The organism is Leptospira brenneri, assembly GCF_002812125.1.
Taxonomy (GTDB): domain Bacteria; phylum Spirochaetota; class Leptospiria; order Leptospirales; family Leptospiraceae; genus Leptospira_A; species Leptospira_A brenneri.
In genome coordinates this window covers 172796-230466 of sequence record NZ_NPDQ01000001.1, presented here as the reverse complement: position 1 = coordinate 230466, position 57671 = coordinate 172796, and the positions used below count along the sequence as shown (strand labels likewise).

Genomic DNA, 57671 nt, shown 5'->3' with positions numbered 1-57671 from the left:
TGCGATAAACTCGGTCGTGAGAACAGGACGTAAAGATAAAATACCAGCGGAAACTACTGCCTTATCAATTTCCACGCCACCTTTAATTTCATCTTTTAAAGTCGAGGCATAAACAACACCATTCAATACTGCAATTCCACTCACTGCAATAAACCCAACAGCTGCTGGAATACTAAATGGTAGTCCACGAATTAATAATCCTAAAATACCGCCTGCAGCAGCAAGTGGAACCACTGAAAAAACTCCCACTGCATAATACACACTTTCAAACGCTGCAATCAGCATAAAAAAGATAATAGCAAGTGCTACAGGAACAACAAGAACGAGTCGATCCCTTGCGCGAACGAAGTTATCAAACTGTCCTCCCCATTCGATTTCATATCCTTCTGGTAAAGAATTTTGAATGGATTCAGTTTTCTTTTTTGCTTCATTGATATAACCAACGAGATCCCTTCCTCGAATGTTTACCTCTACAAAAATTCTTCGTTTTAAACCTTCTCGGTAGATTGCTGAAGCAGAATCAAGGATTTCAATATCTGCAACTTGGCCTAAAGGAACGGTTGTTCCTCTTGAAGTCATAATGGGAATGTTACGAACTGAATCGATATCTTTGGCTTGTAAATCTAATCTTAAAACTAAATCATATCTACGCGCACCTTCAAATATTTTACCTGCTGTCGAACCAACTCTCATCATTTCAACTGTTCTTAAAATTTCAGAAGCTGTAACTCCATATCTTGCCATGTTATCATAATTTGTATTTACTTGTAACATAGGAAGACCTAACAAACGTTGAACGCGCAAATCTCCTGTTCCTTCTATTTTTGCAAGGACACTTGCAACTTTATCCGCTTGAGTTTTAAGTGTTTGTAAATCATCACCATAAATTTTAAGCACAACATCTGCTTTAGAGCCAGTAAGTAAGGCATTTACACGATTTTCAATTGGTTGTGACATACTGAAATATGTTGAGGGAATCGATGAATTTAATTTCTCTTTCAAAACATTCATTAACTCTTCTCTTGAATTTGCATTTACCCATTCTTTTTTTGGGGATAACTTTACCATAACGGAAGTTTCTTCTGTACCTAATGGTTCGGCTGCTGATTCGCCACGGCCAACACGTGAAACAACGCTAGATATTTCAGGAAAAGGTTTTAATACTTTTTCTATGTCTTTATTTAAATCTTTAGAATAATCAATCGCGGTGGAAGGCAAACGTTTAGCATCAATTTCTATTTCACCTTCATCAATTCTTGGTAAAAATTCCGAACCTAAATAAGATCCTAGAAAAAAAGAAACCAACACCAAGAGTAATGAGAATGTTAAAATTTTCTTTTTCCTTTGCCCTCCCCAATTTAGAAGCAAAACATAATACTCTTCAATCTTTTCCCAAGCATGAGCCTTATGAATAAAAGGCTTTTTATAAAAAATGGCAAGACTTGCGGGGAACACTGTAATTGAAAATACAAGTGCACTGGCCAGAGCCAACGCCACAGTGATTGCCATAGGACGGAACATTCGACCTTCCACTCCTTCAAGAACCATAAGTGGAAGATAAACTAACATGATAATAGCGACAGAAAAGGCAGCAGCTTTCCCTACTTTCTGACACCTTTCTAGAATAATACCTTCGGTAATATTCTGAATTTCGTCTTCATTCATCGGCCTATTGAATTTTTTCCTACCAATGTAAAAACCTGCTAGAACAGATTCCAACATCACAATAGAACCATCGACAAGAAGCCCAAAATCCAGAGCACCTAACGACATCAAATTTCCAACAACACCGATATATTTCATAAATATAACAGCAATTAACATGGAAACAGGGATCGCTAGAGCAACGAGTATACCTCCTTTGGCAGTACCAAGAGTGAATATTAAAGCAAAAAAAACTAAGATCGCTCCCTCAGAAAGATTAATAAAAACAGTCTTCAGCGCTCGATTGATAAACTCGGACCTGTCATAAAACGGCTCAATTTTCATTCCCTGGGGAAGCGTTGCACTAATTTCATCGATTCTTTTTTTTACATCTTCAACAACATCTCTAGAATTTTCGCCTAACAACATTATTACTGTGGCTGCAACAACCTCTTTACCATTTTTTGTAGCAATTCCAAACCGTAATGCAGGGCCTTCTTGAACTGTTGCAATTTGTCCTAACAAAAGAGGAATTCCATCACTAGCAGTTCTTACCGCTACTCTTTTGATTTCATCAATTCCTTCAAATTGACCTTCACCTCTGATGACAAGTTGTTCATAACCTTTTTGAACATAGCCACCACCCGTATTAAAATTTGCTGTTTTTAAGTTATCTAATATTTCTGAAATAGTTAAGTTATGGACCTGTAATCTTTTTGGATCGATTAATATTTGATATTGCTTTAAAGAACCGCCTAAAGTATTTACCTCAATGACTCCAGGAACACTCTTAATTTTTTTCGAAAGATCCCAATCTATATAACTACGTAATTCCGTTTCGTTATGATTCTCTGATGTTAATATAAATTCGTATATATCTCCGAGTGCAGTCGCTACAGGTGCTAATTCAGGTTTTCCATATTCAGGTGGGATTTCTGCATCAACCAACTTCAAACGTTCATTAACAATTTGTCTTGCAAACCAAATATCAGTCCCATCTTCAAATATAACAGATACAGAGCTTACACCAGCTCGAGAGATGGATCTAATTTCTGTTGCACCAGGAATTCCGTTTAACTTTAGTTCAATAGGATAAGTTATAAATTGTTCAACTTCAAATGGAGTAAGAGCAGGAGAAGAGGTTACTGCTGTGACCTGAACATTGGTAACGTCAGGAACGGCATCTATTGGTAAATGGAATGCGTTTATAACCCCAACCAAACAAAAAACAAAAGTAAAAGCCATTACTTTAAATTTGTTTTGGATGGAAAAGGCAATGATTGATTCTATCATAAAGTTATCTATATATCAGACTATCAAAACTGATCATTCTGACTAGTGAAACTTGAAATGATTTAATTTTTTAAATACAATTATAGAGTAAAATTATAATAACGAACAACTATATTTGTTCACGAATTACATCCACTTCCACTTTTAACTTATGTTTGCCACCACCAAAAAGAATTCCCTTTAACGGGGATACATCCGCATAATCTCGTCCGATTGCAGTGATAATATATTCTTCTGTAATCATCTTTCCATTGGTAGGATCAAAATCCATCCATCCAAAATTTGGACAATAGACAGAAACCCAGGCATGCGTTGCATCACTTCCTTGCAATTTTTGTGTACCAGGCGGTGGTAACGTTTCTAGATATCCGCTAACATAACGAGTTGGAATTCTTAATGAGCGCAAGGCAGCTATCATTAAATGTGAAAAATCCTGACATACACCTTTTTTTTCATGAAGGACTTGATCGATAGGAGTATTAATACTAGTTGCTTTAGGATCATATTTAAATGTTTGATAGATGTATGTGGTCATCTCCAATGCTCCTGCATAAACAGGTTTGCCACTAGTAAAAAACATTTTCGCAAATTCCGCGTAACTTTCCTTAGCTGGAATAAAAGAAGACGGTTGGATGTACTCAATTGATAGAATATCAGCATCTAAGGTCGATTCATGGATAAGAGAATAAATATCTTCCCAAGGTGTCGATTTGTATAGATCAATCCCTAATGACTGATGGGTTCGCACTGTAGATTCCACTACCACCTCTAAAGAACGATGAGGATCTTCCACAGAAAATAAAAACACTTGGTTCCCAAAATAATCTCTTCTAAAAGAAGATACAACTGGTTTCGGATTTACAGTGACATGAGTTCTAAAACAATCTTGGTGTGGTGAAGTTAAAGGATACATATGTGCCATGTTATGGCAATAAGCAACCATATCATCGTAACTGTATTTAGTTTTATGAATGACTTTAAAATCAGCCATTGCCATCACCGATCCTTGTTTGTTCTTCGGTATAATTGAAGTACCTCGATGAAATTGCATCAGATAGATTTTTCAAATAACCATGTAACTCTTCTAACCAAACAGATACTGATTCTAAAGGATTCTCTAATTCAAAGAAGATAGAGATGTCTTTCATTTTAAAATGAGTATAAAGCTGTAAAGCAGCTCGGTCTTCAGAGTACACAACTTTCTCATCTTTCCCTGGCAAAAATTGAATATCGGAATTGATTTGTTCTAACTGATAAGCAAATGATCTTGGATTTGTAGTATCAAATAACAATATATCCAACACAGATTCTTGATCAATTTTTCCACTATATCGACGATTATATGTTAGTCGAATGTCGTTAATACGTAAGAATGTTTCAAAAGAAGCTTTATCTCTAAAACTGTCCCATCGAATCATACCTTGTAACATCAAAATCATATTGATTGATCTTTCAATTCTACGACCCAAATTGAGGAAATACCAACCAGCTTCCCGACTCATATTTTCAAAAGACAATCCTGTTAAAGAAGATAAGTTCACTACTATCTTCTGTAAAAAATCAATAATTTGGTCATAGGATTCGATTTCATGATTGGACTGATCTTCCAACTGTAGAAGGATCTTTTTCATATCGTCAGAAAGACGATCTCGAACTGATCTCGATGCAATCACCAAACTTCGTAAATGGAATGCTAAACTTCCAACAACCTGACGATTTGCTGTCAATCGTTGTAGTTCGGAAAATGGATTTAAAAATAAATCACCTGCATCATCACCAAGAAATCCTGGATAACTATTGGTTACATGAGTTACAAGTTTTAAAGCATTTTCTAAAGATTCTCTTTCATATCCATCTTCAACTTGTAAAATTTTATATACTGCTTCTCGAATAACTCTTGTTTGATTTTCCGATCTTTCCAAATATCTTGCTAACCAGAATAGGTTGTCAGCGACCCTACTAGGAACCCCTGAACTTTTTCTAGATATTAATACTTGATCGGATTTAGTAACGAGTAATGATTCCTCTTTTTGAGTTTCCGTTGCAAGGACCCAAAGATCTTTGCTCCAAGCTCCTCTTTGACTTGTGATGAAAAAATCATCCAAAGAAGGAGATACTCGGACCAATCCACCTGCCATTGTTTGGTATCCAGAACCAGAAGAAGAAACAAAAGTTCTCATAATGGCACGGCCAGGTCGAAACCCATGCTCACCTAATACTGGTACGGTTGCAGAAGCAATCATTTCTTGTGCAATAAAACGATTCGGGAATAATTTTAATTTATTTAAAAAAGAATCTTTTCTCTCTCCGCTAAGCTCATTAAAAGTAACGGGTTTTTCTTCATCATTACGAGAAACCGTTTTAAAAACATATTTTTCCGGATTTTCTAGAACTAAATCATAATGATGTGATGTTCCCATCCAATAGGTGGGTGCCATCGGTAAGATCAAATCCTCACCTAGATAAAATCGACATAGATCAGAATAAAATGGCAAAAGGGCACGGTTTTCTAAAAATCCAGTTCCAATGGGATTTGCAATTTTTACATGTCCAGAACGAACTGATTCCAAAAGCCCAGGAACACCTAAGAGAGAATCTCCTCTTAGTTCTAATGGATCCATAAAATCATCATCGACTCTTCGTAAAATCAAATCGATCTGTTGTAAACCTTCAACGGTTTTCATATAAACTTTATTTTTTCTAACAGTTAAATCTTCCCCTTGTACCAAGGTATAACCAAGATAACCAGCAAGATAAGCATGTTCGAAATAAGTTTCATTAGATGGACCTGGGGTCAAAAGAACAATCACAGGTTCACGCCCAGTAACGCCTGCAAGTTGAGTTAAAGACTTACGTAAGGATCTAAAATAAACTGCAACTCGGTGTACCATAGCATCGCGATACATACTGGGAAAAATTCGGGAGAGTACAATTCGGTTTTCAAGAGAGTAACCAGAACCAGATGGGGCTTGGACACGGTCATTTAAAACATAAAAATTTCCGTCTGCAGCACGAATCAAATCACAAACAAAAAACAAAAGCGCTGGATTTTTAGCTAGGAAATGATTGGAATCATACATTCCATCACAAGCTCGTAAAAATGAAGCTTCATTAAAAAGAATTTCTGATGGAATTTTTTTTTCGTATAACAGGCGTCTTTTGGAATATACATCTCTGACCAAAGCATCCAATAAATCTGCTCGTTGGTTTAGGCCTCTTTCTAATACCCGCCATTCTTCACTTTCCATAACCAAGGGAAACAAATCCAAATCCCAAGGTCTTTCCTTAGCTTCTGGTGAATCTGATTGGTATAAATTGTATGTAACACCATTTTCCCTGAGAATTCGATCAGTATCACGTCTTCGATTGACAAGCTCAGCCGGCCCAAGTTCCTGAAATGATTTTACCAAGAACTTATATTTATTTCGAATTTGACCTTCTGCATCATAGAGTTCGTCATAAACTCCAGGAATTGTTTTGTAATTTCCGATTAAATGATAAGGATCTTGTGTCATCATCTACTTGAATGTTACCATCCTAAGATCCAGCGTTGATGGGAAGGCTTTATTTTCCAATCGAATCGGTGGTAGGCTTTTTCCAATCTTATGCCCATGAGTCCAAAAACGTGAAATCCTTCGAGACTCTGCTTCATAGCCATTAATAGGAATGGTTTGATAAGACAATCCTCCTGGATGTGAAACATGATAAGTACAACCCCCAAGCGCTCTATGATTCCAAGTATCGTAGACATCGAATACTAAAGATTGTTGAGCAGGTAATTGAGGATGTAAAGTAAAAACAGGAGTCCAAGCTTTGAATCTTACACCTGCGACATATTCATTTTGTATTGATGTAGGTTGTAGCGGAACTTCGTACCCATTACAGCTAAGTTTATATCTTTCTGGATGAAATCCTTTAACCGTAACCTGTACTCGTTCAGTTGCTGAGTCAACTCCCCTTGATGTACCTTGTGCTGTGTTCTCTTCACCCAGTACGTTCCAAGGTTCCAAGGCCATTCGCAATTCTATCTCCATTCCATCTAAATAACAAATTCCATATTGCGGAAATCGAAATTCGAAAAACGGATCAAAGTCTTTAGATAAAAATCCAAATCCACTATTCTGCAAATCTTGGATCACTTCTTTAAAGTCACGATAAACAAAATAAGGTAACATGAATCTATCATGTAACTCTGTATTCCAGTTGATAGGACTTCCATAATAAGGATCTTCCCAAAACCGACAAATGATCGCCATCATGAATGCTTGTTGGATAACACTCATCTGATAATGAGGTGGCATTTCAAAAGCACGCATTTCAATAAGGCCAAGCCTTCCGGTAGGAGAACCTGGATCAAAAAGTTTATCTATGGAAATTTCTGTTCGGTGAGTGTTTCCTGTAATATCAAGTAAGATGTTTCTTAAAACTCGATCTAACATCCATGGAGGTGTGTGTCGGCTCGAATCGATTTGTTGGAATGCAATTTTTAATTCGTGTAAAGAATCATTTCTTGCTTCATCGATCCTTGGTGATTGTGATGTTGGACCAATAAACATCCCTGAAAACAAATAAGAAAGTCCTGGATGATTCTGCCAATACGCCACCAAACTTCGCAAAAGCGAAGGTTTACGAAGGAATGGACTGTCACTAACGGAAGCTCCTCCGAGAGTAATATGGTTTCCTCCACCAGTGCCTGAATGGCGCCCATCGATCAAAAACTTTTCAGCTGTTAAACGAAGTTGATATGCCTCATCATAAAGAACTTTTGTTTTTTCAACGATCTCTCCAAAAGTAGAAGAAGGATGAAAATTAACTTCAATCACTCCTGGATCAGGTGTAATTTTAAATCGATTGAGTCTTGGATCATGAGGAGCTTCATAACCCTCTAATACAATCGGAATATCCGTTTCTAAAGCAGTTTGCTCAATCGCATAAATGAGTCGCAGCCAACCTTCCAAAGATTGGATTGGTGGTAAAAATACACGAAGGTTTCCATTTCTCGGTTCCACACAAAGAGCTGTTCTCGTTTGAAATCCACCAATAAAATAACTAACATTAGTTGAAGAGAAAGGAGATTGACCTAATTCCTTAGGTTTTGGCAAAGCGGGTTTGGGGGTAGCTGGATCCTCAGGATAGGAATGAATTTGTTTTCCGCCTAACGAGTTCAAAGGAAGACGTAGACCAATAGGAGAATCTCCCGGAACTAAATACATTTTTCCACGTCGAAAACTCCATTCGTCGGATATCCAAGCCCCGTTGAACGAATTGTAATCCAAAGGAAGGGCATAACCTACTTCACGATGTAACCCAGAATCAATGACTTTTAATATCCTCTTACGTTCCATCGCATCGTAAGTATTCAAGTCGTTTAACATTGATTCTGTTTCGATCGGTAAATTACCTTCTTGCCAAAGGTAATATAAATTATCTTCATAGGCCGCGTGAATTGATGTATTTGGAATCCTTAAATACTTTCCAAGTGTACTAACAAATCTTCTGGCATCCTCTGTTGTTGCTGATCCTGTATACCGATCATCTGCAAGTAAATGTGGATGGTTCCATATAGGTTCCCCATCTTTTCTCCAATAAGAAATCATCGCCCAACGAGGAACTGGTTCTCCCGGATACCATTTTCCTTGTCCATACTGGAGTAATCCACCAGGAGCAAAATGTTTTCCTAATCTTTTGATGAGTTGTTCTGATTTGGAATATTTTTCAAAACCCAATGCATCAAAATTCCATTCTGGGGCTTCACGGTTTTCAGTAGATACAAAGGTAGGTTCTCCACCAATGGTAAGCCTAATATCATTTTTTCTAATTCGTTTATCAATCGAATCACCCAAACGAATGATTCGATCCCAATCTTCGCCTTGGTATGGTAAGGTGACCCGAGGAGTTTCTAAAACCCTTTCCACTCCCATGTGAAATGAAAACTCAGACTTTGCTTTCTCAGCAAAACCATAAATAGGACCTGCCGATTCAGGTTCAGGAGTGGCCGCTAACGGGATATGACCTTCCCCCGTAAATAAACCAGATGTGGGATCAAGACCTACCCAGCCGGCACCGGGAATATAAACTTCAGCCCAAGCATGTAAGTCAGTGAAATCAGATTCCGCACCAGAAGGACCGTCCAAAGACTTTACATCTGCTTTTAATTGAATTAAATAACCTGATACAAATCTCGCAGCAAGACCCATATTTCTAAGAATCTGTACAAGAAGATAAGCAGAATCCCTGCATGACCCCATCCTTTGTGCTAAAGTGACCTCTGGGGTCTGGATTCCCGGTTCCATACGAATCACATAACCAACGTCAGAGTAAAGTTTAGCATTCAAAGCTACTAAAAACTCAACGGTTCTTCTTGGAGTTTTATCAATAGTTTTGAGATAAGGAGCGAGTAACTTACCTGGCTTTTTAACTTTTAAGTAGGGAGCTAATTCTTTCTTTAAAACTTTATCGTATGAAAATGGAAAGTTTTCTGCATATTCTTCGACAAAAAAATCAAAAGGATTGATTACCTTTAAATCAGTAACCAGATCAACTGCTACTTGTAAGATATTGGTTTTTTCTGGAAAAACCAATCGAGCTAAGTAATTTCCAAATGGATCTTGTTGCCAATTTAGAAACTTTTGTTCCGGTAAAATGTTTAAAGAGTAAGAAACAATATGATTCTTCGTATGTGGGGCTGGTCTAAGCCTAATCACATGCGGCGATAATTTAATCGACTTATCATATTGATAGGTAGTGATATGTGATAATGCAACTCGTATACTCATAGTTAGTTTGTAAAAAATCGTTCCACAATTTTGGAACCTATATGATTGAGTTCTATTTGAATATCATCTAGATATTCATGTAGTCCTTTATCAAAAATGGATTTGATGTTTTCGGATCGCAAACGATTCAAATATACTGTGGTGGCGTCTTGGGCAAGATTTCTTGGTAAACCTTCCTTGATGCCAGATATTTTCTCCAACGCCTCTTGCATCTCTTGGATACAAAAGAAAATAGACCTTGGAAAAGTTTCGTTTAAAATTAGAAACTCAGCAATATCAGTTGGATCGACTCGTTTGTATTTTTGATTGTACATCTCATGTGCAGAAGCAGATTTCAACAGTGATAACCATTGTAATAAATCCAAAGTAGAACCGACATCCTGGACTGAAGGAAGTAATATGAAGTACTTCATATCTAGAATTCTCGTGGTTTTATCTGCTCGTTCTAAAAATCTCCCAAGCAAAGAAAAGTTCCAAACCTCATCATGAGATATAGTGGCATCAGAACATCCATAAAAACTTTGGCAACTTTTTCGAACTGTACTGAGAAAGTCAGAGAGCCCCATTGAAAGAGTATCTCCGTGTAATGCTGAACTTTCCATATATACTTTGCGATAGTCTTTCACAAAGAGATAAAACTCGTTTAAGACTTCCCACATAGAAGTAGAAATATTTTCACGAATGGTTCGGGCATTTTCACGCGCTCTAGATAAACATTGAAATATTGAATTCGGATTCTCTTCATCAAAGGTCATAAACCGTATGACATTCACCGGACTCGGACTAGAGTATCGTTTCTCAAATAACTCTATATCACCCGTAGTATGAACCAGTGGTAACCACTGGTTAGGAACCTCTTCATTTAAATCCAATGATAACTGATGGTTGACATCAATGAACCGAGAGTAATTTTCCGCCCTCTCGATGTATCGATTCATCCAAAAAACTGATTCGGCAACTCGGCTTAACATATAACACCTTTATCCTAGAACCCAGGTGTCTTTTGAACCGCCTCCCTGGGATGAATTGACCACAAGAGATCCTTTGCGAAGCGCAACACGAGTTAACCCACCCGGCATTACATAGATATCTTTACCGTACAAAATGAACGGCCTTAAATCAACGTGTCTTGATTCAATTTTATCGGCTATCAGTGTCGGAACCGTAGATAGATTTAAAACCGGTTGAGCAATATAATTTCTCGGATCTGCTTTGATCAGTTCCTTAAAATCTTCTTGTTCTTGTTTTGTGGCTTTTGGCCCAATAATCATTCCGTAACCACCGGCACCATTGGCAGCTTTCACAACCAAGTTATGAATGTTTTCCAAAACAAATTTTAAATCCGACTCTTCGGAACAAAGGTAAGTAGGAACATTCGGGATGATTGGCTCCTCACCTAAGTAGTATTTAATGATCTTAGGAACATAAGAATAAATTACTTTATCATCAGCAACACCAGTGCCGGGAGCATTGGCAAGTGCAACGTTACCTCTTTTGAATGCTTCAAAAATTCCTTTCACACCAAGTAAAGAGTCCGGTCTAAAACTTGACTGATCCATAAAGGTATCATCGATCCTTCGATAAATCACATCCACTTTACGAAGTCCTTTCGTAGTTTTCATATAAACTTTATGATTTTCTACGATAAGATCGGATCCTTCAACAAGATACACTCCCATCTTTTGAGCCAAAAAACTATGTTCATAATAAGCAGAGTTAAAAACACCAGGAGTCCAAACAGCAATCACTGGATCAACTACGTCTGTTAGATTCTCCAACATCGATCTTAAGTGATAAGGATAATCATAAACTTGGCGGATGTTTAACTTTTCGAATAGTTCAGGAAAGGTTCGTTTCATCACCTCACGATTTTCCAATACATAAGAAACACCAGACGGGCAACGTAAATTATCCTCTAACACATGGAAGGCACCAGCACCATCTCGCACTAAGTCAGTTCCCGTAATATGAATCCAAATATCTTTGGGAGGTTTTAGACCGATACATTGTTTGAGATATCCAGAACTTGACTCAATCAAATCACGAGGAATGATTTTATCTTTTAGAATTTTTCCTTCGCCATAAATATCTCTTAAAAATAAGTTAAGTGCTTGGATTCTTTGTTTCAGTCCTTTTTCCATACTGACCCATTCTTCACTTGGAACAATACGAGGAATGACATCAAAAGGCATAATCCTTTCTTGTTCCCCACCATCACCATACAAGGTAAAGGTGATCCCAAGGGACATGAGAGCCCTTTCTGCTGAAGTACTACGTTTTACGAGTTCGATCCCACCCAAACTCTCCATTTTTGTTTTTACGAAGTCGTAACTTTTGCGAGGAAAACCTTCGCTGGAAAACATCTCATCATATATATTTTTGGCACTATAGTCGGCGATAAACATGGTGGTACCCTCTGCTTACTTAGTTAGCAATATTTGTACCAAATGGAAGAATTGACTGGAAAGGATGGATTTCCCCTCCATCCGACATAACTAAGTTAAACGATGAGTTTTTTATGTACGATTATTAAGCACGGCCTGAAAACCGAGGATGGCTTTGTATAGAATGAGTACGAAATGACTAATTTTCGGTGGAAGGCAGGAGATTTGGGTCGGAAATTTTCTTTTTTTTCTCTTGTTTTAGGCGAAAAGCATAGGCCAGGGTCCGGAAAAAACGTAAAAAAGGTAAAAATTTTAACAAAAATCGGTTTCCCAACTGGTAAAAATGTTCATATCTCCTTTTTTTGGGGCGAAGGATCGACCGGAATACTCGATTCGCAAGTCTCGTTGGATCTGAAAGTTTTGGTTCAAGTGCGATGATTCGGGAGAATCGAAATTCTCTGCCGATTTGCCCACGAAAGGAATCCCAAAAATAATCCAAAGCAGATTTCGTAGACCCATACAATCCAAAACCAGGAGTGGGAATTTTCGTTAAATCAGAGCTAACAACGATTATATGCAGGCCCACTGAAATTAAATTTGTTAATTTTTGTACCGTATAAATAGGTGCGAGTGTATTGGAATGGAAAAGAATTTTTAATTTACTCCAATCTTCTATTTCATCTTCCGCGTAGGTAAGTTGTTCGGAATTTAAAATAAAAACATCGATTTTATCTAAGGTTTCAATTGCTGATTCAATCAAACGTTCCATTTGATCAGGTTTGGATGTATCGATTTTGTATTTTTGGAGATTGGGATGGTTTGGAATTTCCTCTGGATTTGAATCACCAACTACGACAAGTGCACCTTCAGAAAGAAGCAACGGCAAAAGTTCTTTTCCTAAGGGAGAAGAACCTGAACTGAGCACAATCTTTTTGGATGCAAGTTTCATATTAGTAATTCATTGAGTGGATCAATTGAGAGATGGATCTTTTGTGTGGTCAACAAAGTATTTGTAGATTCCACCTTTGCTTCGAAGTGCTTCTCGCCATACAACTTCAGAATCATCTTCGCGAAAAATAATGGATTCATCTACTTGGTCCGAAACTACCCAAGACAATCTTTCAAATTCGCTTTCCAATTGGCCGGAAGACCAACCAGCATATCCTTGCAAAACACGAAACTGAATTTGATCGGAAGAAAGAACTTCAATCATCGTATCAAAACTTCGCGCCATATAAATCCCTGGAACAATTTCTACTCCCGGATCTTCTGTTTGTTTCCCATTATGAAGAATGGATACGAACATATTGTCCACTGGCCCACCAGAAAAAACCTGTTTATTGGAATAAACGGTATCAGGAAGATTTTTGATAAGTGATTCCATGGTTTGGTCGGTGGGTTTGTTTAAAACCAGTCCAAAGGCACCGTCGTCGTCATGATCGACCATAAGGACAACGGATTTATGAAAAAAATCCTGAATCACACTGGAATTGGAAATGAGTAACTTTCCTCGAGTTGAGTCAGGGATTTCTGTCATTATTTTTTGCCGTGAATTTCTTCTAAGATTTTGTAAGCAACTTCCAATGTGTTAATGTCAGAATCACCCTTAACCATAGGTTCTGATTCTCCTTTAATACATTTTACAAAGTGCTCATGTTCCTGTTTGAGTGGGTTATCTTTGTGAACAAAGATTTTCTCCACAATGGATTCTTGTCTATATTTGATTTCTCCACTTCCAAGTTGTGTTGTTGAACTTGCTTGTCTATGTAGTTCAATTTCTTGGTTGGTAAAATCTAAAAATACATAAGAATCTTTTTGAGAAATATTGAGTGTTCTAATTTTTGCTTGGGAAGCACGAGATGCATTGAGGGAAGCAACACATCCATTTGCAAAAGTAAGAACCACACTCGCCACATCTTCATGATTGGAGACAATCGAAGATCCCACTGCTTTTACATTCGTAACTTCGGATTTCACTAAGTTCAAAACAATGTCAATATCATGGATCATCATATCCAAAACTACACCAACATCAGTGATTCTGCTGTTATAAGGTGCAATCCTTCTGGATTCGATGAGAAGAGGATGTTCTGCAATTTTTCCAAGTTCTAAAACGGCTCCATTGAACCTTTCTACGTGTCCAACTTGCAAAATTAAATTGTTTTGTTTAGCCAAAGCAACTAATTCTTTTGCTTCTTCCACAGTTTGTGAAATTGGTTTTTCTACTAAAACATGTTTCTTTTCAGTTAACGCTTGTTTTGCGATTTTGTGATGAAGAAAAGTTGGTGCCGCGATGACGATAGCATCAATTTCCTTTAACAATTCTTCTACCGTTGGAAAGGCTTTTGTTTTGTGTTTCTCTGCTATTTGCGCTGCACGTTCTCCGTTAGCGTCAAATATCCCGATGAGTTCAGCATCAGAAAGCTGTTTGGCAACGTTTACGTGGTATTGGCCCATATGGCCAGTACCAATGACTCCGAGTCGGACTTTTTTATCCATAGATGCTCTCAATCCTCCAAAAGATCAGCGGAAAAACAACTTAGATTTTCCGCCACTGCCGACCTTTTCGCCGGACTCACGGGCAAATTCTTCCATAAGTTCCTTCTGTTTTTTAGAAAGTTTCTTAGGAATTTCTACTTTAATGATTACGTGTTGGTCCCCTTTTCCATAAGAACCTAGGTATGGAATTCCATGTCCTTTCAATCGGAAGATTTGTCCACTTTCCGTTCCTTCTGGAATTTTCAAGTTAATGGTCTTTCCGTCAATGGATGGCACTTCAATCTCACCACCAAGGCAAGCCATAGAAAGTGAAATGGTTTTTTGAACAATTAAATCGTTTCCTTGCCGTTCAAAGGTTGGGTGTTTTTTGATATGTGTCACCACATACAAATCTCCACTTGGGCCACCGTTTGGACCAGACTCACCTTCACCGGAAACTTTGAGTCGGCTACCCGATTCTACACCTGCAGGAATTTTAATATGAATGGTTCGCCTTTTCTCTGTTAGGCCTTCACCCTTACAAGTTTTACAAGGATTGGAAATGACTTTTCCTTTTCCTTTACAACGTGGGCAAGTGGTTGTGACACTAAAGAAACCCTGTGTCCTTCGCACTTGACCTGTTCCCGAACAATCCGGACAAACTGTTGGCGAAGATCCTTTAGAGGCACCAGAACCAGAACAATCCACACAAGTTTCCAGTCGTGGGATTTCTATTTTGTATTCTTTGCCGAGGGCAGCATCTTCTAAACTAACTTCTAAATTATAACGTAAATCCGATCCTCTTTGAGGACCGGACCTTCTTCCACCACCGCGGCTACCGCCACCACCTCCGCCTCCGAAAAATTCACTGAAGATATCACCGAAGTCTCCAAAGATATCAGAGAAGTCTGTATAAGCACCTGCCCCGTATCCTCCGCCAGCACCAGCGTTCACACCTGCTTTGCCGAACTGATCGTACGCCGCACGTTTTTGTGCATCACGTAACACTTCGTAGGCTTCGGTAGCCTCTTTGAATTTTTCTTCCGCTTCTTTATCACCCTTATTTTTATCAGGGTGATATTTGATGGCTAACTTACGATAGGCGCTCTTGATCTCATCATCAGAGGCACCTTTCGAAACGCCTAATACTTCGTAGTAACCACGGTCGCTCATAGTTTTACTTCTTCTCTATTTATTTTTTATCTTCATCAACTACGGTGTAATCCGCATCGACGACCTTTTCGCCACCGGCAGAAGATTCACTTGCCCCTTGTTGACCAGCAGCGCCTGCTTGGTCTGCACCCGGAGCTCCGGCTTCAGGGCCAGCTTGTGAATAAATCTTTTGTCCAATTTGCATTGCGACTTCTTGGATCGAATCACGAGAAGCTTTCATACGTTCAACGTCACCAGATTCCATTGCTTCACGGCCGCGTTTGATTTCGTCCTGAGCTCTTTGTTTTTCTGATTCGTCGAGTTTGTCAGCAGATTCACCGATGGTTTTTTCTAATTGGTAAACAATTGCTTCCAATTCGTTTTTAGTATCAGCCGCTTCACGAAGTTTTTTATCTTCTTCTGCGTGAGCTTCTGCATCCTTCACCATCTTTTTGATTTCTTCTTCAGAGAGTCCAGAAGAAGATTCAATACGAATCTTTTGTTCTTTTCCTGTTCCCAAATCTTTTGCGGAAACATGGACAATACCGTTTGCATCAATATCAAATGTCACTTCGATTTGAGGTACTCCTCTCGGTGCTGATGGAATTCCCACTAAGTCAAAACGACCGAGTGTTCTATTGGCACTTGCCATCTCACGTTCCCCTTGTAATACATGAACGGAAACCGTAGTTTGGCTATCCGCAGCCGTAGAGAACACTTGTGACTTTCTTGTAGGAATGGTTGTATTTCTTTCGATGAGTTTTGTCATCACACCACCCAAAGTTTCGATACCAAGAGAAAGCGGAGTTACATCGAGTAACAATACATCCGTAACATCACCTGCAAGAACTCCCCCTTGGATCGCAGCACCAACGGCTACTACTTCGTCTGGGTTTACAGATTTGTTTGGTTCTTTACCAAAAATTTCTTTTACAAGAGCTTGCACCGCAGGGATACGAATGGATCCACCCACAAGGATGACTTCATCGATTTCGCTAGCACTTAATCCTGCATCTTTTAATGCGTTGATACATGGAATACGAGTTCTTTCTACAAGAGATCTTGTAATCTCATCAAACTTTGCTTTGGTGAGTGTCATATCCAAATGTTTTGGACCTGATGCATCCGCTGTGATGAACGGAAGATTGATTTGAGTAGAAGAAGTTCCAGACAACTCGATTTTAGCTTTTTCAGCAGCTTCTTTCAATCGTTGTACTGTGTTTTTATCTCCAGAAATATCAATTCCCGTTTGTTTTTTGAACTCATCAATCATCCACTGCATGACCACGTTATCAAAGTCGTCACCACCAAGATGAGTGTCCCCATTTGTGGATTTTACTTCGAATACACCGTCACCAAGCTCAAGAATAGAAACGTCAAATGTTCCACCACCTAAGTCGTATACGGCGATTTTTGCACTGGTTTTTTTCTTATCAAAACCATAAGCAAGAGCTGCAGCCGTTGGTTCGTTGATGATACGTTCTACTTCAAGACCAGCAATACGACCTGCGTCTTTTGTTGCTTGTCTTTGTTCGTCGTTAAAATATGCAGGAACAGTTACCACAGCTTTTTTCACTTCATGGCCAAGAAAGTCTTCTGCCGTTTTTTTCATTTTTTGAAGAACACGAGCCGCAATCTCTTGTGGAGTGAATTCACCAGAAACGGTTTCAAATTTGACTCCGTCATTTCCAGCACGGATCACTTTGTAAGATACCATCTTGGATTCGTCACCAGCCTCGTTAAAACGACGACCGATAAAACGTTTCGCAGAACGGATTGTATTCACTGCATTCGTAATTGCCTGGTTCTTTGCGAACTGACCTACAATGGTTTCACCCTTTGCGGTAAAGGCAACAATCGAAGGAGTGGTTCTTGCCCCTTCTGAGTTTTGAATGACAACAGGGTCTCCACCTTCCATAACCGCCACACAAGAGTTAGTGGTTCCTAAATCGATACCGATAATTTTTTCTTTAGACATAGTCTTCTCCTTCCTTCTAATATTAACTTTGTGGTTTTCCCACTTTCACACGTGCAGGACGAATCGATTGTTTGTTTTCACCTTCTTCATGGTAATAACCAGCTTGGTAAGTTTCCACAACAGTCTCTTCTGTAAACTCTGCACTTTCCTCAGAAGCAATTGCTTCCATCAGCATAGGATCAAACGGCATTCCTTTCGGATCCAAACGTTTGATTCCTTCTTTTTCCAATACGGAATAAAATTCCTTTTGAACCATCTTGATTCCTTCAACGAAAGCTACCACTTCCGGAGTTTGGTTCGGAACATTAGAAACTCGTTCTAAATTGTCCAAAGCACCAGTGAGTCCTTCTGCGAACTTCTTGATGGATTCTTTTCTTGCATTTAACAAGTCATTTGCAGTTCTGCGTTTGTAGTTCTGAAACTCAGCACGTTCACGAAGCCAAGAATCTTTTAAAGTTTCGATTTCCTTTTTGGCATTATCGAGTTCTTTCTCGGCACCTTCTACTGCTTGTTCAATGGCTTCATCCGTAATGGTTTGCCCTTCTTCGACTTGCACGTTTTGTTCGTCTACGGACCCGTTTGTTTCTTCTGCCATTTTTCCTCCTACTATCTACTCAATTTCGTAATCATTTCTGAAACTAACTTCGAGGTGAACTCAATCAAAGGTAATGCCTTGTTGTAATTCATCCTCTGAGGACCAATGATTCCCATGGAACCAATCCTCTTTTCACCCATTCGGTAATTCGTGGTAATGATGGTAACACCACCTAACTTTGCATTACCGTCTTTTCCAATGATGGTATAAACTCCATCCATCGGAACATAATCGCTAAAAAACTCTTTGAGGAACTGTTTTTCATCAAATAGATGCAGGATGTTTTCTAATTGTTCCTCTTCATCCTTAAAGTTTTCGTATAAGTTTTTCAATCCATCGATGTATAAATTATCTACCGATTGATTGTCTGATCCCATTGCTCTCGCAATGGATGGTGCAAATTGTGAAAATCCTTCTGGACCTTCCTTTTTCATCATCATCTGAGGAATCAGATTACTTTGAATTTCATGAACATCAAAACCTTTGACGTTATCATTCAAATACCTTGAAATTTGGTACAAGGTCTCTTGAGAGATGTGGTAATCGAAAAAAATATTCCGATTGAGCACAGTACCTGACCGCATCACAAGGATCATAAGAACCTCTCCACCGTTTACATGGATGAGTTCAATGTGTTTGAGTGTGTCGAGAGACCCTTCTGGCCCGAGAACCACACTTGCCGATTGCGAAAGCGAAGCCAAAACTTTGGATGTTGCAATGAGAACCTGATCCAATCGAAATTGCATCCGAAGATACTCTTCTTGGATCCTTTGTTTTTCTCGCATGGTGAGTTCAAAAAGAGTCACCAAACTATCCACATACAGACGATAGCCGCGTTCTGTGGGAACCCGACCTCCCGAAGTATGCCTTGCCACGATGAAACCCATCTCTTCAAGCTCCGCCAAACAAGAGCGAATGGTTGCGGGAGAAACACCGATATCGTATTTTTCAGAAAGGGTTTTGGATCCGACCGGTTTGTTGTCTGATACAAATTCCTCAACCAAAGCTTTCAAAATAGAACGATGTCTAGGGGATAGATCCATATCCTTCTTGGCACTTCCTTTAGCACTCTGATGATTAGAGTGCTAAACTATGCTTAAAGTTTACGGATTTGGGATTTTTTCGTCAAGCAGGAAGAAGATTAGAGCCTCGAATTTTAGCAGAGTTTATTAGAATCTGCTAAAATTATGTCACACAGGGTAAACTTGGATCCGATTTCGCCCGTGATTCTTGGCTTGGTAGAGAGCTATGTCCGCTAGTTTCATGATCTCTTCTGGTTTTTGGAGGGGGTGCACCTTGGTGTATCCTATGCTGAGAGTGATATTTAGGTAATAATTATCGAAAATGAAAAAACGATGGTTTTCCACTGATTCCCGAAGCCGGTCGAGGACAATGGTGGCTCCTTCTGTTGTGGTGTCTGGCAAAATACACCCAAACTCTTCTCCCCCAACTCGCCCAACGGTATCTTCCTCCCTTAGACAATCTAAAAAGATATTGGCCATTTTTTTAAGAACTAAATCCCCAATGTCATGACCATAGGTATCGTTGATATGTTTAAAATGATCGATATCAAGGACGGCAAGAACCGACTCTCGGTTGCGACGTTTGACTGTGGCAACCGTCTTTTGTAAGGCTTCAGAAAAGGAACGTCGATTCGGCAACATGGTGAGCTCATCCATATAAGCCAATCGTTTCAAACTACTGATGAGGACGTTCTTTTGTTCTTCGAGTCTTCTTCTTTCACGAACATCACGAATGATGGCCGCATAAAACATTTGATGATCGTTGCGAATGGTAAAGGCCCTAATTTCCACAGGGATGGTACCTTTGGGTTTGGTCACTAGTTCTAGTTCTTTTAAAAAACCAGCAATATAATGTGATTCTTTGGAACTAACAAAAGTTTCGATGGAACTCTGTTCCCCTTTTTCATTGGGAGGAAAGAGAAAAGAAAATGATTTCTGGTGTAACTCTTCTTCTGTAAAACCAGTTAACAACCGTAATGCTAAGTTACTAAAAAGTATTTTACTGTTAGTATCTAAAACAACAATTGCATCGATGGATTGAGAGACAATTTCCCTCGCAAATACGTCCGTATTAATTTCATTCATTGCCCCAAATTTCCCCATAACCTTTTTCGCTTCGGAACGAATCCCGCCACTTATGGATATGACGAAAATTAATTTCAGGTTTGTTCAACCGGAACTCTCTTTTCGGCAAAACCTTCATTGGTTTGGAATTCAGACCTTGATACCAATAGGCAACTGAGATTAAATCTAAGGTCAAGGAATTTGCATGACCATGCTCAAGTAAGAATAGGAAATTTTTTTCAAACCGTATAGGGGATTCCACCCAGAATCGATACAAATGAGTTCGACCAAGCCAACCAATCGATTCCGAAACTCGTGGATATCCGAAGTATGGATGCATAAAAACTTCTTTCGGGGACCAAGCGGTGTTAAAAACATCTTCGGTTCCTGTTCCCTTTAGATTTGCCTCTGTTTGATTTCCATCAATGAAAATCAAATCATCCCCTTCTCCATACCAAAGGGGAGTGGGAGAATCCACATACAAATTAAGACCAATAAACTGGCCTTTTCCTTCCGTTTCCAGAACCGAGAAATAATTTTCCTTTTTAAAAATTGTCTTTTCTGTTTCCCCCAAAAGGGCCCATTCATTTTCCTTTCGACTAACTGTTTTAGGCTCAGTGACACTTCGATTCCACTGTGCATGGAATCGTAAGTTAGAATTTAACGGTTCTTTCCATTCTTCATAATCAACGTAAAAATAAAAATTACTGATGTCTTCATCGGATTCATTTTCAATTTCTATCTTTGCCCCTGACTCAAAAGGCATTGGAAAGTAGGAATTCATAGACTTTCCTTTTTTGGGAGCTGCCACAAGCGGTGCTGAGTTTAAGATATACTCTTCTCCCCAACCTTGTCCAAAAAATTCACCTAACGGAACCTCTACAGAAGGATGTGTTTGGTTGTCCCAATACATTCGAATGACAGCATTTTTTCTGGCCATTGGATCCTTACTGGCAAGAGTCATCCAAATGTGTTTGATCACTCCCCTTGATTTGATTTCGGCAATGGTGACTGTTTTTTTCTTTGGAATTTTAATAAAGTCATCGTTTCCATTCGTTGGATCCGAACTTGATACCCTTTGATTACGATATGTTTTGTCTTTCCAAATTGATGATTCCCAGCCATCACCAAGTAGCGAACCTGTAAAAAAATAGAAGGCAGAAACAAAGAGAACCAATGTTTTTTTGCATTCGAAAAGAAAGATGTTTTTAAAAAAACAATTTAGATATTGATAATGATAATGATAATGATAATGATCTTTACGCATACGTTTTGAGTTAGTTCCGTTTTCGTTTTGTATTTTTATTTATGACTTTTACTAATTTCGGGACTTGGTTTCCATCGGTTCACCAAACCTAGAAAAATTCCAGCTTGGACAAGTGATTGTAAAAAGATTTCCAAACCCACATAAAAATGAATCGAAAAGGATACTTCAGGAATGAGAAAAACCATTCCTTCTAAATTTCCAACTGCTGGTGAAATGGAAGCAAGACCACCAATCACCGTTCGCATCCACACTAAAACAAACATTTGTTTGCCGAAGGTTTGCAATCGAAACCAATCCCAAAACATAATTAAAAAACTTACAATCAGTATCGCTTGCAACACTAAAGACGGAAACAACCAAAACAGAGCTCTAGACCATGCAGCCCCGTCACTTGCTGTGATGAGAAACAAAGGAAAAATAGCACTGTCACCTTCATAATATTCCTTCATTACTAACTGGAAATAAGGAATGGATACAAGAAGGTAGGCAGAAAGATGACTGAAAATAAACTGAATTGTGATTTTAATCTTCGGATTCATGTTAAAGTTGTCCAATAAGGTAGGAGATCCCATCTTAACATGATGAAATCAGAACTCAAGGCAAAACTGCAACGGACATTTCCAAAAGCCAAAACAGTTTCTTCCGGGAGACTCTTTACGCGCCAGCTAAGTAATCTGGTCGACGAGTCCATACGGACTCTTTTCAACGAAGTTTCCGAAGGAATTCCATTAAAAGACCATCTTTGTTTGATTGCTGTCGGCGGGTACGGCCGAAGGGAACTGGCACCTTATTCTGACATCGACATTCTATATCTTCATGACGGAAAACTCTCCGACAAACTTCTTAGCGAAATCATTTCTAAAATTAATACATTTTTATATAACAATGAAAAGGAAGTGGGTCATTCCTGCCGCACAATCAAAGAATCGTTTATCTATTTAGATCAAATCGAAACCTACCATTCCGTCCTTGACTCGCGGTTTCTAGTTGGCTCAGAACTTTTGTTTCAAAAGTACAAAACAGAATTTTTGGAAAAAATTCCTGAAAAAACCATCAAAGTTTTTAATGAATGGAAATTGTCTTATCTTAGAGAAAGAATTATCAATTCCTACAATCCAATTCTTCTTTCTGAGCCTAATATCAAAAACGATCCATTAGGACTTCGCGATATACAACATATGTATTGGATCGAAAAAACCAATCCATTACCTGATTCCGCTGACGGCGGTATTTTTGATTTTTATTTGATCGGTGATACTTTAACTCTTTTATCTGCTTATGATTTTTTACTTTTAACAAGATCCGCATTACACATTATCAGTGGCCGAAAAAATGATCGTTTGGATTTGGGATTACAGGCGGAAGTTGCTGAATTTTTAGGATTTGGTTCCAAAAACGAAATCAAAACTCTCGAATCGTTTATGAGCCAATTTTACAAAGCTCAAAAAGAAGTGTATTTTTATATTGGAACGTATCTGGATGAAAAAACCAATCGAAACAAAAAACGCATCCATACGGAACTTTCCAATCCCGATAGTTTGTATGATGATATCATTCAATTCTTTGCCGAATCACAATTAAATGAAGGAGAGCCCTCCCGAATTGATTTAAACGAAATTAGATTCGCATCACACTTCTTAGATGATGATTTTAAAAATCAAAAATCTGTTTTAGATACCTTCCTTTCGATGTTGCGAACTAAAAAGAGAATTGGACATACCCTCACTCTCATGCATGAATGCAATATCCTTGGAAAACTCATTCCCGAATTTGGAGCTTGCACTAACTTTCCTCTTTTTAGTTACCACCACCAATACACTGTAGATGAACATACCCTTCTTATCTTAAGAGAGTTGGATGTTCTGATTGCTGATATGTGGGAAGACAGACAAGTCCAAGAAGTCTTTAATGTCTGTGAAAAAATTGAAATTTTAGCATTAGCAATCCTCATCCATGATGCTGGAAAGGTAAAAGAAGGAGATCATAGCCAATACGGAGCAGAGCTTGCTCTCATCATCTCAGAAAGGTTTCGTTTATCCGAAGAAGATACAGAACTATTAAGATTCCTTGTTGCAGAACATATTGTTATGTCTGAGTTATCTTCCAAAAGAGATATTTATGATCCTAAACTGATTTCCTCTTTCGCAAAACAATTTTCAAACGAAAACACATTAAGATTACTTTACATACTCACCATTATCGATACAAAATCCGTGGGCCAAGGAATTCTAACCAATTGGAAAAAAGAAATTTTACATTTCCTATTCATTTCTACCTTAACCTATTTACAGAAAAAAGGAAATCTTGCAGATACACAAGAACGGATTGAGTCCACATTAGAAACTTACTTAATCGAAAAAGAAGGCCTAACGACAGAACAATCCGAACACATTGTTGAGTTTGGAATGAAAATCCGACCTTCTTCTTATTTGCATTACAATACTCCCAGACGTGTTTTCCAACATTTTAGTTTGCTCTATGAATGGCAACAATCCGGATTACCGTTTCGTTTGATCACGGAACGTGAACCGGCTTTTGTGACTTTGTCTATTTTTGCCCAGGCCGATCCACAAATATTGTTGTACCTTTCGGGAACCATTTCCTCACTGGCACTGAATTTAGTAGGTTTACGGTTATTTAGAACTGTAGAAAACCAACTCATCTTACAAGCACAAATCACCGACGAATTTGGAAGTGGTGAGATTGCAGAACAGCAGATTTTGGACATTGAATCTACGTTAGCCGAATGTATTGAAGGTAAAATCAATATTGAAGATTTAGCATCCACAACCAACATTTGGAAAACTTTACCACAAATTCCGGATGGAATGGTAGAAGAATTAGTAAAATTTTCTAACGACATTTCCGAGTCGTATTCTGTTTTAGAAGTCAGAGTTCCCGATTCTATCGGACTTGTGTATCGAATCCTCAAAACATTACTCGACTTTGAATTAGAAGTAATATTTGTTAGAATATCAACAAGTGCGGATTTCGCTTATGACTCATTCCATATCCAAACTTTAAATGGAAAGAAAATTGAAGATACTGGACTACTCTTAGCAATCAAAGAAAGAATTTTGTCCGTTGCCCGAGTCAAAGAAAACCAAGGAATCATGGAGATTAATTTTTAGTATGGCATGGTGGAAAGAAGCAGTCATTTATCAAATTTACCCGCGTAGTTTTCAAGATTCCAACGGAGATGGAATTGGAGATTTAGAAGGGATCATTGAAAGGTTAGATTACCTTGCCGGCTCCAAAGATTCTTTGGGAATTGATGCTATTTGGTTATCGCCAGTTTATCCTTCACCTATGTTTGATTTCGGTTATGACATTTCTGACTATGAAGAAATTGATCCTGTGTACGGAGACATCCAAACCTTCAAACGACTGTTAAAGGAAGCTCATAAACGTGGGATTCGAATCATTATGGATTTAGTAGTCAACCACACTTCCCATCTTCATCCCTGGTTTTTAGAATCCAGATCTTCTGTCAATAGCCCAAAAAGAGACTGGTACATTTGGAAAGAACCACACCATAATGGACCACCAAATAATTGGTTAGGTGCTTTTGGCGGTTCTGGTTGGGAATATGATAAACGGACTGGAGAATACTATTTTCATTCCTTCTTAAAAGAACAACCAGATCTCAATTGGCGTAACCCCGATGTAGAAGATGCCATATTCAAAATGATGAAGTATTGGTTGGATATGGGTGTGGATGGATTCCGATTGGATGTAGTCAATCTATATGTAAAAGATGAATTTTTACGAAACCAAGTTTCATACTTCATGAAAGGCCCAAGACCTTACGACAAACAAGTTCATGCGTATGATCGTGACCGTCCCGAAATGCATGGAATCCTTCGTAGAATGCGTAAACTACTCGATTCTTATTCCGAAAAACGGATGTTTGTTGGTGAGATCATGCAAGACTTTCCCGGAAACGTTCTTCTACCTGCAACGTATTGTGGCCGAAATGACGAATTACATCTCGCGTTTAATTTTATGTTTCTTTTCTCTCCTTGGAAAGCAGAACGATTTTTTCAAATTGTAAAAGATTTTGAATCTGCACTTGGTGAAGACAATTGGCCAAATTATACTCTTTCCAATCATGATTTCCCTCGCCATATCACTCGTTATGAAAAAGGAAATGATACAAAAGCACGCGCAGAACTTGCCGCCTGTATGATGTTAACTCTCAGAGGAACACCTTTTCTTTACTATGGTGAAGAAATTGGAATGAAACGCCAAAAAGTCCCGTATAAAAAAATCCAAGATCCTGTTGGAAAACGATATTGGCCTTTCCATCCAGGTCGTGATCCCGAAAGGATACCGATGCCTTGGAATGGATCAGAAACCACAGGATTTACCACTGGCAAACCATGGCTTCCCTTATATGAAGATGCAAAATCAATCAACGTAGAATCGCAAAAAGAAGATCCAAATTCTCTTTTTTATACTTATAAAAAACTAATCCAACTAAGAAAAGATAGAAAGTCTTTAAGAAAAGGTAAACTAAAAATCCTTTTAAGTACCGACAAACAAGCGCTATACTACAGAAGAAGAGAAGGCAAAGAAGAAACTTATATCTTTCTAAACTTTTCCTCAAAACCAGTTAAAATTTCTTATCCACGAAAATGGGTTCTAAACGAAATTTTATTTAGCACTGCCAACCGTACTTCTTCTTTTGAACTCGAAAAAGAATTGGATACCGGTGGTTTGGTTTTGTTACCAAATGAAGCAGTCATTTTTGGTAGATGATTTTTTAGTCTGCTTTTCGTGAAATCTGCAATAACTGGCCCACTTCTTCCGGTAATGATACTATCTTCTTTGTGAGATGACTCACAGTAATATAAGTTAACATTCCTGAACAAATAAGTTTCTCTTCAGAAACAATCTGAAATGACCAAAAAATCTTAGCAGATTTGTAACTCGGACTTAAAGTTACATCTAAAACATCATCAAACTTGGCTCCATTGCGATAATCAATCAGGGACTGAACCACATGAAAATCTAGTTGGTATTTTTCTATAAATGCAGAATAAGAAATTCCCATAGTCCGGAAGTATTCAGTAATGGATACATCTAAATAATTTAGATAATTGGCATTGAAAACAATTCCTTGACTATCCACTTCCGAATAACGGACTCGAAACGAATATTGAAAAGCACCTTCTTTTGATTTCATATCTACATTCTAGCCCCGACTCTAACGATTAAGATTTTCTTTGATGATACAATAAAGCTTTCTTCAAACAAATAATGACTTTGGCTTTTGGAAGTTTCTTCTTTGCCTCAAAATACAAAGCCCTTTTTCCATCACATTTCAATTCTGGAAATTCCAGTGCGATTTCTTTGGCAATACTGGTTTTACAATTGAAATAGAGAGCAAATTCCGAATTGTCCACCTTACCGATTCGAATGGTGGATCCAGATTTTGTTTTTGGTGTTAAAAAACTAGGTTCTCCCCATTTTAAACATTCCTCTAATTCCCCGATTCGGTCGTCGCTTTCAGATAATTCATAAATCCAAGTTCGGATTTCCATAAACTTTTCCAACATTACGGGTGTTAAATTAAAATAATAAGATGAAATTTCTTCGGAAGGAAGGGGATTTTTTAGTTTGGGTTTCGTTTTGGTTTTTGGATCAGAAGAAGATTTCATTTTTTGTTATATCAAAATATGCAATTTCTTACTTTCATCCATAGTTGAAAAGTTGCTGTAATAAAAATATTACAATCAACTTCTAATATTGAAAGATAGGACCAATGTTTGGATCCCAAGTTTTGAACTGGACTTTGTCTCCAATTTTGATCTCTTCAAAATTGGTTACATCTTCAATCACAGTCGTTAATTTTACATTCTCTTCTGTTTGAACGATGGCAAGAACATAAGGCGCACGATTTGCCATATGACCAAATCCTACATGTACAACCGTAAAGGAATGAATGATTCCATTTGGTTTTAAGTCTACCTTTTCGATGCCCTCGTTCCCGCAGGAAGGACAAACGGAAGTATATTCCGCCACTTTAAAATCACATTGTTTGCAATGGATTCCAGAAAAGGTTTCAATTGTGTTCATACACCATTACTGATATTTATGTGAAATAAACGCAATACGTTTAAATCCCAGTCTGGCAAAAACTCAATGAACAATCCTAAATTTTCTGATACAAACAAAAGGTGTAATTTATATGTAATGCAATTAAATCCCAACCGAAATAAATTTAGAAGTATTTCATTAGATTGAAGTGTGTTATCCGCATTACGTAAAAATCCTCCACATAAACTTAGTCCATACCCAGCAACTGCGTAATCTATACGCATTGCGTATATTTCCCCTACTACCCTTAATGTTTAAAATTTAATTCCAACAAAATGCATGAAAAATGCTTGCATACTCATGAATAGAGCTTAGAATTAAAATATGGCAAATCTCCAAGTCAGAGATATTGATAACAGACTTTACGAATCTTTAAAAAGAAGGGCTGAGCTTGAGCATCGTTCAATAAGTCAAGAGGTTGTCATGATAATAGAAAATCATCTAAAAAGAGATAACTTAGAAAGTGAACTACAAACTCTAGAGTTTCTTAAACTAACCAATTCTTGGCACGATGACAAAAGCGCAAAAGATATAATTTCCGAGATTAAATCTTCAAGGTCAAAGAATCATCGATCAAGGATAGCTGATGAGTTATTTGATTGATACAGATATTATCATCTATAGCCTAAAAGGTAATGAAAAAGTTCAAAAAAACCTTTTAGAAAAAAAGAATATTTCAAAAGCAATTTCCGTAATTACTTATGGTGAACTAATATTTGGTGCAAAGAAATCGAAAAGTAGAGAGAAAAATCTAGCTACTGTCTATAGAATTGGAGAACTTTTTCCTGTTATCGAATTGACAAAAGGAATTGTAGAAACCTTCGGAGAAGTTAAGGGGGCATTACAGAAAAAAGGAAATACCATTGACGACTTCGATCTCCTGATCGGTTCAACTGCCCTATTTTTAAATTACACATTAGTTACGAATAATGAAAAACATTTCTCAATGATTCCTGATTTAAGTATTGAGAATTGGAGTAAATAACCTACTCTACTAGCTAAAACACTACACATAATATTGATTAACTGCTTCGCTTCAGCACTTAAGTCCTAGTTTGAGTTACTACGCTTATATACGCATTGCGTATATTTCCCTTCCCCTCTTGTTAATAGTAATGATTTTCTGTTTTCAGATTTAGATCAGGATTTCTGTGATTAAGATTTTTTTAAGGATAATGTGTAATAAACGAAACACGTTTAAATCCCACCTCTTTTGTGTAGGATCCAAACGTGTTTATTAAAAATTTTGGAAGTTTTTTTGATTACTTCAATCTTTCGATGATGGTCGCAATTCCCATTCCGCCACCAATACAAAGAGTGATGAGACCATAACGAAGGTCTCTTCTTTCCAACTCGTCAAGAACGGTTCCAGTTAGAATCGCACCTGTTGCTCCGAGCGGATGTCCAAGAGCAATCGCTCCCCCATTCACATTGATTTTGGATTCATCAATTCCAAGTGTTTTCTTTACGTATAACACTACAGATGCGAATGCTTCGTTAATTTCCCAAAGGTCAATGTCTTTTACACTAAGACCAGCTTGTTTTAAAGCTTTTTGAGAAGCAGAAACAGGACCAGTCAACATGATCGTTGGATCTTCACCAGTTGCTACTGTTGCAAGGATTCTTGCACGTGGTTTCAAACCGTATTTTTTCAAACCATCATCGTTCGTAACCAAAATCGCAGCAGCACCATCCACAATACCGGAGGAGTTTCCAAGTGTATGGATATGATTGATTTTTGTTACTTCTGGGTAAGAACGTAATGCAATGGCATCAAGTTCCTTTTCACCAATCGTTTTGAATACAGGACCAAGACTAGAAAGGAAAGCGTAATCAGATTCCAAACGTGGGTTTTCTTCTTCTGTTACAACAGTTCCATCATCCAAAGTGATTGGGATCACAGATTTTTTAAAGTATCCATTTTGAATGGCAGCATGAGCTTTTTGTTGTGAAGATTCTGCAAAACGATCTGCCTCTTCACGAGAAATATCATACTTAGTTGCGATTAAGTCAGCAGAAATACCTTGTGGTACTAGGTTGTAATGAGCAGCAATTTTATCGTTACCAACGTTAAAATCACGACCGATCATATCATCACCCATTTTCACACGGCTCATGGATTCCACTCCACCACCAACTCCGAGTTCCATAGCTCCCGATCCAACATGGTTTGCCACGTTGTTGAGTGCTTGTAATCCAGATCCGCAAAAACGGTTCACAGTATAACCTGGAACGTCTTTTGGCCAATGCGCTGCCATTACCGCATAACGCGCAATACATGCAGCTTGGTCAGCAACTTGGGATACACAACCCATAACAACTTCTTCTACCGTTTTTGGATCAATTCCGGTACGTGATTGGATGGCTTTTAATGTGGCAGCAGCTAATTCTTGTGGGTGGACCGATGCAAGTGTCCCTCGTTTTTTGCCCTTTCCTCTCGGAGTTCGGACAGCATCAATAATATAGGAATTCCCCATGGGTTTACCTCTCTCTGGGTGTTTCTAGGAAAAACGTACAGAGTTCGCCTCACAAGAAAAGTAAAAAAATCATCATTTCGTCATAGTTTTCATGAATTTGTGACGGTAGTAGATCATTTTTGCTCCGATTTGGCATCTAAACCCGGAAATCATCGAATCCAATCGGTCAGCCTTGCTTTCATTTCTTTCTTCTGCGATACGAATGTAACGAAAGTTGGGTTCGATGGCTTCCGCAAATTCCCTTTTGTTCCAGTCCACATACCGCCAGGCACTGAAACTATGGTTCACTCCTACCTTTTCATCGATGGTTCCGAGGAGTTGGAATTTGGACTCACAAGGCGTTCGGAAAAAAATGTAACGATTGAAGAAGTATAAAATGGTGCGATGAGGGTTCGCATCCAAAACCGATCGAAAATGGTCCCGCATTTCCTCCACGGTATAAAATAAATCGGGCCCAGAATTGGTGCTTCGAAAGATTACCGGTGAAAATTCATTCGGTGTGTAGATCCTTGTTAAGATTCGAATGTACTCGGGGTCATCCAAACGATAAGGAATTTCATTGAAGGCAAAAGGAAAGGGATCCCTCTCAGTCATATGAATTTCAATGTACCTTGTGTGATCGTATTCCGGGTCATTGATGTCCGTTGCGACAATCTTTTTGATGTAACGGGAAAGAAACTGGTCTTCATATAAATCTCGAACCGTTACCGCACCTTCTTCATAAAGAATGGCACTACCAAAATCAATAAAACTGGCACCATCTAACAGTCGTCCAATGGAACCATATTCGTGATGTAAAATCCGATTGCGAAAGATCGAACGTAAAATTAAATTATGATCATACAATCGTTTACGACCCGACCTTTGTTCTACGACTGTGTTTTTTGTTTTTTTAACTTTGTAATAGTGAATATGATTGGCGAGACCAAATCGTAATTTTTCAAATGCATGATTTTCTAAAACACGTTTTTCATCTTCTTCATTTTCGATGATGGTTGTCTCCGCAGAAAGCATGGAATCAAATCCAAATGCTAACATCCAGAGGAAAACAAAAACAAAGGTCTTAAAGCATTTTGTTACAATACAATGATTTGCAGACCTAGGTTTAGAAAACCTGTTTTGGGATTTTGGATTCAAGGAAAGTGAATTCACTATGATGATACAAACTGAAGGTTACAAACAAGGCTCGGTTATACTATAATAAAACAAGAACCCGGTAATTTCTTTCAGAAATCTACCGGGGGCATGAAAAAGTAGAAAAAATTTAATTCCTTTGGCCGAGAATTGGGCCGCCAGTTTTTTCCATCATTCTTTCTTTCGTTAAAAATAAATCTTCTCGGTTGTCGGCCGCCATCTCCCCAGTTCCATCTAGGTAAATCGCGCCTTTGGGACATGCTTCCTCACAAAGACCACAAAAGATACAACGGAGTAAGTTGATTTCGAATTTTTTTGCAAACTTATCTTCTGGATGTAAATGTTGGCGTTCTGATGGTACTTCTGCCGCTTCAATATGAATGGCATTGGCAGGACAGATCCACATACAACAAAAACAAGCAGTGCAACGTTCCCGACCTTTCTCATCCCGTTTCATGGAATGCATTCCGCGAAACCTTGTAGAATACTGACGTTTTTTGTCCGGGTATTCAATGGTCACTTGTTGGTTAAACAAAGCTACTTTAATGAAATGTTTTAGAGTGATCCAAAGGCCTTTACCAATGGACCAAAAATAGAACTTTTCATACCAAGAAAACTGATGTTTTTTAGCCACGTTGATTACATTAACGGTTCCCAACGGATGCCTCCAGTTTTTCGGTTAGTGTTTGTAAAATCAAATCCACAACACCGGCTGCACTCAAAAGTCCTTTGATTGGATTCATTGATTGTTCAAAGTTTTGTTTGAGACCATTTTTATTGGTAAAACTACCTGCAGATTCTGCAAAAATTTGAATTGGTGCCGCCAAACTTGCGTTTTTTGCTGCATCAGTCAAATTGGTATCAAAAACAATTACTTTCGATGGATCAATTCCTTCAGGGATCGACTCTTTTAAAAGAATCACAAGATCAATCGCACCAGACTTAACCGCACTGACAATTCCGGAAACTCCTGAATTTGTAGTGATTCCTAAATCAATAGCTCCCTTGGTGTTGGGATGATTGTCCTTTGTGAGTAAAAAATCCACTTGTTCCGTTTCTTTGTTTTGTGCATCAGTCACACGTGATTCCCATTGGATAGACTTTCCACCCAACTCACGCGAAACTTGTTCAAAAACTTTTTTCAAAGATTCCAATGTTTCATTGGACTCATGAGCTCCGCCAAGTACGGCAACTGCCTTAGCCGATCTAATGCGCTCGCCAATTTTTGAAATGACTTCTTTAGAAGTAGAAGGATTTCCAGCTTCAAGATAACTATGCAAACGATTTACATTCATCCAATCCAAATCGAATCTTCCTTTATCACAAAGGAAAAACATACCTTGGTCATAGTTTTCGCGAACCATATAACGATACATTTTGTTATCTCTTACATTCGTTGTTACATTACAACCTGTAGAACAACCATGACAAACGGACTTATGTGATTTATACCACCAAACCCTTGACTTAAATAATGTTTTATTATTAAGAAGAGCACCTACTGGACAAATATCAGCCAAGGCTCCTTGGTAGTTATGATTGATTGGTTCCGATTTTGCGAGACCAATGATGGAATGGTTCCCTCGTTCAAAAAGTCCAAGATTAGACTCTCCAACCTTTTCTTCTTCAAACCTTACACAGCGATAACAAACAATACAACGATTATGATTAATGATGAGATTCGTTCCAATCTCTTCTTGTGGAATATTTCGTTTATCAAACTCGAACCGAGAATGTCCAGAACCAGAACCAAATGCGTTGTCTTGCAAACGACATTCTCCAGCTTTATCACAAACAGGACAATCTAACGGGTGATTGGCGAGTAAAAATTCCATAGTACCAGATCTAGCTTCTTTCACTCGATCTGATTTGGTAATGATCCCCATTCCTTCTTTTACAGGAGTATTACAAGCGGCTTGTAAACGCGGAACACCTTCAATCTCAATCAGACACATACGGCACATACCGACTATGCTAAGAGCTGGGTGATAACAAAAGTAAGGGATTTCGACTCCTACTTCTTTTGTGGCGTCGATGAGGTTTTTCTTTTCGTCGACTTCGTATTCGACTCCGTCTATCTTTATCTTAACCAAAGAACAGACCCCCTAGGTTTGATTAGACCTAGGTCTTTCAATTTTGTCAAACCTTCATTTTGAAATTATATTTACTTCGGTAAGATAAGAGTACGGTTGCAAATCCACTACATTATCATTGAAGAACTCCGAATCTAAAAACAAGGAACTTGCTCGGATATTGGTCTGTTTGAGTATTTTTGCGATAAGATCATCCAAGATTTGTAAGGATCTTACTTCATAAAAGAAGGTCTTATCGAGATTGATTCTCAAATTGGTAAAAGTTCCTCGTCCCGCGAGAGTCAACATGAACCTATCATAAATCTCTTCCAAAGATTTTTTACCCGGACAACCCTTTATCTCCAAAAGCATTTGAGAAATGGAAAGTTCGGTGACATTGACCACCAACGGAAAATCTTTTTTATCGATGATGTTCTCGGGTTTTAACTGTAGTACTTGTGCGATTTTTTCCAGAAGCGCCTGGTTTGCGATAGGTTTTAAAAGATAAGCGGTAACATGACTATAAGCGGCCCGTCGCACTTGGTCTTTTTCACCAACAGCAGTGAGCATGATGACAGGAGTCATCTTTAACATCTCTTTCCCTTTTTCCAAAAAACTAATTCCATCTAGGTATGGCATATTAACATCACTAATGACCAAATCATAACTATTGTTTCTGATTTTGGTAAGTCCGGACATTCCATCTACGACATGGGTGACATCAAAGTTATATCTTTCTAAGGTATGTAGTAGTAATTTAGCACTACTTTCATCATCTTCGAGTAAAAGGACTCTATAAACTTTTGGACGATTCATATATTTCAGGATTCCTTTATTGTTCTGGAATAGAATCTAAATTCGCATATTTCATAAACCATTTCGGCTGTAACGCTCTTTGGTATAAATAAGCATCTACCAGTACTAAATTAACAACGGCTTCAACAATGGGTACTGCTCTCGGCAATACACAAGGATCATGACGACCTTTTGCTTTTAAAATAGTTTCTTCGTTTTTATTGTTAACTGTTTTTTGTTCTTTTTTGATAGTAGAAGTAGGTTTAAAAGCAGCACGAAGGATCAAATCCATTCCATTGGAAATTCCACCTTGGATCCCACCGGAATTGTTAGTTCTTGTTTTGACTTTTCGTGTTCCTTCTTCAATATAAAATTCATCATTATGTTGACTTCCTGTTTGGCGAGTTCCAGAAAATCCAGATCCAACTTCAAATCCTTTACAAGCAGAGATAGAAAGAATTGCTTTTGCTAAATCTGCATCTAACTTGTCGTAGACTGGATCTCCAAGACCTGGGGGTAAATTACGAACCGCAATTTTTACCACTCCACCAACAGAATCTCCTTCATCTCGAAGTTTACGAATGAGAGTTTCCATTTGATCATTGGCCGATTGATTAGGGCATCTTGTGGGAAATCTGTCAACAATATCTCTTGAGATAGGATATTCCAATTCACTAATATTAGAATCGATTGGTCCAATAGCATCCACCCAACCGACAGTAGAGATACCTAACTCGCGTTCTAAGATCACTCGAGCAAGACCAGCAGCAGCCACACGTCCGATGGTCTCACGAACCGAAGACCGACCTCCACCTACATGGGCGCGGTGTCCATATTTTTCCGTATATGTATAATCGGCATGGGAAGGACGAAAAATCTGAGTCATTTCGTCGTAATCACTTCCAATGGTGTTTTCATTATTCACTTTCATGAGGATAGGGCTTCCCGTTGTTTTTCCCTGGAAAACTCCTGATTCTACAACCATCCTATCCTTTTCGTCTCGAGGTGTGGTGAGATCGTTTTGCCCCGGTCTACGACGAGTTAAGTCTTTTTGGATTTCTTCTTCTGGAAACGGCAATCCAGCAGGAACTCCATCCACAACAACACCAACGGAAGGTCCGTGGGACTCACCATACGTAGAAACTCTGAAAATTTTTCCCCAACTTGAAGGCATATACGGACAATGAAAATGGAGATTGCATTCTCTCCAATAAAGTTTTTCGTGAACTTGGAATGCACATTCTCTTTGAAGGTTCGAAATATAAGGCTCTCGCCATTGCTTTTGGATCTCATCTTTTGGTTTTATCAGCTCTCATTGGCTATAACCTTCAAAGTGACATAGATTCCTCCCTCTTCCATCTGAAAGAAGGGGGAGCCGTTTCCTCCATTCGTATGCAATTTTCTTCAGGCCTTGGAAAATCCGCTCCCTCTTCCTCTGGTAATCCTTCCACAAATGATGGAACGAAGACCCTAGAAGACGAAATCACCGAATTTCAAAATTGTCTCAGTTATCCGGCCTTGGCCTTGGAACAGAAATTAGAAGATGTTTGTGTTTACAAACTTGTCGTAAAAGAAGATGGTTCCTTGGAAAAAATTGCAGTGGTCACGCCATGCCGGTATGAGGTCTTTGATAAACAAGTGCGTCGGCAACTTGCCGATTGGCAGTTCCAATATTCCAAAGGTAAAGAATTTGTTCTACCCATTAGGTTCCGTTTAGATGTCCGAGACTAATCCCCCCATTGAAGAAAGCGCTTGGTACATTGTGTATACAAAACCCAGAGCGGAAAAAAAACTAAGCGAACTTCTAAAAAAATATCATTTGGAAAATTACCTCCCCATCCGGAAAGAAAGGAAAAAATGGACGGATCGATTCAAATGGATCCACGTCCCGATCCTTCCTTCTTATATTTTTGTAAAAATTGTCTTCTGGCAGGATAAAAATAAAGTCCTCCAATTACCAGGTTCCCATCACTTTGTATTTCATAAGGGCAAACCAGCTACTGTCAGCCAAAATGACTTGGACTTATTGGAAGAAGGTCTGCAAAAATATTCGGATTCATTAAAAGTAAGCCCGGAGTCTGTTTTGGAGAAAGGGAAAATGGTTCGTATCATCGGTGGTTCCTTTGCCGGCAAAACAATGGAAATTTTAAAAGTTAAAAATAAAACCTTAGTTGTACTCAGGTTTCCAGGTATAGAAACCGTGTTTTCTTATGAAGTCAAATTTGATGACTTAGCCTGGGAGGAATTAATCACATGAAAGAAAAAGATACTATATCAATCGTAAAACAGGCACTCGATGATGAAATTTCATCACTCGTTCACTTTCGTGATCAACTCGATCCTTCCGTTAAAGATTGTATCGATCTCATTTTAAAATCAACAGGTAAGGTGATCGTCACAGGTGTTGGCAAATCAGGTGACATTGCCAAAAAAATTTCCCATACACTTTCCTCTACAGGAACCTCTGCATATTTTTTGCACCCGACAGATGCCTCACACGGTGACTCTGGGATCGTCGGACCTAATGATGTAGTCCTTGCCATTGGCAAAAGTGGGGAATCAGAAGAACTTAACTATATCTTACCAACACTTCGCAAAATTGGCGCTAAAATCGTTGGAATCACCGCTAATGCCAAATCTAAATTAGCTTCCCTTTCCGACGTAGTCATCATCACTCCTGTATTAAAAGAAGCCTGCCCTTTGGATCTTGCTCCCACTTCAAGTACAACCATTGCACTAGTTCTTGGTGATGCCATAGCAGTCGCACTAATGGAACTAAAAAACTTTCAAGCCAATGATTTTGCCTTATACCATCCCGCGGGAAGGTTAGGAAAACGACTTTCTTTGTATCTATCTGATGTTATGCGAAAAGGAGATAGAAACGCATCTATTTCTTTAGATGCTAATCTTGAAACCATTCTCAAAGAGATTACAGAAAAAGGAATTGGTGCCACAGGTGTTGTGGATTCAAATTCCAAACTTTTGGGTCTTATTACTGACTACGACATTCGAAAGTATCTGACTAAAAACACACTTTTACCCACTGTCACTGCAAAAGAAATGATGAATGCAAATCCAAGTAGTTTCCGACCAGAGGAAAAAGCATACGATGTTTTAATCAAAATGGAAAGTAGAGAAAGACCTATTTCAGTAGCTCCCGTAGTGGATGAAACAGGTAAGTTTGTCGGAATGATCTCCCTTCACGATTTATTACAAAAAGGACTTTAAATTATCATGCCAGAATCTTATAAAATCATAGCCTCTGTTGGTGAAGATGAACTTCGCCATTTACAAAAAAAAGATGTAAAAGAGGTCGATGTCATCGAAGTCCGGTTGGATCTTTTTTCTCGAAACTACATCCAAAAGGAAATGAAAAAGAAACTAAAAGCGCTTGGTTTACCTGTACTTTTTACATATAGAAGAGCAGAAGACAGTAGTGTCCGATCTTACGTAAAACTTTTCCATGAGGATGTGGAAGGAATCCTAAAAGACTTCAATGACAATGCCAACTACCTTGATATTGAATTGAATCGTGAAGATACTATCTTTCGTAATTACGAAACTCTAAATTATAGAATTATCTATTCCTACCATTCCTTTAAGAAATCTATCCTTGCGAATGAAATGACAAATTTCATTAACAAAGCAAAACCAGTAAAAAAGAAAAATCCTATCTTCAAATTTGCAATTACCCCAGAAGACATTGAAGAAACGGCTGATTTTTTAAATGATATTAAACTTTTATCCAAGTCGAATACGATGATTGGAATTTGTATGGGAGAACTCGGAATTATTTCACGAGTATTTGGCGATAAATTTCACTCTTCTTTCACCTATATGACATTAGGTGAGCCAAAAGCCCCCGGACAGATTTCCGTAGATACCTTTAAAAAACTAAGAGCCGATTTGTTCAAAAGTCCAGGTTCCGGAAAGGATTCTAAGGAAGACTAAGTCCGAATTGAAACCTCGGGCGTTTCTGTCCGAGGATAATTTTCTAAAAAATTCCAAGTAATACGAAAACAAAAATGTATTTGTTTATGGTTGATTTTGAGCACTCGCAGTGCCTGCTTTTGTTTGAATGAATTCACGAAAGGAAGAATCTTTCCAAACATCTTTAAAATCTTTTTCTAAAGACTCAGAAGTCCAATACTCTGGTTTTAAATCCGCCGCTAATTTAAATTGTTCCTTCGTTTTGGGAATGTCCCCTTTTTTTGAATAACATCTAGCGAGTAAATAATGTCCCGAGGAAGAACCCGTAACTTTTTGTAAGACGGCAATCGCAGTGTCTACCTTACCGGAATAAAAATAATTTCGTCCACGATAGAATAAAAACTCACGAGACTCGGCACGAACAGGATCTTTTTCCAAAATAGAAAAGTATGTCTCTGCTTTTTCAAAAGCATTCGTTTCTGTATAACGTCTTGCGAGTTTGATAAATCCCACCTGGTATTTTTCAGGGGTTTGGGATAAATCAGAAAACTTAGAATCAATGAATTCAGAATACTTTGCAAAACTTGTATCGAATTTTTTAGTTCGTTTTCCTGCTTCAAACATACAAACAAAACGAAACATATGGGATTCCACTTGGTTTGGATTCAAAGACAAAGCTTTGTCTGCAGAAGAAATACAATTTTCCCAATCCGATTTTTGTTCATACAATCTTGCTAGTGCCAAAAGTGGCGGGTCTTTTTGTAATTGTTTGTAGGCTTGTTGGAAAGAATTTTCCGCTTTATCAACTTCGGCTAACTTTTGAAAGGCGATTCCTTCATTTAAATATACATAGTACAAAAATACATTGGTATCTTTTGAAAATGGATTTTTTTTGGCACGTTCAAACGATTCAATTGCAGATTTAGGATCATCTTGTCTGAGTTTGACAATTCCCAATTTGTAATGGTATCTAGATCTGGATGGATTTTTTTCGATTAGAGTTTTAAGGTTAATTTCTGCTTTGTCGTATTTTTTTTCTTCAAATAAAGCCAAAACATAATCCCAACGAACATCTTCTAAATTAGGTTGGTTAACCAAAACTTGTTCGTAGTACTCACTCGGTTTTGTATTCTCTGAGTCTTCAGAAACCTCTTCTTGTTTTTTGGAATTTTCTTTTTTAGGTTCTGTTTGTTTTGTTTCCGAATGTTTTGTCTCTTGTTTGACCGGTTGAACATAGGATTGCGAAGAAGATGGATTCCCTTTGTTTCCTACAGCTCGGTTATAAATTTTTTGGACCTCTTCGTTTTTAGGGTCATATTTCAAATACCGAGAAGAGTATGTTGCTGATAAATTCCAATCTTGGTGGTAATTAAAAAAAAGTGCTAATTTAAGAAGGACTGTTTTTCTTTGGTCTTTGTTCAAATCCAAATCGGCAGCTCTTCTGAAGTTTTGAATGGATTTGGGGTAATCTTTTTTATATTCATAAATATAACCCAAATACATATACGCTTCACCGTCTTGCGGGTGTGAGTCGGTGTGTTTAGTAAATTTTTTAATCGCTTCGCCATAAGCTTTTTTTGAAAAAGCTTTTTTCCCTTCTTTCATTGCATCACTGTCGATCGCGAAGAGTGTAGTTTGAAGGATTACAAAAGTAAAAACTAAGGAAAGATATTTCCGCACGGATTCCAAACTAGTTGGAACCCATGGGAATGAAAGGGATTTTTGGAAAAAATTTAGATCTTTGTTCTTTCTTCTTTCTGTGTCGCCAGATTTCTTGCAGCTCTGAGAACAATACTCATTGTCGTTATTTGTGGGTTCACCGAAAGGCCTGTAGGATAAACTGAGGCATCCATGACAAATATGTTTTTATGACCATAAATTTCCAAATTTAAATCAACAGCACCCTTCTCTGGATCGTTTGCCGATTGGATGGACCCGTGCGGATGCGCAGAACCGACGGTTAGATCTCCTGGCCTCGTACTTTCTTTCAAAATCCATTCAAAATTGTCATTTCCAGTGACCTTGTAAGGCTCTGTAAACCGTGTAAAAGGAAAAACGAGTTCTTTTGCACCCGCAGCCACTGTCACTTCTGCCAGAGCTTTTAGCCCCCGAAGCATATTGAGACCGTCTGTAGGTGTTAGTTCAAAATAGACCTTTCTTCTTCCCAAACTATATTTGACACTGGCATTCGCTTCCCCATCCGCCCCATCACGAACGAGAACAATTCCTGCATTGTATTTGGTGAAGTCTTTCATAACATCAAACTGTTGTTTGCCGTAAAAAGGAACCAGTGAAGAAGCAAGTGTAGGTCTATAAGGAGCTGCCTCTAACCAATAACCATAACCTGTTCCATTTTGATTATGACCGTCTTTGATCACAATGGATTGTGGTGGGCCTTGGAACATTTTGATCTCTGAATCAAACTTTCCAAAGATAGTAGAAGTTGGATGGACTTTTAAATTTCGACCCACCCAACCATTGCCGATCCCACTTCTTTGTAAAAGAGCAGGGCCTTCGATGGCACCAGCACTCACAATCACAACTGGTGCCTTAATCTCCATCATTTCGATGACTTCCTTGGGCGCCGTTTCATAAGCATCAGGAGTAAATTCAGCAATCACCGTTTTGATTTTCCCTTCTTTGATTTTTGCTGCTCGCATATTCGAAACAACTATAGCGCCGGCTTCAATAGCATCGGGAATCCAAGTTAAAAACGCAGATTGTTTTGCGTTGATTGGACAACCGAGTCCACAACGACCAAGACCGATACAACCGCGATTGTTATTTCGAAGTACTTGTGGGTTGAGACCAATCTTTTTCCCACCAACACGAAGTACGTTATTATTCGCATTGACTAAATGGTTGGGAACTTCATGAACACCGAGTCTTTCATGAACTTCTGTAACAAAAGAATCCATTTCTTCTCTTGAATATCCCTGCCATCCAAATCGTTCACTCCATTCTGTAGTTACATAGTCAGGTGGGTATAGTGAAGTTTGCCAATTGATAGTTGTGGATCCACCAATACTCCTACCTTGCAAAATGGATAAAGTTTGTTCTTCGGTGACGATGAATCCTGCATCACGGTAAAGCCTTGCTTGGGATATGAATTCATCCGAATTGAACTGCGCTGGTGTGAAGTAACTTCCTTCTTCAATCAGAACTACCTTCCAGCCATTTCGTGCCAGCTCACTTGCGGCTACGGCTCCACCAGCACCAGAACCAATGATGACAACGTCAGCACTCAGTTCCCATGTCCCATCTTGAATTTTGTTTTCTTTGATGATTTCAGAATGTTTCTTTGGAGTGATGATTTTTTCGTTAAAAAAAGGAATTCCCATATTGTCCGCCTTATTGGATATAACCGACAAATTTTTGGTACTCTTTGTCGGAACTTAAAAGGAAAAATGATATTTGCCTGAGGATGGCATAAACACCACGTTTGAGACCAAGAGAAGAATGTTTCCATTCTTGTAATCGTTTGATCCTCTCCTCCATAGGTAGTTTTACAATTGGTGTAAAAGAAAAATCAAGGGCCATTGCTGCCAAAATAGAAGAAGGCACACTAGCTAACAGTTGTATAACGCTTTCTGTTTCAATGGGATAGGGATGTCCGTACACATAATTATCCAATGCCAATCCTAAATCAAAATTAGGAATGGGGTTGTCTTGGAGGAAGACTTCTTGCAAGCTACGAAAACTGTGATATTGTTCTGGAGAAATTCCCCTAAGAGGAGGAGTGTTCAGTCCAGGACCACAATTCACTCCATGAATCGAAACTGCGGTTAGGGCAAAACATTTGAGAGAAAACTTTAAGAAACGATTTCGCGATAGGATAAAGGGTGTATACGGCTCCAAGTCTCTTGTCCTTGTTCTATTTTGGAACCCATTGTGTCAGAAACTTGTAAATTTATCACTCATTTTCCTTATTTTCAACGGATGTATTGGTATTTTTCGAAAGGCTCCAGACTATCCATCCATCCGCATTTCCGGTTTGGTCTCTTATAGCGAACTAGAGTCGATCAAGAACGTTAAATGGAACCATCTTTCTAAAGGAAGAGATCCAAAATCTGTTTCCGCTATCGTCTTACACAATTCTGGAAAAAGAAAATTCTCTGACTTCTTTCGACTTTCGGCGAGTAATGATTTTTTATTCCACGTTTATGTAGACTCCGATGGAAATATTTTGGGAGATCCTAATTTTTTAAACCATGAATGGTCGGCCGCACCAGGAATTGATTTAGAATCCATTCATATTGTTTACGAAGGCACTCAAGAAACTTTATACAACAACCGCAAACAACGCGGAAGTTTAAACCAAATCATTTCTTATCTAACAGAAGAACTAGACATTCCAAAATCTAATTATGATGTCATTTCTAAAAAAGGAGTTTTCACTCACAATCAAACCAAACGAAGATTTGGTGGTTTCGTGGATTTTTCTCCTTGCGGGAGTGAACTTGCTCTTAAACAAATCCTTTCTGAGATTGATGGGAAATTTTACGAAGAAGATGATTGGAAAGATCGTTTTGTCACTGGTTGGGTCTTAAAAAAAGAAAACAAAGACATTTTAAAAGAAACCTTCAAACCCACTAATGGAAGAGGAATCACCAAACCAGAAAAAATCATTTTCTCAAAGATTGAAAAAGATGAAAAAGGATTCACCCCAGAAGAATACAGAGTGAAGTATACTTTCCGTGGAAAAATCAATCCTTCTTGCGTGGTTTTACATTACACGGCCATCTCTGAATATTTTAAATCACTTCGCACACTAGAAGCTCGTAACCTAACCGCATCTATCATGATTGATAACAATGGAAAGGCTTACCAATTAGTCGATGTTTTGGAAGATAGAGCAGCAGCAGCAACCGGTACAAACGATAACTGTATCCAAATCGAAATTGTTGCCAAAGATACCGAAGAACTTCTAAAACAACCAGAACAAATCCAAACAGTCAAAGACCTTGTCACGGAACTCACTACCAAATACAAGATCCCTCTCTCCAATGAAAAACTAGAAGATTTATCTGGTGTTTTTAGCCATACCCAGGCCAAAAAAAAATGGGGTGGTTCCATTTTCTTAAACGCAAAAGACTTTGATCCGGGTGAAGAATATATGGAAATGATCCTAAATTCAATTGGTGGCAAATACTATAGCGAACCAGAATGGAAAAATCGAAAGTCCATCGACTGGGCCATATTATATCGTAATTTTCAACCATAACGAGACGGAGCTTCTATGAAAAAAATCTTACAAATTCTTTCCTTTCTATCTATCATTTTGATTTTAGATTGCCGTCTGAAAAATCCAACCTACCACCTAACGCAAAGTGAAGCAGAAACCAGGTTTGAAATCATAGAAGACATCCATTACGAATTGGATGTTCATTTAACTCCTAAGGATCATTTTGAAGGAAAGGTCAAAATTCGATTTGCTGGAAAAAAACTCCGAGACCTTCGTTTAGATTATTATGAAGGAAAAATTAAAAGTATCATTCTAAACGATGAAGATCTAACCAACCTTCCATATCAAAAAGGTCATATCCAACTTCCATCAAACAATTTGATGATTGGCAACAACACTCTGACTGTCATCTTTGAAACCCCTTATGCAAAAACGGGAAATGGCCTCCATAAGTTCACAGACCCTGATGATAAAGAGGTTTATCTTTATTCGCAGTTCGAAGCTTTTCATGCGAACAAAATGTTCCCTTGTTTTGACCAACCTGATTTAAAGGCAACCTTCCAACTGAATGCAACAGTTCCTAAAAATTGGAAAGTAATCTCCACAACCCTTCCCAATGCCCAATCCAAAGGAACAAATCCGGATGAAATCTCTTATTCCTTTCCGGAATCAGCTAAAATTTCCACTTATGTTTTTTCACTTCATGCAGGTCCTTATCAAGTTTGGGAAGATAATTTTGAATCCATTCCTTTGCGACTTTTTGTCCGTAAATCTCTAGCCAAGTATGTAGATCCCAAAGACTGGTTTACATTTACCAAAGAAGGGTTTGCCTTTTTTAATTCTTATTTCGGAATTCCTTATCCATTTTTGAAATATGACCAAATCATTGTTCCTGAATTTAATTTTGGAGCTATGGAAAATGTAGGAGCAGTTACGTTTTCCGAACGTTTCGTATCTCGAGCACCAATGACTAGGTCACAAAGAGAAAATCTTTCTGATGTTGTTTTACATGAAATGGCACATATGTGGTTCGGAAACCTTGTCACCATGCGTTGGTGGAATGGACTTTGGCTGAATGAAAGTTTCGCGACTTATATGGCAAGTTTGGCCCAAGCAAAAAATTCTGAGTTCAAAGAAACTTGGATTAGTTTTTTTGAAAAAATGAAACAATGGGCCTACGAAGAAGATAGTTTTGTCACCAATCATCCGGTAGAAGCAAAAGTTTCTGATACAGAAGAAGCCTTCACTCAATTTGATGGAATCACTTACGGGAAAGGAGCTTCTGTCCTCAAACAATTAGTTTATTTTATTGGTGAGGATGCCTTCCAACGCGGAGTTCAAAATTATCTTCGCAAATACTCTTACTCAAATTCTACACTCACTGACTTTTTAAAAGAGTTGGAATTTGCGAGTGGATTTCCTATGAAAAAATGGTCCAAAGATTGGTTAGAAACCAAAGGGACAAACCAAGTTGAACTAACTACCGTCTGTGCGGATAACAAACTGTATTGGAAAATTGTCCAATCTGCCCCAGGCCTAGAAAATAAACTCAGAGACCACAAAACCATACTTGGATTGTATTTTTTTGATAAACAAAACAAACAACTTTCCTTTGAAGAATATCCTGTAATTTATTCAGGCCGCTCTTCTAATGCTATTTTTGAAGTAAAATCCTGTCCCGATTATAGTTTTATCAATGCAGAGGATCACGACTTTGCCATTTGGAAATGGACAGAACCGAATAAAGAAAACTTAGAATATGTATTAGAACTGGATTCAGACCCAATGCGAAAACTCATTTTGTGGACTGACTATTTTAGACAAGTGCAGTTAGCCAATATTACCTTTGATGAATTCAAAGACACAGCACTTCGTTTGTATCCAAAAGAATCTGATATAAAGATCAAACGTTGGATTTTATCTCGGATCGCTGGTGATAATGGATCTACCTATGTTACAAGTCGCTTTTGGTTTCCTGAAGAAAAACGAATTCGTGATTTTGAAAGTTTACAGGGTTTTATCTGGGAAGAACTGAACAAAGCCAAACCGGGAAGTGACGAACAGCGATATCTCTTTCTTTCCTTGATCGATTCTACTTATACAACAAATAGTAAAAAACGTTTGTACGACTTTTTAGAAAACAAAGTTTCAGTTAATGGATTAAAAATCGACCAGGACTTACGTTGGAATCTGATCGTAAAGCTCAGTTCTCTAGAAAAAGATAGAACGCAAATTCAGACCATCATTGATCGTGAAAAAAAATCAGATCTTTCTAGTCGCGGAGTAAACTCTAGTTTGGCAGCCGAAGGTGCAGAACCAAATCGCGTGGTAAAAGAAAAATGGATTCAAATTCTTTTAAATCCAAAATCAAGCCAGTTCTCGTCTTCTACTTTAAGAGTGGTTTCTTATTCCTTATTTCCGGAAAACCAAAAAGATATCCAACTTACCTTCTTAGATACTTATTTTGATGCATTAGACAAATTCAATAATGGCGAAGACGAAAACTACTTGGATGCATTTGCTAAAAGTTTAGCCCCTGATTTTTGTACGGACGAAACTCTTCTCATTCTAAAAAAGTTTACAGGGAATCATTCACGACTTCCTGCTCCAGTCAAAAAAACTCTTTTGAAACAAATTGATTCAGAAAAGAAATGTATCCAAATGAAAAACAAACACAAAGACCTCATCACAAACTAAGGAATTTTTTTGAACCGAGTTCTTTTCTTTCCAATTCTAGTAGTAACGTTTTTGGGTTTGTTTTTGAGTGACTGCGCTTCCCCAGGTTTTGGGCCAAAGGGTATGATCTATACAAAAACCAAAATTGGAATTTTTGGAACCGGAGAAAGTTCGAAACGCAGAGCGACATCTTGCGTACACTCCGTACTCGGACTTTTTTCTTTTGGAGAAGCATCTTTAGAATTTTTGAAGTCTAGATCCAAAATTCAGAATGTAACGGAAACCAATTGGACAACCTTTGCCATTCTTGGCATTTATGCAAATCTTTGTGTCGAAATCTCAGGAAATGAATGAAGTTGAATTGCAAAATAAAAACAAAATCTTTTACACTTCTACTCTCAGGTTTCCTTAGTATTTTCTTTACCAATTGTGTGAATTTAGGACAACCGCAAGGTTTAGGCCCAACGGGACTTTTGTATGCATCTTATTCCTTAGGTCTTTCGGAACGAAATCTTCCAAAACTACCTCTAAAGAAAGGGAAAGCCTGTGTGAAGCGGTATGGATTCTTTTTTACTACCGGTAATGCCAGTATTGGTTCTGCGGCAAATTCTGGTGGGATTGTTGATATCTACCGAATAGATAAAGAGGCAACGAATTATCTCTCTATCTATTCTTCCCTTTGTACTGTGGTTTGGGGAATTTAAGGTTTTGGACGAGTGACTGAATCAAGTAAATCCGGATAATCAGATATAATTCCATCCACACCACAACTTACCAAACGTCTCATCTCTTTTTCATTATTTACAGTCCAAGGTATGACAAGCAAACCTTTGTCATGCGAATTTTTCACAAACTTCGGTGTTACATATAAAAAATAAGGAGAGATGATATCGGCTTGTTTTTCTTTTGCAGCGGAAACAATTGTATCTCGGTATCCATTTCCAAAACCAATCGTCATTAAAAAACCCTGAAAGTAGGTTGGAACAAAGAGTGCACTAGTTTTCAGTTTTGGATTTTTTAATTTTGAGAAGGTCAATGTTCTAAGATCAAAAGATTGAATTGTGGAACGGTCTGTAACTTTATACTTTTCAATGATTTGAATCAGTTTTTCTGTATGTTCTTTTACTAAACTATCTGGTGCCGATCCATCATCAGGAAATTTTGTTTCGATGTTGAATTCAAAACTCTCTTTGGATTTTTTTTCCAGAACCAAAATCTTTTCAAAAAATTCTTCCAAAGAAAGGAGTTTGGTTCCGGGAACAGGAATTTGTTTTGGAAAGTTTGGATTCTGTTTAGAACCACAATCATAGGTTTGTAATTCAGCCAATGTCAGATCATAAAGAGAAGTTTTTTTGATTTCTGTTCCATCTGCATTTTGACAAATAACTGGGTTTGTCTCGGAATCATGGTGGATCACAACTCGTTTGTCTTTGGTAAGAACGGTATCTAACTCCAAAGTAACCATCTTATATTTGATCGCTTCTTCAAAAGCAGGCCAAGTGTTCTCTGGTTTCAGGCCTCTTGCTCCACGATGACCTTGTAAATCCAATACCTTACGCAAACGATTCGGTGCCTCTACAGAAGCGCAATTGTTCGAAAACATAGCAATCAAACAAACTGCGATTAAACTAATTATTATTTTTTTAAATTGGTACATCAATGGTTTCCTTATCAGAGGATTCTATCCTATCCATTGCTAGCGGTGATAAAGAAATTTTTCTAGCCCTTTACTTAAAAAGAATCTTGGTCCATTCCTAAATCTAGGAGAATTACGGGCAATTGGTCAGAGTTTTATACCAAAAACAGAGTAAAATGAAAGAATTGTAATGATTGATAAAAGAAAAGGGTGGAAAAAACGAGCACACCACCCTATGGTAACCCTCGGTGGCGTGCTCCAGAAAGGAAATTTAGCGTAGTTAGAGCCTAACGTTTCTTTTGAACGGTAAGTCAATCCAATCCATGCGAATCTTATTCCTTCAGAACGTTCGGAACGTTTTTGAAGCCTTTTCAGACCGTTATTAACGGAATTTTTGATTTTTTTTTAAAACATGGAAAAAGTAAACCACTTCAGAAACTATCGCGAGAAACGAAAACTCACTCGAGTTGAACTATCAGAAAAATTGAATATTCCTCGTTCTGCTGTAGAACTCTTGGAATCTGAGGACTGGATCCGATCTAAGTTCGATTATGTCGTCTTAGTGGCGAAAGAACTTGGCCTTTCCTTAATCGATCTCATCCGACAAGAATTTGATTATGATTTAGAAAAAGAATTTTTTAACGAAGAAGAATTCGAAGAAATTGTAGCACGTTATGCCAACGCAAGGGTTACTTTGATTCTATCAGAACTCAAACTGTTTTGTAGAAATGCCAAAGTACGTTTGGATGATTTTGACATTACCGAGTTTTCTTTTTCAATGGGAAACCTTCACAAACTAATTACCTTAAACCAAAGATTAGAACGTGGTGAAATTTCTCAGAAGGATGCACTCATCGAATTTCCTCCCAAATGGGGAAAATTCAGCAACCGAACCAAATAGATTTAGAACTTTCGAAAATTCGAATCCATTCAAAAATCAATGGATTGAAATCACTCTGAGTATTTTTGTAAACAAAGCTAAACTTGTGGATTAAACCACAAGTTCGTCTTCTCCCGCACGAGCCACAACGATCTCGCCCGCTTCTTCCAGTTTACGGATGATGTTTACGATTTTTTGCTGCGCGTCTTCCACGTCTTTCAAACGAACAGGACCCATAAAATCCATATCTTCCCTAAGTAAGTTCGCCGCACGTTTGGACATGTTTTTAAAGATCTTATCTTGCACTTCGGAATCCACAGATTTCAAAGCTTTCGCCAAATCAGTGTTATCCACTTCACGCATAACTTTTTGGATCGCACGGTCATCAAGTAAAACGATATCTTCGAATACGAACATCCGTTTTTTGATCTCTTCGGCAAGTTCTGGATCTTCTTCTTCCAGAGCTTCGATGATGGTTTTCTCTGTTCCCCTGTCTACAAGGTTCAAAATTTCTACCACAGAATCAATACCCCCAGCGGAAGTATAATCCTCGGAAGCAAGAGTAGAGAGTTTACGCTCTAACACCCGTTCTACCTCTCGTAGTACGTCTGGTGATACCCGGTCCATAGTTGCAATTCGTTTAGCAACTTCCGCTTGGATTTGGTGTGGTAAGTTGGAAAGAATGTTGGATGCTTTTTGCGGATCCAAATAAGATAAAATAAGGGCAATGGTCTGCGGATGTTCCCCCTGGATAAAGTTGAGGAGGTGGGCCGGGTCAGTCCTTCTGATAAAGTCAAAGGGCCTTACTTGTAAGGACGAAGTAAGCCTGTTGATGATGTCGATGGCTTTCTGGTTACCGAGGGCTTTCTCGAGAAGTCCCCGTGCAAAGTCGATACCACCATTGGTGATAAATTCCTGTGCCATCATGAGTTCGTTGAACTCAACAAGCACCTTTTCTTTATCTTCTGGGGTGATCTTATCTAAACGAGCAATTTCGAACGTAATTTGTTCGATCTCGTCTTCTCTAAGGTGTTTAAAGATTTCGGAGGCCACTTCGTTTCCAACCGCAACCAAAAAGATGGCGGCCTTTTGTCTTCCTGTGAGCGATGGCTTCTTATTGATCATACTTCGTCCCGAAATCCGTACTACTTAGTTTATCGGCCGCTCCTTAAAAAAACAATGAGATTTATTCTTTGCTATTTTTTACAACTGGCTCTCCAGGAGGAAGCGAACCACCCCAATCATTTCCTTGCAAGGTCATGATTTACTCAATGAAATCAATTCAATTTTATGTTGACCGGTCTATTATTTTCTAATGGAATGACCAATATGGGCCATAAAGGTGAAGAAACCAAACAGAGGATGATCGAAGTGATGGCCGGACTTCTCGAAAAAACTGGGTATGAAGCCACCGGCCTTACCGAACTGGGAAAGGAAACCGGCACACCCAAAGGTTCCCTATACTTTCATTTCCCTGGTGGAAAAGATGAACTTACAAGCCTTGCCCTTCTGCATTCTGGAAATGAGCTAAATCTTTTTTTCCAATCAGTTTTACGTGACACGGAATCTCCAGCTCATGCCATCAAACAAGTATTTCACGCATTGGAAGAGAGAATTATTTCTAGTGATTACCAAAAAGGATGCCCTATCGCCACAACAGCCATGGAAACCATTGGTTCCGTTCCATCCGTTGCCAATGTTTGTAATGAAGTTTATTCTAGTTGGCTCAAAACTTTTGAATTCTATCTGGTGGGAAAAGGATACAGTCCTCGCATCGCGAAAAATCTTTCTTTGTCCGTTCTTTCTTTATGGGAAGGTGCTTTATTACTTTCCAAACTCCAAAAGTCCCCAGAACCTTTGCGCGTGGCTGCCAAAACCGCAGAGTTACTTTTCAAACAAAACTAAGATGTTTTAAAGGATCAAACAAAAATGAAACTTCCATCAAAAACTAAAATTTTTCTAACTGTCAGTCTAACATTTGGAATTGTTTTTTTTCTGTACTTCCTTGGATACCCAAAGGAAAAAATCCCTTCCTTCAAAGCAGAAGAAAAAACAAATTCTCCTCTCATCCCAAAACCAAATGGGAAATCAAATTTAGTATTTTCGATTCTGAAAACAGGAGAAGCAAGAACATTAGAAGCCTTCGTGGTAGAAGGTGGATCAGTTTTCAAAACTGTCATAGTAGCCCATTCCGCTTTTTATATCCAACATCCTAAAGGAAATTTTTTATTTGATACAGGACTTGGGACCAAAGTGAAAGAACAGTTTCAAGTTTTTCCTTTGTATCTAAAACTTTTAATGGATTATAAACCATTTCAACCAGCAAACAACCAATTGGAATCGAATGGAGTTGAACTTACCTCGATTCAGGATGTATTTTTTTCCCATCTCCATTGGGATCACGCCAGTGGTTTAAAAGACTTTCCTTCGGCAAAAATACATAGTTTACCAAGCGAGTTGAACAATCCTAAAGTAGAACTTGGTTATATTTCTTCTCAGTTTGATGGAGATTCCGTAAACTGGAACCATATACAATTTAAAAATAAACCTTACGCATCTTATGCGAATAGTTTGGATTGGTTTGGAGACGGAACCGCTGTTTTTGTTCCTATGAAAGGGCATAGTGAAGGTTCTGTGGGCCTTTTTTTACACACTAAAAATGGAAATGTTTTTTTCCTTACTGGAGACATTGTTTGGCGAAAAGAAGGTTTCACAGAAAAAAAACACAAACCAAGAGGAGCGAGATGGATTGTTGACTTTGACACGGTGGCCCTAGGGGAAGAAATCGCACGAGTTTATGATTTAATCCAATTCAATCCAGAGTTACAAATTGTCCCCGCCCATGATCACGATGTACAAAGTGTTCTTGGATTTTATCCGCAAGTTACTGGCTCCCATTAGGTTCGTTCGATTCCACTTCTGGATTTTGGATTTGTGTTGGTTTGTCTTGCAAAAGGAGAGACTTGATTCCTTGAATCGACCTCTCCATCCGCTCGATTTCTTCTCGTAAGTTACCACGATTTTCTTGGATCTCATTATGATACAAATGGGCTTTACCTACCAATTGGTGATAATCGAGAGATAGTTGGTGGAGGGCCGAGTCCCAGTTCTTAGGTTGGATCCGCCTTTGGTTCCAATACCATTTTTTTCCCCACTGGCTAAGGATTTGAAAGATTCCAATCGCATGCAATGGAACCAAAATGTATAAGGATGCGATGATGACCTTACTATAGGTAACCTCTTTTGAAAACAGTCCCCAAAAATAGATCCAAAGTGCAGAGAGTAACAAAACGGCAAGGGTAAGATTGGCCTTAGGAGTTTTGGGAGAAACTGAATTGAAAACGGAAAGGAGGATGACAGAAAAGATCAGTAAAAGGAGAACTTCCCAAGGGACTAAAGTAAAAAATAAATCCCAAAACTTTTGAAAATTCTCCCAACTGGTTTTGATCTGGTTGATGGTTGTTTGGATTTCAATAATTTGGTTTTGGATTTTATGAAAGAAGTCTGTGATCGCCGACATGAAGCAAATACTAACGAAAATCAAAAATCATGCAAGTGGTTTCTTATCTAAGTTCTTGGCTCCCAAAACCCCAAGAAACTTACTCATTTTATATTCCATCATTGCTGTTCCTTTTTTCATTTACCATGAATCTCATCTTCCCTGGCATTATATCTTTGCCCTCTGTATTCTTTCTCTCATTGTCGGGCTTTTGATTACTTATGCCAGTTTATATGTCATCCATAGGTACTGGGCAGAGACGTTCCACCCTCTGATTGAATTAGGTGTTGTTGCACTTTTTATCTTTGCTTTATGGCTTGCTGATGTTTTAGCCTTTGAAGCAGGGACTGTTTTTTTATTTTTGCTTGTTGCCGTTGCATTTCTCATTCGTACTCTGCAACTCGAAGAATACGCTCGTCTTTTGATCGCAGCTTGTCTCATTGCAAGTAACGCTCTGATTGCCTTTAAGGCCTTACAAGGTGCAGAAATTTTATCAGCTTACCTTCTTTTTAAAAACAAATACCAAATTGAAGAAAAAGATCTTAATGGTTGGAAGGTTACGGATAACAACCAATATTGGAACGACGAACTACAGTTTGGATTTACCCTTCCCGAAGGATTTTATTTTTTCAAACCAGAAGATTTAACCATGGAGAACAAAACCGGAGCAGGACAAATTGCTGGACTACTTGCTTTCAGTGACCACGATGCAGATCGGTATCCGTTTGTACGGATTTTTTATTTTCCAGATTATCTTGGTTTTCAGGAAAACCAAGCAATCTCTGAGTTTTCAGAATTTCTAAAAATACAAGTGAGTAAGGGAGATATTGAAGACATCCAAGAAATCCAACATAAAGAATTAGAGCCTTTTGTTGTAACATCAAAGTTTTGGACGTTTTATGATCTACTTAGACCTCGTTATGCGAAGACTGGATTCATTTTGGTAGAAACAACCAATCACGACAAACTATTATTACACATTACTGAAAACTTAGAGAAGGGAGAAATTCACGAACAAGGAATTCGTGAATTTTTATCATCAATTCGATTCGGCAATCGACTGTAAGGCAATTAAAGAAAGTGGATCCACAAGTGTGTCGTTGATTTTGGCACCCAAATGAAGGTGAGGGCCGGTAGACATTCCAGTGGTTCCTACAGCCCCAATCACTTGGCCTTGTTTAACAACATCACCTACTTTGACTTTGATTTCATCTTGATGCATATAAAATGAAAAGATTTTGTTACCATGATCTACAATGGTAAAATTTCCTTCATAATAAGTTTTTCTAGCAAGAACCACAACTCCATCTTGGATCGCAAAAATTGGTGTTCCTGTTTTTCCCCGAAAGTCTACACCACCATGCGGCCGACCTTGTTTGTTATTATAATCTCGCCTAACATAGAATTTGCTGGTAATAAAAATCTTTTCTAAAGGATTTTTAAAATTACTCATAAACTGTAACTGGCTTTGTTTTGCAAAAGCAGCTTCTTTGGCAGTTCTACATTCTTGAATGAAATCTAATGTTTCTTTTGGAAGTTCTTTGGTTACAAATTTCTCATCTACAGTGATCTGTTGATTCTTTTTAATCACTTGGAACTTTGTTGGTTCTAAGATGATTTGGTATTGTTTTTGCCCCCGTTTGACAAAAAAGATTTTTGATACAATTTCAAGGGTCATCGCACCAGCAGGAGTGTCTGGAGATATTGGTAAAAAAGCAACCATACTCTTTTCTTTTTTAGTAAGGATTACATCCTTACCTAACCAGCTAACTTTAAAAGATTCATTAATCCATTTTTTATCCTTAGGAGTTAGCCGTAGGAAAATCACTTCTCCCCTTCCAAATCGCCTTGCTTCCATTAGAAGTGAAAAATTCTTTTCTTCTTTTTTTACAAAGTAATTAGAAGAAGATGTTTTTACCGATTTTTTCTTTACTTCACGGGATTCAGCGGGCACAGGGCGCACAAAAGATAAAATCAAAACCAAAAAAGATAAGAACCGTATCATCTCTTTAAACTTCGGCTATTTTGTTTTAGCAGATTCGTTAAAATTTTTGACGAAAGTAACAAAATCTTCGGCAGGCAAAGGTTTGCTATAGAGATACCCCTGGATCATATGACATCCCAAATCATGTAACAAATCTCTCTGAACAGAGTTTTCCACACCTTCGGCAATGACTTCCATTCCTAAAGAATGTGCCATATTGATGATGGCCTTACAAATGGCTCTATCATCCTCATTCAATTCCAAATCAATCACGAAGGATCTATCGATTTTTAAAACATCTGCATTGATTTTCTTTAAATAACTCAAAGAGCTATACCCAGTTCCGAAGTCATCAATAGAAACTTTGATCCCAAGATCTGCTAAATATTCAAAAGCTTCTATACTTTTTTCTGGGTTTTCCATGATGGAACTTTCCGTTAATTCTAATTCAATTTCCTCAGGGAGAATATTAAACTGAAGGATGGTTGATTGTACACGGTGTGACCAATTAGCACGCGCTAGTTGTTTTCCACTTACGTTAATACTTACAGGAAAGGAAGGTAGATCTTGATGTTTCCATTCTTGTTTTAAGCGGCAAGCCTCTTCCAAAACCCAATCTCCAATCCTTTCAATGATACCTGAATCTTCGGCAACGGGAATGAATTCTACTGGAGGAACCCAACCCCTTTCAGGATGTTTCCAACGAATGAGTGCTTCCGCACCACAAACTTGATTCGTCACAGTGGAAATTTTTGGTTGGAAAAAAAGAATTAACTCTTCGTTCTGAATGGCTTTTCTTAAAGAATTCTCTATATATAATCTTTTTTCAGATCTGAGTATGAGTTCATTCGTATAAAATTTAAAATTATTTCTTCCAAGTTCTTTTGCTTTGTACATTGCCATATCCGAATTTTTTAATAATTCGGAAGTGGAAACTCCATCATTTGGTGAAAGTGCAATTCCCATACTAATGGTTGTAAACAAATCACGACCCATAATATGAAAAGGTTGGCTAAGAATATCTAAAATCTTTTGAGCAAATTCGGCAGCTGCACTTTTATTTAAAACATCTACTTTTAAAATAGCAAACTCGTCACCACCAAATCTTGCCACAGTGTCGACTTCGGTCATTACACGTTTGAGTCTAGCACCAACCATTTGTAAAAGGATATCTCCTTTCGTATGGCCCAAACTATCATTGATAAATTTAAAATTATCAATGTCAAAAAAATAGAAAGCTAATAAGGTTTCTGTAGATTTATGGTTTTTTAAGGCTTGGTTAGCATGATCGATAAACAAAGTTCGATTCGAAAGTCCAGTGAGTGCATCATAGTAAGCTAAATAACTAATACGTTCTTCCGATAACTTTCTTTCCGTAATATCCACACCAAAACTAATGAATCTTTTTTGGTTAGATTCAGCATCGTCAGTTGGAATGTATTTTCTCAAAAGGTAAGTGACTTTATCGTTACTATCTTGAATGAGTTCCTCAAATTGCACAATCTCGTTATCTTTGGCAGCAAGATCTAAATATTTTTTACGTTTTTCATAAAACTCTGCAGGAAGTTCTAATTTCTCTGCAAGCTCGACATCCGTCTTTTTATATAACCATTTACGCATATCTTTATTTGATAAAAACACTGGATTAGAATATTCATATTGATAATTAGAATTTAACACAGCAATGTCTGAATCCAAATTATCCAAAATAAACTCATAGAATGCTTTTTGGTTTTTAACTTGCTCCTGTGATCGTTTTCTATCTGTGATATCGCGAAACGTTGCCCAAATCGCCATCTTACCATTTACTGGAAAGAGCCGAAAGGAGGATTCTGTTGGAATCAAGTTTCCTGATTTTGTTTGTAATGCAGTGCTTTCAATTAGATTTCCCTCAAACTCTTCATCTTCATCGATCTCAACAGGAGGCATAAAAAAAGAGAATTCTTTTCCAACAATCTCTTCAAGTGAATACTCCAGAACAACTACCGCTTGTTTGTTGGCATTGATGATTTGTTTTGTACCTGGATCAATTTGCATTAAGATGTCGAGTGACTCTTCAAAAACATTTTGAAGGACAACTACCTTTTCTCTGATTTTGTCATAGGCAATCGAACGGTTCATATCTTCAATGAGCCTTTCAGCAAAGTTTAATATTAAATCTAAAATCCCAATTGAATATGTTGGTTCTGAAAGATGAAGATAAGTTGGATGGGCTGCTCTCTCTAATTCAGCAGGAGTTAGTGATGTTACCGAAAGTAATATGTATGGAGACTCCGGAAATTATTCAAAAATGAACTTTTGTTTCTCTAGAACTTTAGGATCATTCCAAAATAAGAAGACTGCTGACTCTTGGATCGTCCCAGGTATGATATCCAAAATGGAACGAAAGCTATGAACATGACAAGAATCAATGCTCTTTATGTCGCCTAGTAAGCGATGATAAAAATTATGATCAAACTCTTCAATGTAGATCGTAATTTGTTTGAGAGACATGACCTTGGCATAGTAGACGAAGAATCATTTTCCTTACAATTGATTTTTTAAATCATTTGTTCAGAGTCAATTGCCAATTTCTGATCCCAATTATGGATTTTAATGACCAATGTTCGGACAATCCCAAGTCATCTGTCATAATTCTGTCAGTCTCAGAAAAAATTTAGGCAATCGGTAAAATGAATTTGATTCTCATTACTCGTACTTGAGTTTGGATAAAAATGACCGAGGTTCTATGAAATCCCTTCAAAATAAGACAAAATTAATCATTCTTTTAAGTTTGGTAGCTGGATTTTCCTTCCAGTGTGAAAAGAAGGAAGAAAAAGACAACACTCCACTTCTACTTCTTGCAGCTTTAACAAATTCCCCTGGTGATTGCACAGTTTCAGCACCTCCAAGAGCAAGTATCAATACTTGGCAAAGTGTCGTGACTGCCAATGGAACAGAGACTATTAGCAAAATCGGTTCTGTACCAATCGTAGGTCATCAAACAGCAGCGCTCAAAATCACTGCAAAAAACGGAACAACTGTTGCCCTTAGCGGAAATTCTTTTGTAATCGTATACCAATCTGCAACTTGCCCACTATCTACTTCTACTAGAACAGGTTTTACACCTACAAGTTTAACTGATACTAACAGTGAGTTTACTAATTCGTATACCGTATCTGGAACAGGAACGATCACTTTTACTGTTGCCGGTGACTATCATATTTTCTTTTATGCCATCCCATCTCGTGGACAAGCGGCTAGTGTAACTTATACTGTTGCGGGCTTATAAAGAAATTTGAAGTTTTTTATCTTTGGGATACTTTTCCTATTGAGTTTTTGTGCAAGGCAGGAAGCTGCCTTGTCAGACCAAGACTTGTTTGTAAACCAATTGATCACCAATTTGATCAATGCAGGAAATCCCAATGCTTTAGATAAAATTGTATATTCCAAGTCCAACGGAGATGGAAGTTATACAACTAGATTCAATGCGACTAATTTAGATTTTTATATTTACTTTCAATTTGAAGGTAACAAACAAATTCCTTTTTCAGAAAAAGATTCTCTTACCTGGGATTTTGCATTTAACAGATACAAAGCCGCAACAAATTCAGGTGAAACCAATCGGTTTGGACTCGGCGGTGCTTGTAAAAGTAATACAACTGATT

Annotated in this window: 52 protein-coding genes (2 of these 52 running past the window's edge); 18 read left to right on the top strand and 34 right to left on the bottom strand. The window is 38.1% G+C overall.

The window, feature by feature from the left end; genetic code table 11:
• The 16 genes from CH361_RS01145 to CH361_RS01070 all read right to left on the bottom strand — a co-directional run.
• Nucleotides 1-2937, bottom strand: partial view of an efflux RND transporter permease subunit gene (locus tag CH361_RS01145; RefSeq protein ID WP_100788988.1) — the 5' portion only. The gene continues 285 nt to the left of window position 1, outside the view; 2937 of the gene's 3222 nt are visible here — the first part of the coding sequence; the start codon lies at nucleotides 2935-2937; its stop codon lies beyond the left edge, outside the window.
• A 109-nt stretch (nucleotides 2938-3046) separates the two neighbouring features.
• Nucleotides 3047-3928, bottom strand: coding sequence for a transglutaminase family protein (locus CH361_RS01140; protein WP_100789409.1), 882 nt, complete (start codon nucleotides 3926-3928; stop codon nucleotides 3047-3049).
• Nucleotides 3921-6455, bottom strand: a complete 2535-nt coding sequence (locus CH361_RS01135) for a circularly permuted type 2 ATP-grasp protein (protein ID WP_100788987.1) — start codon at nucleotides 6453-6455, stop codon at nucleotides 3921-3923. The genes CH361_RS01140 and CH361_RS01135 overlap by 8 nt, the downstream gene beginning before the upstream one ends.
• Nucleotides 6456-9713, bottom strand: a complete 3258-nt coding sequence (locus tag CH361_RS01130; protein ID WP_100788986.1) for a transglutaminase family protein — start codon at nucleotides 9711-9713, stop codon at nucleotides 6456-6458.
• A gap of 2 nt (nucleotides 9714-9715) precedes the next feature.
• A complete protein-coding gene (locus CH361_RS01125) occupies nucleotides 9716-10684 on the bottom strand; it encodes an alpha-E domain-containing protein (protein ID WP_100788985.1) in 969 nt (322 codons plus the stop codon).
• Between the two features lie 9 nt (nucleotides 10685-10693).
• Nucleotides 10694-12118, bottom strand: coding sequence for a circularly permuted type 2 ATP-grasp protein (locus tag CH361_RS01120; RefSeq protein WP_100788984.1), 1425 nt, complete (start codon nucleotides 12116-12118; stop codon nucleotides 10694-10696).
• 178 nt (nucleotides 12119-12296) lie between these two features.
• Entirely contained in the window at nucleotides 12297-13046 is a 750-nt protein-coding gene (locus CH361_RS01115) for an SDR family NAD(P)-dependent oxidoreductase (protein ID WP_100788983.1), read from the bottom strand.
• Nucleotides 13047-13067: 21 nt separating this feature from the next.
• Complete coding sequence (locus CH361_RS01110) at nucleotides 13068-13625, bottom strand: YqgE/AlgH family protein (protein ID WP_208861375.1); 558 nt, start codon at nucleotides 13623-13625, stop codon at nucleotides 13068-13070.
• 8 nt (nucleotides 13626-13633) lie between these two features.
• Nucleotides 13634-14596, bottom strand: coding sequence for a Gfo/Idh/MocA family protein (locus CH361_RS01105; protein WP_100788981.1), 963 nt, complete (start codon nucleotides 14594-14596; stop codon nucleotides 13634-13636).
• Nucleotides 14597-14620: 24 nt separating this feature from the next.
• The gene (dnaJ, locus tag CH361_RS01100; protein ID WP_100788980.1) at nucleotides 14621-15748 is read right to left on the bottom strand and encodes a molecular chaperone DnaJ; all 1128 of its coding nucleotides are present in this window, start codon (nucleotides 15746-15748) and stop codon (nucleotides 14621-14623) included.
• Between the two features lie 19 nt (nucleotides 15749-15767).
• Complete coding sequence (gene dnaK, locus CH361_RS01095) at nucleotides 15768-17705, bottom strand: molecular chaperone DnaK (RefSeq protein ID WP_100788979.1); 1938 nt, start codon at nucleotides 17703-17705, stop codon at nucleotides 15768-15770.
• A gap of 22 nt (nucleotides 17706-17727) precedes the next feature.
• The gene (grpE, locus tag CH361_RS01090; protein WP_100788978.1) at nucleotides 17728-18300 is read right to left on the bottom strand and encodes a nucleotide exchange factor GrpE; all 573 of its coding nucleotides are present in this window, start codon (nucleotides 18298-18300) and stop codon (nucleotides 17728-17730) included.
• An 11-nt stretch (nucleotides 18301-18311) separates the two neighbouring features.
• Nucleotides 18312-19343, bottom strand: a complete 1032-nt coding sequence (gene hrcA, locus CH361_RS01085; RefSeq protein ID WP_100788977.1) for a heat-inducible transcriptional repressor HrcA — start codon at nucleotides 19341-19343, stop codon at nucleotides 18312-18314.
• Nucleotides 19344-19490: 147 nt separating this feature from the next.
• Nucleotides 19491-20408: a sensor domain-containing diguanylate cyclase gene (locus tag CH361_RS01080; protein ID WP_100788976.1), complete on the bottom strand. Its 918-nt coding sequence runs from the start codon at nucleotides 20406-20408 to the stop codon at nucleotides 19491-19493.
• Nucleotides 20401-21654: a glycoside hydrolase family 172 protein gene (locus CH361_RS01075; RefSeq protein ID WP_244279457.1), complete on the bottom strand. Its 1254-nt coding sequence runs from the start codon at nucleotides 21652-21654 to the stop codon at nucleotides 20401-20403. The genes CH361_RS01080 and CH361_RS01075 overlap by 8 nt, the downstream gene beginning before the upstream one ends.
• Before the next feature lie 35 nt (nucleotides 21655-21689).
• On the bottom strand, nucleotides 21690-22193 hold the full coding sequence (locus tag CH361_RS01070; RefSeq protein WP_100788975.1) for a hypothetical protein: 504 nt from the start codon (nucleotides 22191-22193) through the stop codon (nucleotides 21690-21692).
• A gap of 39 nt (nucleotides 22194-22232) precedes the next feature.
• On the opposite strand from CH361_RS01070, the gene CH361_RS01065 reads away from it, so the two are divergent.
• Nucleotides 22233-24785: a [protein-PII] uridylyltransferase family protein gene (locus CH361_RS01065; RefSeq protein ID WP_100788974.1), complete on the top strand. Its 2553-nt coding sequence runs from the start codon at nucleotides 22233-22235 to the stop codon at nucleotides 24783-24785.
• Nucleotide 24786: 1 nt separating this feature from the next.
• Nucleotides 24787-26415, top strand: a complete 1629-nt coding sequence (locus CH361_RS01060) for an alpha-glucosidase (RefSeq protein ID WP_100788973.1) — start codon at nucleotides 24787-24789, stop codon at nucleotides 26413-26415.
• A gap of 4 nt (nucleotides 26416-26419) precedes the next feature.
• On the opposite strand, the gene CH361_RS01055 is transcribed toward CH361_RS01060, so the two are convergent.
• The 3 genes from CH361_RS01055 to CH361_RS01045 all read right to left on the bottom strand — a co-directional run bounded on the left by CH361_RS01055 (nucleotide 26420) and on the right by CH361_RS01045 (nucleotide 27735).
• Nucleotides 26420-26842, bottom strand: coding sequence for an acyl-CoA thioesterase (locus tag CH361_RS01055; protein WP_100788972.1), 423 nt, complete (start codon nucleotides 26840-26842; stop codon nucleotides 26420-26422).
• 28 nt (nucleotides 26843-26870) lie between these two features.
• Nucleotides 26871-27317 (bottom strand): DUF1801 domain-containing protein, encoded by a 447-nt coding sequence (locus tag CH361_RS01050; RefSeq protein ID WP_100788971.1) that lies wholly within the window; start codon nucleotides 27315-27317, stop codon nucleotides 26871-26873.
• Nucleotides 27318-27399: 82 nt separating this feature from the next.
• Nucleotides 27400-27735, bottom strand: coding sequence for a Zn-ribbon domain-containing OB-fold protein (locus CH361_RS01045; protein ID WP_100788970.1), 336 nt, complete (start codon nucleotides 27733-27735; stop codon nucleotides 27400-27402).
• A gap of 345 nt (nucleotides 27736-28080) precedes the next feature.
• Here CH361_RS01045 and CH361_RS01035 point away from each other — a divergent pair, with 345 nt between their 5' ends.
• Complete coding sequence (locus tag CH361_RS01035) at nucleotides 28081-28359, top strand: FitA-like ribbon-helix-helix domain-containing protein (protein ID WP_100788968.1); 279 nt, start codon at nucleotides 28081-28083, stop codon at nucleotides 28357-28359.
• Nucleotides 28343-28741, top strand: coding sequence for a type II toxin-antitoxin system VapC family toxin (locus tag CH361_RS01030; protein ID WP_100788967.1), 399 nt, complete (start codon nucleotides 28343-28345; stop codon nucleotides 28739-28741). The genes CH361_RS01035 and CH361_RS01030 overlap by 17 nt, the downstream gene beginning before the upstream one ends.
• Nucleotides 28742-29018: 277 nt before the next feature.
• Here CH361_RS01030 and CH361_RS01025 read toward each other — a convergent pair whose 3' ends face one another.
• The 6 genes from CH361_RS01025 to aroC form a co-directional block, all read right to left on the bottom strand.
• Nucleotides 29019-30233 (bottom strand): acetyl-CoA C-acetyltransferase, encoded by a 1215-nt coding sequence (locus CH361_RS01025; RefSeq protein ID WP_100788966.1) that lies wholly within the window; start codon nucleotides 30231-30233, stop codon nucleotides 29019-29021.
• A 72-nt stretch (nucleotides 30234-30305) separates the two neighbouring features.
• A complete protein-coding gene (locus tag CH361_RS01020) occupies nucleotides 30306-31271 on the bottom strand; it encodes a hypothetical protein (RefSeq protein ID WP_100788965.1) in 966 nt (321 codons plus the stop codon).
• A 226-nt stretch (nucleotides 31272-31497) separates the two neighbouring features.
• The gene (locus CH361_RS01015) at nucleotides 31498-32025 is read right to left on the bottom strand and encodes a NuoI/complex I 23 kDa subunit family protein (protein WP_100788964.1); all 528 of its coding nucleotides are present in this window, start codon (nucleotides 32023-32025) and stop codon (nucleotides 31498-31500) included.
• On the bottom strand, nucleotides 32012-33460 hold the full coding sequence (locus CH361_RS01010; RefSeq protein WP_100788963.1) for an NADH-quinone oxidoreductase subunit G: 1449 nt from the start codon (nucleotides 33458-33460) through the stop codon (nucleotides 32012-32014). Before CH361_RS01010 ends, CH361_RS01015 begins: the two co-directional genes overlap by 14 nt.
• A gap of 54 nt (nucleotides 33461-33514) precedes the next feature.
• The gene (locus tag CH361_RS01005; protein WP_100788962.1) at nucleotides 33515-34255 is read right to left on the bottom strand and encodes a response regulator; all 741 of its coding nucleotides are present in this window, start codon (nucleotides 34253-34255) and stop codon (nucleotides 33515-33517) included.
• Between the two features lie 16 nt (nucleotides 34256-34271).
• Nucleotides 34272-35408, bottom strand: a complete 1137-nt coding sequence (gene aroC / locus CH361_RS01000) for a chorismate synthase (protein WP_100788961.1) — start codon at nucleotides 35406-35408, stop codon at nucleotides 34272-34274.
• Here aroC and CH361_RS00995 point away from each other — a divergent pair.
• From CH361_RS00995 to CH361_RS00980, 4 genes are read left to right on the top strand one after another with little or no spacing between them, the layout of a single operon-like run.
• On the top strand, nucleotides 35399-35965 hold the full coding sequence (locus CH361_RS00995; RefSeq protein WP_100789407.1) for an LIC_10042 family TonB-like protein: 567 nt from the start codon (nucleotides 35399-35401) through the stop codon (nucleotides 35963-35965). The genes aroC and CH361_RS00995 overlap by 10 nt on opposite strands.
• A complete protein-coding gene (locus CH361_RS00990) occupies nucleotides 35952-36491 on the top strand; it encodes a UpxY family transcription antiterminator (protein ID WP_100788960.1) in 540 nt (179 codons plus the stop codon). The genes CH361_RS00995 and CH361_RS00990 overlap by 14 nt, the downstream gene beginning before the upstream one ends.
• Nucleotides 36488-37462, top strand: coding sequence for a KpsF/GutQ family sugar-phosphate isomerase (locus tag CH361_RS00985; protein WP_100788959.1), 975 nt, complete (start codon nucleotides 36488-36490; stop codon nucleotides 37460-37462). Before CH361_RS00990 ends, CH361_RS00985 begins: the two co-directional genes overlap by 4 nt.
• Nucleotides 37463-37468: 6 nt before the next feature.
• The gene (locus tag CH361_RS00980; RefSeq protein WP_100788958.1) at nucleotides 37469-38185 is read left to right on the top strand and encodes a type I 3-dehydroquinate dehydratase; all 717 of its coding nucleotides are present in this window, start codon (nucleotides 37469-37471) and stop codon (nucleotides 38183-38185) included.
• Nucleotides 38186-38269: 84 nt separating this feature from the next.
• Here the strand turns inward: CH361_RS00980 and CH361_RS00975 are convergent, their stop codons facing one another.
• The 3 genes from CH361_RS00975 to CH361_RS00965 are packed head-to-tail and all read right to left on the bottom strand — an operon-like array spanning nucleotide 38270 to nucleotide 42022.
• Complete coding sequence (locus CH361_RS00975; RefSeq protein WP_100788957.1) at nucleotides 38270-39853, bottom strand: tetratricopeptide repeat protein; 1584 nt, start codon at nucleotides 39851-39853, stop codon at nucleotides 38270-38272.
• 44 nt (nucleotides 39854-39897) lie between these two features.
• Nucleotides 39898-41505, bottom strand: coding sequence for a GMC family oxidoreductase N-terminal domain-containing protein (locus CH361_RS00970; protein ID WP_100788956.1), 1608 nt, complete (start codon nucleotides 41503-41505; stop codon nucleotides 39898-39900).
• 10 nt (nucleotides 41506-41515) lie between these two features.
• Nucleotides 41516-42022 carry a hypothetical protein gene (locus tag CH361_RS00965; RefSeq protein ID WP_208861359.1) on the bottom strand — a complete coding sequence of 169 codons (507 nt, stop codon included), beginning with the start codon at nucleotides 42020-42022 and terminating at the stop codon, nucleotides 41516-41518.
• Here CH361_RS00965 and CH361_RS00960 point away from each other — a divergent pair.
• From CH361_RS00960 to CH361_RS00945, 4 genes are read left to right on the top strand one after another with little or no spacing between them, the layout of a single operon-like run.
• Complete coding sequence (locus CH361_RS00960; RefSeq protein ID WP_100788954.1) at nucleotides 41964-43388, top strand: peptidoglycan recognition protein family protein; 1425 nt, start codon at nucleotides 41964-41966, stop codon at nucleotides 43386-43388. The two genes, CH361_RS00965 and CH361_RS00960, sit on opposite strands and share 59 nt — an antisense overlap.
• Nucleotides 43389-43403: 15 nt before the next feature.
• On the top strand, nucleotides 43404-46046 hold the full coding sequence (gene pepN / locus CH361_RS00955) for an aminopeptidase N (RefSeq protein ID WP_100788953.1): 2643 nt from the start codon (nucleotides 43404-43406) through the stop codon (nucleotides 46044-46046).
• A 9-nt stretch (nucleotides 46047-46055) separates the two neighbouring features.
• The gene (locus CH361_RS00950) at nucleotides 46056-46379 is read left to right on the top strand and encodes a TRL-like family protein (RefSeq protein ID WP_100788952.1); all 324 of its coding nucleotides are present in this window, start codon (nucleotides 46056-46058) and stop codon (nucleotides 46377-46379) included.
• Nucleotides 46376-46729, top strand: a complete 354-nt coding sequence (locus tag CH361_RS00945; RefSeq protein ID WP_100788951.1) for a TRL domain-containing protein — start codon at nucleotides 46376-46378, stop codon at nucleotides 46727-46729. Before CH361_RS00950 ends, CH361_RS00945 begins: the two co-directional genes overlap by 4 nt.
• Here CH361_RS00945 and CH361_RS00940 read toward each other — a convergent pair.
• Nucleotides 46726-47682: a glycerophosphodiester phosphodiesterase gene (locus CH361_RS00940; protein WP_100788950.1), complete on the bottom strand. Its 957-nt coding sequence runs from the start codon at nucleotides 47680-47682 to the stop codon at nucleotides 46726-46728. The genes CH361_RS00945 and CH361_RS00940 overlap by 4 nt on opposite strands.
• 391 nt (nucleotides 47683-48073) lie before the next feature.
• On the opposite strand from CH361_RS00940, the gene CH361_RS00935 reads away from it, so the two are divergent.
• The gene (locus tag CH361_RS00935) at nucleotides 48074-48562 is read left to right on the top strand and encodes a helix-turn-helix domain-containing protein (RefSeq protein ID WP_100788949.1); all 489 of its coding nucleotides are present in this window, start codon (nucleotides 48074-48076) and stop codon (nucleotides 48560-48562) included.
• A 90-nt stretch (nucleotides 48563-48652) separates the two neighbouring features.
• On the opposite strand, the gene fliG is transcribed toward CH361_RS00935, so the two are convergent.
• The gene (gene fliG / locus CH361_RS00930) at nucleotides 48653-49666 is read right to left on the bottom strand and encodes a flagellar motor switch protein FliG (RefSeq protein ID WP_004785217.1); all 1014 of its coding nucleotides are present in this window, start codon (nucleotides 49664-49666) and stop codon (nucleotides 48653-48655) included.
• Between the two features lie 165 nt (nucleotides 49667-49831).
• On the opposite strand from fliG, the gene CH361_RS00925 reads away from it, so the two are divergent.
• Together CH361_RS00925 and CH361_RS00920 are read left to right on the top strand one after the other, a co-directional pair.
• A complete protein-coding gene (locus CH361_RS00925; RefSeq protein ID WP_244279454.1) occupies nucleotides 49832-50446 on the top strand; it encodes a TetR/AcrR family transcriptional regulator in 615 nt (204 codons plus the stop codon).
• Between the two features lie 24 nt (nucleotides 50447-50470).
• Complete coding sequence (locus CH361_RS00920) at nucleotides 50471-51442, top strand: MBL fold metallo-hydrolase (RefSeq protein ID WP_100788948.1); 972 nt, start codon at nucleotides 50471-50473, stop codon at nucleotides 51440-51442.
• On the opposite strand, the gene CH361_RS00915 is transcribed toward CH361_RS00920, so the two are convergent.
• Nucleotides 51426-52061 (bottom strand): hypothetical protein, encoded by a 636-nt coding sequence (locus tag CH361_RS00915; protein ID WP_100788947.1) that lies wholly within the window; start codon nucleotides 52059-52061, stop codon nucleotides 51426-51428. The genes CH361_RS00920 and CH361_RS00915 overlap by 17 nt on opposite strands.
• Here CH361_RS00915 and CH361_RS00910 point away from each other — a divergent pair.
• A complete protein-coding gene (locus CH361_RS00910) occupies nucleotides 52060-53106 on the top strand; it encodes a hypothetical protein (protein WP_100788946.1) in 1047 nt (348 codons plus the stop codon). The genes CH361_RS00915 and CH361_RS00910 overlap by 2 nt on opposite strands.
• Here the strand turns inward: CH361_RS00910 and CH361_RS00905 are convergent.
• From CH361_RS00905 to CH361_RS19805, 3 genes are all read right to left on the bottom strand, one after another.
• Nucleotides 53080-54045, bottom strand: a complete 966-nt coding sequence (locus tag CH361_RS00905; RefSeq protein WP_100788945.1) for a M23 family metallopeptidase — start codon at nucleotides 54043-54045, stop codon at nucleotides 53080-53082. The genes CH361_RS00910 and CH361_RS00905 overlap by 27 nt on opposite strands.
• A 15-nt stretch (nucleotides 54046-54060) precedes the next feature.
• Nucleotides 54061-56145: a sensor domain-containing protein gene (locus CH361_RS00900; RefSeq protein WP_244279452.1), complete on the bottom strand. Its 2085-nt coding sequence runs from the start codon at nucleotides 56143-56145 to the stop codon at nucleotides 54061-54063.
• Between the two features lie 159 nt (nucleotides 56146-56304).
• On the bottom strand, nucleotides 56305-56517 hold the full coding sequence (locus CH361_RS19805; protein WP_244279445.1) for a hypothetical protein: 213 nt from the start codon (nucleotides 56515-56517) through the stop codon (nucleotides 56305-56307).
• A 235-nt stretch (nucleotides 56518-56752) separates the two neighbouring features.
• Between CH361_RS19805 and CH361_RS00895 the strand changes: the two genes are divergently transcribed.
• Together CH361_RS00895 and CH361_RS00890 are read left to right on the top strand one after the other, a co-directional pair.
• A complete protein-coding gene (locus tag CH361_RS00895; protein WP_100788944.1) occupies nucleotides 56753-57295 on the top strand; it encodes an LIC20153 family lipoprotein in 543 nt (180 codons plus the stop codon).
• 69 nt (nucleotides 57296-57364) lie between these two features.
• Nucleotides 57365-57671: the 5' portion of an HmuY family protein gene (locus tag CH361_RS00890; protein ID WP_100789405.1), read on the top strand. 287 nt of this gene lie beyond the right edge of the window; only the first 307 of its 594 coding nucleotides appear in the window; it begins with the start codon at nucleotides 57365-57367; the stop codon falls past the right edge of the window.

Bases quoted from the DNA above. Each gene is read 5' to 3' on its own strand.
- CH361_RS01140 (WP_100789409.1), bottom strand. From the start codon at position 3,928: ATGGCTGATTTTAAAGTCATTCATAAAACTAAATACAGTTACGATGAT.
- CH361_RS01135 (WP_100788987.1), bottom strand. From the start codon at position 6,455: ATGATGACACAAGATCCTTATCATTTAATCGGAAATTACAAAACAATT.
- CH361_RS01130 (WP_100788986.1), bottom strand. From the start codon at position 9,713: ATGAGTATACGAGTTGCATTATCACATATCACTACCTATCAATATGAT.
- CH361_RS01125 (WP_100788985.1), bottom strand. From the start codon at position 10,684: ATGTTAAGCCGAGTTGCCGAATCAGTTTTTTGGATGAATCGATACATC.
- CH361_RS01120 (WP_100788984.1), bottom strand. From the start codon at position 12,118: ATGTTTATCGCCGACTATAGTGCCAAAAATATATATGATGAGATGTTT.
- CH361_RS01115 (WP_100788983.1), bottom strand. From the start codon at position 13,046: ATGAAACTTGCATCCAAAAAGATTGTGCTCAGTTCAGGTTCTTCTCCC.
- CH361_RS01105 (WP_100788981.1), bottom strand. From the start codon at position 14,596: ATGGATAAAAAAGTCCGACTCGGAGTCATTGGTACTGGCCATATGGGC.
- dnaJ (WP_100788980.1), bottom strand. From the start codon at position 15,748: ATGAGCGACCGTGGTTACTACGAAGTATTAGGCGTTTCGAAAGGTGCC.
- dnaK (WP_100788979.1), bottom strand. From the start codon at position 17,705: ATGTCTAAAGAAAAAATTATCGGTATCGATTTAGGAACCACTAACTCT.
- grpE (WP_100788978.1), bottom strand. From the start codon at position 18,300: ATGGCAGAAGAAACAAACGGGTCCGTAGACGAACAAAACGTGCAAGTC.
- hrcA (WP_100788977.1), bottom strand. From the start codon at position 19,343: ATGGATCTATCCCCTAGACATCGTTCTATTTTGAAAGCTTTGGTTGAG.
- CH361_RS01080 (WP_100788976.1), bottom strand. From the start codon at position 20,408: ATGAATGAAATTAATACGGACGTATTTGCGAGGGAAATTGTCTCTCAA.
- CH361_RS01075 (WP_244279457.1), bottom strand. From the start codon at position 21,654: ATGCGTAAAGATCATTATCATTATCATTATCATTATCAATATCTAAAT.
- CH361_RS01070 (WP_100788975.1), bottom strand. From the start codon at position 22,193: ATGAATCCGAAGATTAAAATCACAATTCAGTTTATTTTCAGTCATCTT.
- CH361_RS01065 (WP_100788974.1), top strand. From the start codon at position 22,233: ATGATGAAATCAGAACTCAAGGCAAAACTGCAACGGACATTTCCAAAA.
- CH361_RS01060 (WP_100788973.1), top strand. From the start codon at position 24,787: ATGGCATGGTGGAAAGAAGCAGTCATTTATCAAATTTACCCGCGTAGT.
- CH361_RS01055 (WP_100788972.1), bottom strand. From the start codon at position 26,842: ATGAAATCAAAAGAAGGTGCTTTTCAATATTCGTTTCGAGTCCGTTAT.
- CH361_RS01050 (WP_100788971.1), bottom strand. From the start codon at position 27,317: ATGAAATCTTCTTCTGATCCAAAAACCAAAACGAAACCCAAACTAAAA.
- CH361_RS01045 (WP_100788970.1), bottom strand. From the start codon at position 27,735: ATGAACACAATTGAAACCTTTTCTGGAATCCATTGCAAACAATGTGAT.
- CH361_RS01035 (WP_100788968.1), top strand. From the start codon at position 28,081: ATGGCAAATCTCCAAGTCAGAGATATTGATAACAGACTTTACGAATCT.
- CH361_RS01030 (WP_100788967.1), top strand. From the start codon at position 28,343: ATGAGTTATTTGATTGATACAGATATTATCATCTATAGCCTAAAAGGT.
- CH361_RS01025 (WP_100788966.1), bottom strand. From the start codon at position 30,233: ATGGGGAATTCCTATATTATTGATGCTGTCCGAACTCCGAGAGGAAAG.
- CH361_RS01020 (WP_100788965.1), bottom strand. From the start codon at position 31,271: ATGTTAGCATTTGGATTTGATTCCATGCTTTCTGCGGAGACAACCATC.
- CH361_RS01005 (WP_100788962.1), bottom strand. From the start codon at position 34,255: ATGAATCGTCCAAAAGTTTATAGAGTCCTTTTACTCGAAGATGATGAA.
- aroC (WP_100788961.1), bottom strand. From the start codon at position 35,408: ATGCCTTCAAGTTGGGGAAAAATTTTCAGAGTTTCTACGTATGGTGAG.
- CH361_RS00990 (WP_100788960.1), top strand. From the start codon at position 35,952: ATGTCCGAGACTAATCCCCCCATTGAAGAAAGCGCTTGGTACATTGTG.
- CH361_RS00985 (WP_100788959.1), top strand. From the start codon at position 36,488: ATGAAAGAAAAAGATACTATATCAATCGTAAAACAGGCACTCGATGAT.
- CH361_RS00980 (WP_100788958.1), top strand. From the start codon at position 37,469: ATGCCAGAATCTTATAAAATCATAGCCTCTGTTGGTGAAGATGAACTT.
- CH361_RS00970 (WP_100788956.1), bottom strand. From the start codon at position 41,505: ATGGGAATTCCTTTTTTTAACGAAAAAATCATCACTCCAAAGAAACAT.
- pepN (WP_100788953.1), top strand. From the start codon at position 43,404: ATGAAAAAAATCTTACAAATTCTTTCCTTTCTATCTATCATTTTGATT.
- CH361_RS00945 (WP_100788951.1), top strand. From the start codon at position 46,376: ATGAAGTTGAATTGCAAAATAAAAACAAAATCTTTTACACTTCTACTC.
- CH361_RS00940 (WP_100788950.1), bottom strand. From the start codon at position 47,682: ATGTACCAATTTAAAAAAATAATAATTAGTTTAATCGCAGTTTGTTTG.
- CH361_RS00935 (WP_100788949.1), top strand. From the start codon at position 48,074: ATGGAAAAAGTAAACCACTTCAGAAACTATCGCGAGAAACGAAAACTC.
- fliG (WP_004785217.1), bottom strand. From the start codon at position 49,666: ATGATCAATAAGAAGCCATCGCTCACAGGAAGACAAAAGGCCGCCATC.
- CH361_RS00925 (WP_244279454.1), top strand. From the start codon at position 49,832: ATGTTGACCGGTCTATTATTTTCTAATGGAATGACCAATATGGGCCAT.
- CH361_RS00920 (WP_100788948.1), top strand. From the start codon at position 50,471: ATGAAACTTCCATCAAAAACTAAAATTTTTCTAACTGTCAGTCTAACA.
- CH361_RS00910 (WP_100788946.1), top strand. From the start codon at position 52,060: ATGAAGCAAATACTAACGAAAATCAAAAATCATGCAAGTGGTTTCTTA.
- CH361_RS00915 (WP_100788947.1), bottom strand. From the start codon at position 52,061: ATGTCGGCGATCACAGACTTCTTTCATAAAATCCAAAACCAAATTATT.
- CH361_RS00905 (WP_100788945.1), bottom strand. From the start codon at position 54,045: ATGATACGGTTCTTATCTTTTTTGGTTTTGATTTTATCTTTTGTGCGC.
- CH361_RS00900 (WP_244279452.1), bottom strand. From the start codon at position 56,145: ATGAACCGTTCGATTGCCTATGACAAAATCAGAGAAAAGGTAGTTGTC.
- CH361_RS19805 (WP_244279445.1), bottom strand. From the start codon at position 56,517: ATGTCTCTCAAACAAATTACGATCTACATTGAAGAGTTTGATCATAAT.
- CH361_RS00895 (WP_100788944.1), top strand. From the start codon at position 56,753: ATGAAATCCCTTCAAAATAAGACAAAATTAATCATTCTTTTAAGTTTG.